This is a genomic window from Psychrobacter proteolyticus (assembly GCF_039762275.1).
Taxonomy (GTDB): domain Bacteria; phylum Pseudomonadota; class Gammaproteobacteria; order Pseudomonadales; family Moraxellaceae; genus Psychrobacter; species Psychrobacter proteolyticus_C.
The window spans coordinates 346,029-403,699 of sequence record NZ_JBDLOB010000003.1; the positions used below are offsets into that span (position 1 = coordinate 346,029).

Here is a 57,671-nt window from a genome sequence, read left to right on the forward strand (position 1 = left end):
CCACACCAAAAATAGTGGCGACCGGCACTTCAAATGGATAGCGAATAGAGCGTCCGATAATATCGCACAGCAACACAGCTGAAGCACCAAGTAGGGCAACTGCTGGCAAGCTGCGACGCAATTTATCGCCCATCAATCGGCTCACAATGTTTGGCACGACCAGCCCAATAAAAGGAATCATGCCTACAGTCACGACCACGACAGCGCTCATCATGGCTACCATACCCACGCCAATCCAAGTGACTTGACGCTTACTAATACCTAAGTTTAAGGCGATATTGTCACCCAAGCCGACGATGGTCAGCTTGTCAGCAATAATATAAGCCAGCACACACAGTCCACCCGTGAGCCACAACAGCTCATAGCGCCCTGCCAATACGCCAGAAAAATCACCAAACTGCCAAACACTCAGCATCTGCAGTGATTCAGTTTGATAGGCGATAAAGGTGGTGACGGCTTCAATAATGCCGCCGAAGACAATGCCAATCAGTGGAATCATCAAAAAATCAGTGGGCGGTATTCGGTGAATGAGTAGCATAAATAGCATCATGCCAAAAACGGCAGCGATGGTTGCCACGCTCATTTTGACAATGAGCGTACTGGCAGGGAACAGTAAACTGACCACCAGTAAACCAAGTGCAGCGCTCTGAGTCGCACCAACCATAGATGGCTCTACAAAGCGGTTTTTTAGCACTACTTGGATAATCATCCCAGCCACAGCCATCGCAATACCAGTCAAAATAATGGCGATGGTACGCGGTATACGGCTAACCAATAACAATGAGCTATCGGAGTTGGCACTCTGAGTCAGCAGGCTCTGCAAGATACCTGACCACGAAAAGTCAGCCACCCCAATAGATAAGCTCAATAACACCAAAAGCCCCATAAGAATGAGGCTTGCTGTATTGATGAACCACGGTGGTATGACAGTACGCCGATGTAACGCATTGCCAGTACCGCTCTGCCAATTTGACGCTGATGGAGCAGTACTGGATTTGAGCCTAGCATGAGTACGGTGTGAAAATAACGACATAATCTCTACTGGCTTAGAAATGAGCAGGGTTAACGGTAATAATTATCTATTTGTGCAATAGTCGTTTTTATAAGCAACGACGTTACTTAGCGTTAGTAAAAGCATCTTTAATCGTCGTTAGGTCCTGCATCCACTGGTAGTAGCCGCCAAATGCTAAGTAAGAATCTGGGCTAAGATAAACCACTTGCTGCTTGCTCCATGCATTGCTCTGAGCAACCAATGGATTATCTAATATGGCCTTAGCACCAATACCGTCTTCACCAATTGCAGCACTACGGTCGATGACAAATAACCAATCAGGATTGGCTTTTTGGATATATTCAAATGATATCGGCTGACCATGAGGCGCATCGGCAATTTTGTCGTCTGCCATTGGCACACCTAACACAGTGTGGATAAAACCATAGCGAGACTTGTCACCATAGGCTGACATTTTATTGCCATTGACCATGACCACTAGGCCAGTACCTTTATTTTCTTTTGTTAGACTCTTGGTCTCAGTGATGAGTCCATCGATATTCTGTTGTAGCTTAGCGGCTTGATCGCTTTTACCAAACAATGCACCTAAATCATGCAGGCGCTGCTTGCTTGACTCATAGATATTGGCTGTATCAATACTCATGTCCAATGTCGGCGCGATACTTGATAGCTCGTCGTATTTTTCTGCCATGCGTGAACCGACCAAAATAGCTTGTGGCTGCATTGCATTCAACGCTTCAAGATCCGGCTCAAACACAGTACCTACTGATTTTGGATCAGGCTGTGTTTCTGAGTGTAGATTCTTTAGTAATAGACCACCAGGCATACCATCGACTGCCACATCTAGCGCCGCCAAGTCTTGCATCAACGTCATGTCATAAACGACAAGTGGCGATGGGTTCATAGCCAGCTCAACATCACCTTTTACAGTATTGACCATGATTTTCTCAGCAGATACAGCGTCGTTATTAGCAACGTTCTGTGATTCATCAGCCGTTGGGTTTTCGGTTTTGGCGTCTGCTGGCTCAGAGTCATTAGATTCAGGCGAGCTACATCCTGCCACTACCGAAGCTAATAACGCTGTCATGGCAGCAGTCAGTAATGGACGTTTGAAAAAAGAAGCGGTAGATCTGCTAGATAATAAGGGTGTCGGCATAATGAACTCGGTCTATCAAAAAATGTTTAAGCAATTGTCTAAAATAATTGCAAATGAATGATGCTAAAAATATTAAGTCTGAAAGATGCTTTAGATAAAAAGCATAAAATAAACAGTCTACTTAGTACCAATTACTAACTTTTTATACGAATAGTTTTTATAAAAATAGTATGGGTAGACAACATAGCGGTTATAATAAAGTAGTTGAGACTCATTATCAATATAAATGATAATGGTTTTTATTAACAGTACTTGCTATATTAAACGCAACGTATCATTTGATGAAAAAGTAAGGTTCATAGTAATGAAATCTAGAAGTAGTTAACGTTCATAGAAATGAGCGTTCTGAGAGGTAAAGCTACTAAGCAATGTCACGTGTCAGAGGTGTATTAAATAGCGAAAATATTGTAAATTATTATTGATAATAATTATCGTTTGCATTATTATCTACGCCATTCTACTCTGAGTAATAAACATTAGGCTGTTATGAGTTCAACGGATTTAGACGCGCCACCACTTAAGTCGTTATTGCTAGCTATTGTTGCAGTCTTAGGACTCCATGTGCTTGCCGCAATGGCACTAGTGGCAATAAAAACGCCTGAACTCAAACCTGAGCCAAAAAAAGAGCTGTCACCACTTGAGATAAAGTTTGTGTCATTACCGGCAAAAACGGTCTCAACTGAAGTAGAAAAACAAACAGTCACAGCCAAAAAAGAAGTACAGCCTGAGGTGCAAGTTCAGCCAGCGCCGCAACCTGAACCAAAGCCTAAAGAGCCGGTTAAACAACCAACAGAGACACCAGTAAAACCAAAAGAGCCTGTTGTAAAAAATGTAGAGCCGAAAGTGACGCCTGTGATAGCGTCAGAAAAGCCTCGTCTTGATACCAGTCAAAAAGTAGCCCCAAAAGAGCCGCTACCGAAACCAAAGGTTGATAACTCAGCAGCCGAAGCACAACGTCAAGCAGCTGCCCAAGCTGAATCAGAGCGACAAGCCAGAAAAGCTGAGCAAGAAGCACAAGCTAGGACAGAGCAAGAAGCTAGAAGAGTCGCTGATGCCAAAGCTGCCGCTCAAGCGAAGGCTGCCGCAGAGGCCGCCGCTGCACAAGCAAGAGCTGAGGCGGAAGCAGCAGCTGCTTTAGCACAGAGCAATGAGCCTGTGAGCTTTACTGCTAGCTCAGCCAACTGGGCATCTGCGCCAAACTTTAGTTTCCCTGAGCGCGCTGCACGTAGAGCCCGTTCTGGTGATACGCTCAACGTTGTCTTGGTATTACGTGTCAACAAGCAAGGCGGCATCGATAACGTGCGAGTTGCTCAATCATCAGGTAATCCGCTAGTAGACAAAGAGGCCAGACGTCAAGTGCGATCGGGCAAGTTCAAACCCTTTACTAAGAATGGCGTACCCGTGGTAGGTGATGTGACCCTACCGATCAGTTACGCAGTTCCTTGATAGTTCATACTTTATAACAACGTATTTATTGATCATCTTTCATTATAAAACTAAACGTGATATTTACCTCAGTATCATGTAATGGCATTACACATTAAGGAGTCTGACATGGACTTTATGCAATACTGGCAGATCAGCGACATGGTGACAAAAACGTTGTTCTTTTTGTTGCTTGCGTTATCTATTCTATCTTGGGTGACAGGTATCGTCCGCGTATTGCAAAGCCGCAAACTGGCGAACAATGTAGCAGATGATTTGAGCCAACAATTACAAGCCAGACAGTCTGACTTGGCTGGTTCTGATGCTGCCACTCGCCGTTTGGTGACTGAGCAGACTTTGCTCAAACATATCGGTCGCTATCGCTTTGCTAGTGAGCGCGGTCTGCCGATTCTTGGTACGACGGCAGCGATTGCACCGTTCATCGGCTTGTTTGGTACGGTATGGGGTATTTTCCATGCCTTGCACAACATTGGTATGAGCGGTCAGGCCGGATTGGGACAAGTTGCAGGACCAGTCGGTGAAGCACTGATTATGACAGGTCTCGGTATTGCAGTAGCGATTCCAGCCGTGGTGTTTTATAACCTTGCAGTACGTATCAATCGCCGCATAATGTATCAAGCCAACGACAGAGCACATGATTTATTGGCGCAATCAACGGGTCTTGTGGATACTACCAAGGTAACTGCGAGCAATCATGCTAGCGCCTCACAAGTGCACGCTGCAACAAGCAGTCGTTCAACGACGAGCGAGACGCAGCATACTAGCAACTACAGTAATTCTGTGCCAAAACAGCTATAGATAGTGTTGATTCTACAGATACTGATTCTGTAAACGCTAGGTCTGTAAAGGCTCAAACGACAAGTCGAAAAACCGTCAAAAAACGGCTTGGCTGTGTGAAAATAACCAAAAGCATTGAGAGTAACTATGGCATTTCAATTGGGTGATGATGACGTACGAAGCATGGATGAGATGAACCTCATTCCGCTGATCGATATCATGCTGGTATTGATGATTATATTTTTATTGACAGCGACCGTGTTGAATCCGACGGTGCCTTTAGATTTGCCAGAGACTAGTGCCGCGCTCAATGAAACGCCGCCAGAAGCGATTCAAGTCAGTATTGATAAAGACGCGGGTATATTCTGGGATAGCGATCCAATCAGTATGGAAGAGTTAGAGACACGCTTGCAGCAACAAGGCGCGACTGGTAAGAACCCAGCAGTACAGTTACGTGCGGATAAAGAAGGCAGGTACGATACGGTCGCTCAAGTCTTAGCAGCGGCAAGTAACGCTGGACTGACCAAAATCGCATTTGTGAATGAGTAGCTTAGTAGCTAAGCCTCTAAGAGTTTAAGCACTGAATAACTTAAGCACTGTGAGTTAGTGCTAGTAGCTTTGGCTTTATATGAGAAAACTGGCTAGATAAATCAATAGCCCGACCAGTAAGACGACAAGCACCGCTATAATAAAAACAATTAAAATAATAAAATTTTCTCCAACCTCATTAACTACTTAAACCTCAAATTAAGTCGTTAGTGAGGTTTTCTTTTTTTACCAGCCGTAGCCAAATGGGCGATAGCCGTAACCGAAGCCTGCATGTCTGTAGCCAAATGGGTAAGGTGAGCGTAAGTAGTCGAGATCGCGCTGACGGATATAGTAGTAGCGCCCTTGGGAGTAGGCTTCTTCTAACTTATCAATACCCTCTAACGAACAGACAGGTTGCCAGTCATAGCCTTCGCGGCCGAGCTTATAAGCATTCAGCTCGGTACAGTAGTTTTTGAGACCTTGTTGACGGCCTTGCTCCCATTGGATACGGTTAGGGCTAGCACCGCCGACACTGGCGCAGCTATTGGTATAGTGACCGAAGTAGGCACCTGAACGCCCTTGCGAGCCATCAGCATAGCCGACTTCTTGCCAGTTGCTGCTTTGACACTGCTGCGGGGTTAGGCTCTGAGTCGTGGCACAGCCCGATAATGTCAGTACGACCGCGCCAAGTAGCGATAAGCTCATGCCTGCTTTGCTCATGACTTTACTTGTCAGCTTGCGAGCGTGATAAGCGCCCGATGAGTTTGACTCAATAAGATAATTCATAATAAACCTGCGCGCGTTTAAAATTATGGTTTATCATAGCACTTTTTTGCGCTGACCACTTTTCGTATCTGGTTTTTATAGCGTGCTCTAGTCTGTATGATTATGTATGCTAAATAATTGATTTAATACAGTAACTTGCTAGATTGTCATATGCTTTAAAAGTACTTGTTGTACCGCGATTGGACGACTACGCTTGATTTTTAATGGTTCGTGCTCATTATAAGCCCTTATATATCGCTGTTTATTATCGTACTATCCGCAAATCTATATGTGCTATTTATAAATAACGGTTCATTAGCAATATTTATCGCTATATCTCTTAGTATCTTTTTCATTTAGTCAAAAGGCCAGACCATCATGGGAACATTGATTGGCGTTATCATTGTACTATTCGTATTAGGGAGTATGATGGCGCTCAAACCGAACGGTATCGATCAGCGTTTGGATAAGCTGCGTATGACCGCGCGTCGTTTACAGCTCAATCCAAAACTCGTTTCGTGCCCTGATTGGATCAAAGGCCGTGATAATGAGTATGGTCGGGGCATGCTTGGACAGTACTGCCTGATATTTGAAGACACTAAACTGCCGCATACTCGTTATCAAGTGATTGATGGACAGTGGCGACCAGACAGCAGTTTTGTTGATACCAGTACAGATGACAAAACGCTTACTATTCCCAGCGCGATTCGTTCTAGTCAAATCAGCAATAATCCAGTAGTCAAAAAAACTGATTTTAGCTTGGATCAAGTGCCGTTAGATTTGCCAGTAAGTATCGAGCCGTTTGTTAAAGGTCTATTGACCAAGGCAAATAGCATTATTATTTATTGGGAAGATATTGCTTATGTACGTCCAGCATCTAACCCAACGTATCATCAAAAACGGATCGAAGCGGACTTACTAGTGCTCAAAGAAAACCTTGAGAAATGGGCGCTACAGATGCAAAAAAAAGCATAAACCTAGTAAAGCGTTTTTTCGTCTCCATTAAAGGGCAATATGCAAGCGGTTTGTCATATTCAAATTATTTAAAGTTGACAGTTTAACGCTTAGCAGTGTAACGTCTTTATAACTATATCTTTATTTTATGGTTATTATTTGTTTTATAACCTTTTTTATCAGCAGCGATTATTACTATAAATAGTTGAACCATGGTCAAACCATGAGTATCCGCTTCCATAAATTGCCGTGCTGCTGAATTTAACCTTACTTTTAATTTACTTATATTATGGTGTCGTCAAACATGGCAAAAACCACAACCAAAAAAAGTCCAGCACCAGCTGCTGACAGCCCAAAGGGTAAGTCTTTGGTGATTGTAGAATCACCAGCCAAGGCAAAAACGATTAATAAATACCTTGGTGATGACTTTATCGTACGCTCAAGTATCGGTCACGTCCGTGATTTGCCGGTTAGTGCGAGCAAAAGCGCAAAAAAAGCAACAACTGCTAAAAAAGATGACAGTCTGACCAAAGAAGAAAAAGCGCAGCAAGCACTGGTACGCCGCATGGGTGTAGATCCAGAGCATGACTGGGCAGCAGTCTATGAAGTATTACCCAACAAAACCAAAGTCATCAAAGAGCTCAAAGCACTAGCCAAAGACGCTGACAAAATCTATCTGGCAACGGATATGGATAGAGAAGGGGAAGCGATTGCTTGGCATTTAAAAGAAGTCATCGGTGGCCCTGATAGTAAGTATCAACGTGTGGTCTTTAACGAGATTACCAAATCAGCTATTCAAAGTGCATTTAAGCAGCCTTCGAAATTAGACATTGACCGCGTGAACGCGCAGCAAGCGCGTCGATTCTTGGACCGTGTTGTTGGCTTTATGGTATCGCCACTATTATGGCAAAAGATTGCTCGTGGACTGTCGGCAGGCCGTGTACAGTCAGTCGCTATGCGCTTGGTCGTCGAACGTGAGCATGAGATTCGCGCTTTTATTCCAGAAGAGTACTGGCAGATTCATGCAGACACGCACATTGCTAATGGAAAAAAAGACGCTGAGCAAATCGGTATCCGCTTAGAGGCGACCAAACAAGGCGGTAAAACCTTAAAGCTTGGGAATAAAGAGCAGACCGATAAAGTTTTAGACGTGCTCAAAGCAAGCGACTTTATCGTCAAAGAGCGTGAAGAGAAACCAACGCAATCGCGCCCAAGCGCACCGTTTATTACTTCGACCTTGCAACAGGCTGCTAGTACGCGCTTAGGATTCTCTGTTAAGAAAACCATGATCTTAGCGCAGCGTCTATACGAAGCGGGTCATATTACTTATATGCGTACCGATTCGACATTTTTATCAGGCGACGCGCTTGCTGCTGTCCGTGGTCATATCGAAGACAGCTATGGCGCAAAATACGTACCAGAAAAACCAAATTTCTATGGTAACAAGCAAGGCGCACAAGAGGCGCATGAAGCGATTCGTCCTTCTAATGTCAATATGAAATCAACGCAGCTCAAAGGTGTTGAGCGTGATGCGATACGTCTATACGAGCTAATCTGGCGTCAATTTGTGGCGTGTCAGATGTTACCTGCCAAATATCTGTCAGTGAACCTGTTTGTAGGCGCAGATGATATCGAGCTAAAAGCCCGTGGTCGTACCATGGTTTTTGATGGCTACACAAGAGTCATGCCACCGGCCAAGACTGACGATACCTTGCTGCCTGATGTCAAAAAAGGCGATAAGTTAAACCTAGATAAGCTAGATCCAAGTCAACACTTTACCAAGCCTGCGCCTCGCTATACTGAAGCCAGTCTAGTAAAAGAGCTTGAGAAAAAAGGTATCGGTCGTCCATCGACGTATGCCTCAATTATCTCAACCATTCAAGATCGCGGCTACGTGAAGCTTGAGAACAAGCGTTTATTTGCTGAAAAAATGGGTGATATCGTCACTGATAGATTGACGGCTAGCTTCCCAGATTTAATGGATTATACTTTTACCGCTGCGTTAGAGGACAAGCTCGATCATGTGGCAGAGGGTGATCAAGACTGGAAAGATGTGCTTGATAATTTCTATGGCGAGTTCAAAACGACTCTAGAGCGTGCCAAAGAAAAAGATGGTATGCGTCCAAACGATCCGACTGACGTGCCAGATGTCCATTGCGATATCTGTGATCGTCCTATGCAACTGCGCACAGGGTCAACAGGTGTATTCTTAGGCTGTACTGGCTACAATCTACCGCCAAAAGAGCGCTGTAAAGGCACCAAAAATCTAATGCCAGTCGAAGCATTCGCCAATCTAGATGATGCGGAAGGTGATGACGAAGCGGCAGAAGTTAAAGATTTGATGGAGAAAAAACGCTGTCCGAAATGTGGCACGGCGATGAATGGTTACATCGTAGATGGTGGTCTCAAACTACACATTTGCGGTAACAACCCTGATTGCGATGGTTATATTCTAGAAGAAGGTAAATTTGAAGTACCTGGCTCAGATGCACCAACCATTGACTGTAACAAGTGTGATGGACAGATGGAGCTTAAAACAGGACGCTTTGGTCCGTACTTTGCTTGTCAGAACTGTGATAATACGCGCAAGGTACTAAAAACAGGCGAAGCAGCACCGCCACGTATGGACCCAATCCACCTACCAGAGCTAAAGTCGACCAAGCACGATGATTATTTCATCTTGCGTGAAGGGGCGGCTGGGATGTTCTTAGCAGCGTCTAAGTTTCCAAAAGTGCGCGAGACACGTCCGCCAAAGCTGGCTGAGCTACGAGAAATTAAAGATAAAATGGAAGATAAGTTCCAGTATCTGTTTGCAGGGCCAGATGAGGATCCTGAAGGCAACCCAACCATCTTGCGCTGGTCACGTAAGAAAAAAGAGCAGTATATCGGCTCTGAGAAAAACGGTAAGGCCACACGTTGGGGTGTTTACTGGCGTAAAGGTGAATGGGTAGAGGAGTAAATATTGTTACATCCAATATAGTGCTTTTATAGCGTCAGACTCATTTAATGTACTACAGGTACAATCTGCATTGGTCTTTCTTGTATTGGCTTAAACGAACCTAATAGTTACTTCCAATAAAAAACCCTCTTATCATTTAAGAGGGTTTTTTTGTACTTATAATATTTCTTTTAAGCTATTTCTACGTTTGCAAACTTAGCTTAAGTTCATAGGTTTGGACAGTATTAATTTTTTACGATGATACCACAACCAATACGATCGCCTGCATTACCTGAAGGCTGACTGGTATAGTCGTCAACGCCAGCGTGTACGATAAAGGCCAAACGATTTACGCTGTATTTACCTGCTTCAGTTGCCGCGATTTTCTTGTTCACATAGTTAATAGTAGCAATACCGTCTTCATTGGCAGTTAAGTTTGGCAAGTCACCAGCATGGCCATTCATATCATCTGGATTAGAGTGTAGCTTGTTGTCTGGGTTGAAGTGACCGCCTGCTGCTTTACCCATGACGTCACAGCTACCTGTTTCATGGATATGTAATGAGACAGTTCTGCCTGGCTGTAGATTAGTGAGTTTACCGTAAACTTGGACACCGCCATCGACTGGACGTAAGAAAACTTGACCAACTTCTTTCTTCTCACCATCTACTGTGTGTATGGTTGATTTTAACGTTGGCTGTGCTAAAGGATTGCCTGTTTGCATTTGGCTTTCTACGGTTTGGCAACCAGTCATTGCTAACGCTGAACCGCATAATAGGGTACTTGCAAGTAATGTCTTATTCATTATTATCTCCAATTGTTTGAGTTGTTATTTTTAATCTTCATTAAAGCCACGAATATCTATCGTTATTGTTCTATAAAATCGGTGTCAATATTCGTTAACATCGGAGTCAGTATAGCCAAGCTAACTCTATAGTTATTCATCAAATGCGCAACAATCAGTTAATAAATGTAAGTATCGTATGGGTTTGAAAAACGAAGTAGCATAAATAATTTTGAAATTAAATGGCTTTAAATGTGTGAGAACCTTATTAAGAAGGCTACGAACTGCAAGCAAATGAACAATAAACAGGCATAAAAAAAGCCGCCCATCATAGTGATGAGCGGCTTCCTAAGCTATAGAACTGGCTTAATAAAGGGTCAATTAATTGTGCAGTGCTTTACCAGAGGTTTTATCAACGGTCACTTTGGCAGGCTTGATTGGTGTTGGCATACTGACCAAAGCAACCTTTAAGATTTCCTCAATCGTGGCGACTGGCTGAATGATTAAGCCTTCTTTCACGTTATCAGGAATATCAGCCAAATCTCGCTCATTGGTCGCTGGGATCAAGACGTGCTTGATACCACCACGATGTGCCGCAAGCAACTTCTCTTTGAGACCACCGATACGTAATATCTTACCGCGTAAGGTAATCTCACCTGTCATCGCAATATCTGGACGAATGGCAATACCTGTCAACGCAGAGACTAGCGCTGTCGTCAGTGCACCACCAGCAGATGGGCCATCTTTTGGCGTGGCACCTTCTGGCATATGTACATGGACGTCTGTTGTTTTAAACGTCTCGTAGTCGATACCTAAGCTGTCACCGCGAGCACGAACCACGCTCATGGCTGCGCGAATCGACTCTTTCATCACATCGCCTAGTGAACCGGTAAAGCTAAGCTCGCCTTTACCTTTCATGCCGACCGCTTCGATGGTCAATAGTTCACCACCGACCTGAGTCCACGCAAGACCAGTAATACGACCAATCTCAGGCTCTTCTTCAGCCAGACCATAGTCATACTGGTGCACACCTAGATAGTCATCGATGTTCTTATCATCGACTGTCACTAGCTGGCGTTCTGCTTTTTTCGGAGCGCGAGCACCATGAGTTTCAACCGAACCGCGAACCACTTTACGGCAGATTTTATTCACTTCACGCTCAAGGTTACGCACACCTGCTTCACGCGTATAACTACGCACGATGCTGTGCAATGCCGCTTCAACAATCTCAATCTCACCTTCTTTGAGACCATTTTGCTTAATTGCTTTTGGCACTAGGTATTTCTGTGCGATGTTGACCTTTTCTTCTTCGGTATAACCCGGCAGACGAATGACTTCCATACGATCAAGCAGTGCAGGTGGAATATCCATACTGTTTGCCGTACAGATAAACATCACTTGTGACAAATCTAAGTCCATATCTAAATAATGGTCGTTAAATGTATCGTTCTGTGATGGATCCAATACTTCAAGCAACGCTGATGCTGGATCACCGCGGAAGTCTTGCGCCATCTTATCAATTTCATCTAATAAGAATAGCGGGTTTTTGACTTCTACTTTTGCCAATGACTGAACAATTTTACCTGGCATTGCACCGATATAAGTACGGCGATGACCACGAATCTCGGCTTCATCACGTACGCCGCCAAGCGCCATACGCACAAACTTACGACCAGTGGCACGGGCAATTGATTCACCCAATGAGGTTTTACCAACACCTGGAGGACCGACGAGACATAGAATCGGGCCACGAAGTTTCTTCACGCGTGATTGTACGGCGAGATATTCTAAGATGCGGTCTTTTACATCTTGTAGACCATAATGATCTTCGTCTAATACTGTTTTGGCTTTGTCTAAATTGATCGAGACTTTGGTCGTCGCATTCCACGGCGTGTCCAAAATCCATTCAATATAGTTGCGTACCACTGATGATTCACTTGACGCAGGTGGCATCATTTTGAGCTTTTTGAACTCTTGCTCAGCTTTTTTGCGCACGTCTTCTGGCAAGTCAGCATCTTCTAAGCGCTGCTCTAGCTCAGCCACATCATCTTCACCATCGAACGCGCCGTCATTCATATCTGACAGCTCATTTTTAATGGCTTTCATCTTCTCATTTAAGAAGTATTCGCGCTGATTGTCTTCCATTTGCTGACGGACAGCATCTTGGATGTCCTGCTCGATGTTTTGCTCAGCACTTTGCTTGACTAAATATTCAGTCAAAGTATTGATATGCGTTTTGATATCGTCTTCTTCTAAGAAAGACTGTTTGATATCAAGATCCATCGACACACGAGTTGAGATGAAATAAACCAACTCAAGCAAGTCGTCGATACGTTTGGCCACACGAGTCAGCTCACGTGCATTGCGAAGTCGCGCATCTGCATAGCTTTCGAATAATGTGGTTAACGCTTGAATGGTGTTTTTCTGTTGGCTCTCATCCATGCTGACATCAAGATCGGCACGCTCAAATCTCGCCATCAATAAATCGTCATGGCCTTCTATATTATCGACACGAGCGCGGTATTGACCTTCGATCAATACTTTAATGCAGTTCTCATCGCTGTCATGTGGCATGGTGCTGACGATGCGACACACCGTACCGTACTGATACAAATTATCTTGATCAATATCTTCGGTCAGTGAGTCTTTTTGCGCGACTACCAGTACTTTGTTGCCATACTCAGCCTGTGCCAACTCAACCGCTTTCACCGATGGCGCGCGTCCCACAAACAGTGCAATTTGCATATGTGGATAAACGACGACGTCGCGTAATGCTAGCAGTGGCAGATAGCTTTCATCTTGGTTGTCGTTTACGTCTTTGTTATTAGAATCAGTATTATCAAGATCAGTATTTTTGACATCAGTTGACGCTGTCTCTAGCGCATCATTAGACGAGGTATCAGCCTCGTTGTTTTCTGCAGTAGGCGTTGAAACGTCGACATCAATGTCGATATTGTCTTGGGTTATTTTATGTTCACTCATATGTTTTTCCTCGTTCCCCAGACTTGTAAAGTCAAGTTCGTGGTTCATGTTTAGATAAATGGTGCTCACGAAAAAAATTGCAAGGCTGATTGGTGAAGTCGTCTGCTTATCTTTGTTAAATAGTTGTCTGAGTGCTCAGTTATTAATGCAATCAATGTTACCAATGACGTGTCGTCAACGGTATAACTGGTCTATGAAGGATAAAGACAGTCAGAAATTATAAAAGAGGGTTTAGATGTATAGGTGGTATTTGGCTACCTATGTTGATGCCTAATCGGTTCTATGCGTAGGCTTTATACCCAAAATAAGGTAAACTGGCGCGCGTCTAAAACAGGCTCTCATATTGGGACGTTTTAGACAACAGAGCGATATTCATTAGTTTCAATATTCATAGGTCTTAATACGACCAAAGTATAAAGAACAAGGGGCAACACATGGCCATCAATGCAGTATTGCTAGCAGTTATTATCATGCTAGGACTGTCACTTTCGCGAGTGCACGTGGTGCTCAGTTTATTAATCGGGGCGCTAGCAGGTGGACTGCTGGCAGGGCTTGGTATTACTGATACGCTCAATGCTTTTCAAGAAGGCATCCGTAATGGCGCAGAGATTGCGCTGTCGTATGCACTGCTTGGGGCGTTTGCGGTAGCGATTGCTCATTCAGGCTTGCCACAATCGTTGGCAGGTGCGGTCATCAAGCGTATTGATGCTGCTGGCACGAGTGGCATGATTAAGTACATGCTGTTTGCAGGCCTCATTACTATGAGCTGTTTTAGCCAAAACTTAATCCCCATTCATATTGCCTTTATTCCGCTACTGGTACCGCCACTACTGCTAGCATTCAATCGCATGCAGATTGATAGACGCCTGATTGCTTGTCTGATTACGTTTGGACTGGTCACCACCTATATGTTTATTCCTTATGGTTTTGGTGATATCTATCTCAATCAGATTATGCTAAAAAACGTGGGTGAAGCAGGCATTGATGTTGCCAATATTTCTGTGGTGCAAGCCATGGCGATTCCTGCATTGGGTATGCTAATTGGTTTGCTGGTTGCCGTCTTTATCAGCTACCGTAAGCCACGCGCATATCAGCAGATTGCGATAGATCAGCAAGCGCATGATGCCGTCGTAGAAGGCGATGCATTAAGCAAAACTGCTGCTGGTGCACAGTCACAAAGCAAGCTAAAGACACTGGTTGCACTGGCTGCTATCGTGACTGCTTTTGTGGTGCAGTTATACACTGATTCGCTACTACTTGGCTCAATGTTTGGCTTCGGTGTGTTTATGGCAACTGGCGTGGTGAAATGGCGTGATGCTGATGGCGTCTTTAATGACGGTATTAAGTTGATGGCGATGATTGGCTTTATTATGATTACCGCGCAAGGTTTTGCTGAAGTAATGAAAGCGACTGAGCAGATTCAGCCATTGGTCGATGGGGCAGCGTCACTGTTCGCTGGTAACAAAGCGATGGCTGCCTTTATTATGCTACTCATTGGTTTGATTGTGACCATGGGTATCGGCTCGTCATTCTCGACCATTCCGATTCTGGCCGCGATTTATGTACCGCTATGTATCTCGTTAGGGTTTTCACCATTAGCAACTGTAGCGATTATAGGTACGGCGGGCGCGCTGGGTGATGCGGGTTCGCCAGCGTCAGATTCGACATTAGGACCAACCTCTGGTCTAAACATTGATGGACAGCATGACCATATCAAAGACAGTGTGATACCGACATTCTTGCATTACAACATTCCGCTACTGGCCTTTGGTTGGATTGCCGCGATGGTGTTGTAGGCTGATTTAGCTAAAATGTGATTTTATAAAAAGCCATCGTATAGATGGCTTTTTTGCTTTAAGGTGGGAATAGAACATAGCACATAAAAAAGGATGAAATAATGCAGTTCAAAGAACACATGAGCGCGACGCAGCTTGAGAATATAATCAATGACAGAAAGCATTTGAATCCGAAAAGAGCAGAGACACTTCTAAGGATTCTTGAAGAGAAAGTACAAGATACCACTCCATCTGAAAATTTTGAAGAAGCCTACTATATCTTTAATACAGAAGAGGCTATCTTTTATGGGGTACAAGGCTCGATATCTTCCTTAACGTACGTGTTTTTGAATAAGGATTTTATTGTAAATGTAGATATAAGAGGTAGTCGTCCCTATTCCGTAACATTGAGTTTTCATGACAACATTAACAAACCAACCGATGAAGACCAAAGAGAAGTTGTTAACCAGTTATTTTATATTATTGAAAATGCAGAAGTTTTTTTACTTGAAGACATGACTAGAGACAACACAACTATTGAGTTTGTAGGGGTATAACATGAATATTGACAATGTCAGTATCTCATTCTGAGTGTAATTAAAGTCGAGCGCACCAAAAATAAATTGATGATAGTTATTGGTGTGCTGGGTGCACTTTACTCAAATCAAAGACCATTATCATCAAAATCATTTATCTCACCACTCAAACTACTCAAAAACGCATCGCTTTGCGCGAGCAATTCATTTAAGCGTTCTTCATTGACGAGCCGTGTCATCTCATCAGCGCTAAACGGTTGCTCTTGACTGTAGTAACGTATCTCTCTAGCGTCCTCATTGCCCAACGTCTGCAAATACTGATCTACATTGTCAGCGCTAGAATTTTTTTCAGACTTTTCATCGTTATCTTTCATCAAAACCACCTTATGCCGCTTGGCGTAATTAAGCCATCTAATGGCACATCCCACGGTTGACGCGCTAATTGTTCAACCACTTGAAAATCATAGCACCAGCCAATTTTTAACGGCCTTGAAGCCCCTGATCGATAGCTGTTACCAAGCGTTGTATCATAGAACCCGCCACCCATGCCCATACGGTTGCCGTTTAGGTCTACTGCCACCAGTGGACAAATAATCACGTCTAGTTCTGAGGCCCATAATAGAGCGCGGCTGTGGTTTTGCTTCATACCTAATTGATGAATGCGAGTGGGGACATTGACCAGTTTTGAATGATAAACAGGTACAAAGCGCAATCGTTTATCATCGCTGCCATTGCTAGTACGACCAAGTGATCCGACGACTGGTAAATAAGGTAAATAGCCTAAGCGTTGACACCAGTCCAATATTGGTTGAGTAGGTAGCTCACCAAAGCCATCGTAATACAGCCCGATACGCGCACGCTTTGGCAATCGCTGCTGTAGTTTGGTTAGATGAAAGCTTGCAGACTGAGCAAATTGTCTACGTTCACCATCAGTTAGTTGGCGGCGTTGGCGAGTAAAGTGCCGTCTAGGCGGATTGCTGATGACAGGTTCGGATAATTCAGCGTTTTTTGAGTCCGAATTATCTGAATCAAGGTTGTTTGGATCAAAGTTGTTTGGGTTAAGGTTATTTGGCTCAGGCCGTATTGGTTTAGGATGCATAGTTTCAGAGTGCATAATTTTAGAGTGCATAGGTATCTTATCCAATGAAGTATCAGATTGGTGATGACAGGCGTTTTTAGACATTCGTTTTTAGGCATTGCTCAAGGCTATTTGTGAATATTCAACACGCCTTAGTCATGCTATCATAACGCCACTTTACATCGTATTTCCGTTTATGTGCAGCAGCTGTTGCACTTTTTATCGTTCAGTTATTTAACAACAAACCAGTAAAGAGGGTAGTTATGTCGACACAGAATCAGGCAACTCGTACCGAAAAAGACACCATGGGCAATGTAGAAGTCCCAGCTGATGCTTATTGGGGCGCGCAAACTCAGCGTAGCCGCGAAAACTTCAAAATCGGTGGCGAGACTTTGCCGCGTCCAATGATTGAAGCGATGGCACTGGTCAAAAAAGCCGCTGCGATTACCAATGCAAGCCTAGAGCGTATCGAAGGCGACAAGCGTGATCTCATCGTACAAGCCGCTGACGAAATCATCAATGGTGGTCTGGTCGATCAGTTCCCATTGGTCGTATGGCAGACAGGTTCTGGCACCCAGTCAAACATGAACATGAACGAAGTATTGGCCAACCGTGCCAACGAAATCGCTGGTTCTGAGCGTGGCAGCTATACGCCAATTCACCCAAATGACCATGTAAACCATGCACAGTCTACCAACGACAGCTTCCCAACGGCGATTCGTGTGGCTGCTGCGCGTCAAATCAACAGTTTATTGATTCCAGCAGTAAAAGCACTACGCGATACGCTAGCGGCAAAAGCCAAAGAATTCGATAGCATCGTAAAAATCGGTCGTACGCATTTACAAGACGCGACGCCTTTGACCTTGGGCCAAGAGTTCAGCGGCTATGTCAGCCAACTTGACCATTCATTAACTCGTATCGACAACGCGCTACAAGGCTTATATGAATTGCCACTAGGTGGTACTGCGGTTGGTACTGGTCTAAATGCCCATCCTGACTATGCAGTAAAATCAGCTGAGCAACTAGCGACTTTGACTGGCTTGCCATTCGTCACGTCACCAAACAAATTTGAAGCACTAGCCGCTCGTGATGCAGAAGTATTCGCCTCAGGCGCACTAAAAACCCTAGCGGGTAGCTTAAACAAAATCGCTAACGACGTACGTTGGTTGGCATCTGGCCCTCGTTGTGGTCTTGGCGAGTTGACGATTCCTGAAAATGAGCCAGGCTCTTCTATCATGCCAGGCAAAGTAAACCCAACTCAGTCAGAAGCAATGACTATGGTTGTCGCTCAGGTCATGGGTAACGACACGACTATCAGCATGGCTGGTGCGTCAGGTAACTTTGAGCTAAACGTGTATAAGCCAGTTATCGCCTTTAACTTGTTACAATCTATCAAGCTGCTTGGCGATGCTTGCAACAGCTTCAACGAAAACTGTGCCGTTGGTATCGAGCCAGTAAAAGACAAAATCGATGACTTTTTGCACAACTCATTGATGCTAGTGACGTCATTGAACCGTCATGTTGGTTATGAAAATGCAGCTAAAATCGCTAAGACGGCTTATAAAGAAAACAAAACTTTGAAGCAAGTGGCGGTTGAGCTAGAGCTACTAACTGAAGCGCAGTTTGATGAGTGGGTAATTCCTGCTGATATGGTACATCCTAAGTAAGCAGTAGACAAAATAATGACCTGCTACGGCGTCAGATTCGCTTAATGTACGATAAGTACCATTTGCCCTCGTCTTTCTGGTAGCAGCATCATATTTGTTCCACTTAGAGCTTAAAAATAAAAAGACCTTGCCACTTCTTATATGAGAATGTGGCAAGGTCTTTTTTTTGGTTTTAAAATTTAATACTGGCGTTACTACCTACATTTCTTATGCTCATATCTCAGGATAATCAATTCCTTCTTCTTTCCAAGTCTTCAAGATTAAGTGATAGTTATTTCCACTAGAGTCTGTCATTTGATTCATATATTTGATTAGATCTTTTACAGATTGTGGATGCGTACTCGCTATTAACACTCCAGTATTAGGTTTTAATCCATCAATTATACAGCCGTCCCAATACATTTTTAGCTGATACAAATCTTGAACGCTTGTAAAATCTTTCTTTCCCTCATAGATGACTAACCCATCGCTAGTTTTCTGATAAAGGTCTATCCTGATTCTTTCTTTTATTCCTAAAAAAACATTCTTTTCTGTGGTCACAGTTTGCAAATTAGGGAGCTGGCTTTTTTTCAATTCTTGAAGCTTCTTAAATAGGTCTACTTCATGCTTTATGTCTTTTATGCTTTTTTTTGGCTCTGACAAATATTCTCTGACCCAAGCAAACAAATCATTTAATTTAGGGTCTCCTTTCCTAATTCCATTTTTAGATGTTCTAGTTGTAGGTAAGTCATCTAAATCGTCGGAAATCAAGTTCAGTTTGATCAGTAAATAATTATAGCTATTATGTTTTTCAATATCCCATATTTCTTGAAAAATGTTCGTAGCTATTACGCGACCGTTAAACCTAATCTCTACTCCAGAAGTTGACATATTTCTCTTATAATATTTTCTATAACCCGATACTTTCATTACACCGAATTCATATTCTAAACTTACGCTTTTTCCATCTAGAAGAACTTTTTCTTTACCTTTTCCTGGTTCAATGAATTTTTCATAATCAGGCTCTACTGCTTTAACGTTTTTATTTTTTTGTATACCTCGGATGTCAGTATATACTATCGAAATGTTTGCAATATCTTCTTTAATTAGATCTGAATATATATAACCAATGTCTTCAATTAAAAACTCTACTCTTGTCTCGAAACCAAAGTTTCCTTGGTGACCTTCAGTCACTGTCTTGAACAGGTCTTCAGAACAAGTAAAAGATAGGTAAGTTCCAGATCCATTTAAACGACCAGGCCATTCTTTATCATGCGTATCCACTTGATATGCTTTAAAGCCTTCAAATTTATAAGAAGCTTCAATTTCAGTATACTTTTGTTTTTTGGATTGTTCTTCATCTCTAGTACAAATATGCCAAGAATTATTATCAGGGTTTGCTGTAGCAAGAGCATGTTTGAATCCAAAACCATGCTCATTCATAGGAGAGTCTTTGGCATTTTGAGCTCCTAAAGTAAATGCTGAGTCTAAATTCTTAAAACCTGTTCCAGAATCCTCTATCGAAATAAAAACTTTATTGTTTGCCTTTTCCTCAATACAGATCACAATATTTTTAATAATAGGGTTATTACCTTTAAAATTCGAAATTGAATTATCTATAAACTCATTTATTATCTGAGAGATAGAGTCAAAATGACCTCCTAAACCTCTCCAAATTATATTTCCTTCTGGTTTGTTGTTTATATTTATTCCATGCATATCTTCTTCCTTTATATTGATTTCTGAAGCTATTAAAAAAGCTATATATTTTGCGATAGTTATAGCAAGTAGGGTAGCTTAACAATGGTATAAATCGTTATATAATATATACGATTTTTATAATTAAATTAACAGTTATTGTTAATGAAGGTCTTTTACATGATTATTCAGCATGTCAACTTAATGTTCAACACATTTTGATACAAAAAAGCCGAGCAAAATGCTCGGCTTTTTTATATTAAGTCTATTAAAAACTTTAAAACTTATAAAGCAAACCAAGCGTGGTCGCCGCTTCAGTACGTGAGTCGACCATTGGGCTATCGTACTGCTCATTTGGTACATAGCTCACGCTTTGATTGGCAAATCCTGCCCAGCGCTCATTAAAGTCATAGTTAGCACTGATATTAATATATGGGTTCAGGCTTGAGTTAGATTTATACGCATCAACGCCTGTCTCTGCTGACTCTTTTTCACTGACGCCATAGTAGTATTCATTGTAATCAGCATCATGATATTCAAAGCCAATACTTGGATAGACCGTTAGCTTGCCTTTAGTGATTCTAGAAAGGTAGGTCAAGCGAGCCGTGTTACCACCACTACGATCTAATACATCAGCACCTATCTGCGCGCGGATGCCGCCAATAGCCGTACGACGCTGATAGCTTAGACCTGCTTCTGCTGATGATTTACGCTCATCCAAACCTTGCAGTGCGCCATTAGCATCATCAGGCTCAAACTCAGAACCCGCAAGCTTGGCATAAGCAGATAACTGATTGACACCATCATTGATCAGATACGCACCAGCTTGCGCACCGCGTACATAGACTTTATTGTTGTCATAAAATGCACCTGGTAGCACGCGCACTTCAGTACTGTCTTCGAGATCATAGGCTGATTTGACCGCCATGACATTGAACCCAACGCTGAGCTCAGCATCTTTGTCAGTCGGCAAGTTGTCATTAAAAAGTGCGGCGTTAGACAGGCTAGCCACACTAAATAGTGCAGTAGCGGTGAACGCGCTAAACATAGTACGTGTAGAGATATTAGGTAGCGCTGCAAGTTTTGACATAATTGGATCTCGTAAGTGAGTATAAATAACTGAGTGGTGCGATTAGGCAAAACGTGTTCAAAAGGACAAACAATAAAACGAATCAGTAATATAGGTCAGTATGCTGTTTTTGGAGTCTATATAGCAATGATAGATAAGTATGAGCATTTACTCAATGGCTTTTAGTACTTGTAGTAATTGCTGATGAATATCTTGCCACCACCAGACAAAACCAATGCTAATAAATAGCATCGCAAGCCATGGTAATAGCTGCCAAATAACGGAAGGTTTTCTAAGTGCTTCGGGTTCAATACTATTATGATGAACAGCTTCATTACTTAACGGTGAATTGTTAGCAGTAATACTTTCAGCACTATTGTTAGCATTTATATCAGACACATTCGTTTCATTTTTTGCAACCGCAGTATCTTGCTCGGTTGAATTGGTATCAATATGCGGTGACTGGTCGATAGAAGTGGCATCATACGGACTTTGATTATCAGGTTGATTATGATACTGGCCACTATACTGACTGTTATATGATGGGTTATCGTGAGCGCTGTATGAATAGTTGGTTTGATAAGCGTTTAATGTGCGCTGCTGCTGAATCGCTGCGTTTTGTATAGCGACTGCTAGACGCTGACGGTAGCCAATGGCAAAAGCCAATGCAATCACTAAACCTGTGATTGCGCCACCGATATGACCAGCATTATCAATACCCGGTACAGCAAACCCATAGACGAGATTGATGCCCATAATAAATATTAGGCTTTTGAGGTTAAGCACCATGCCGTTGACCGATATTTTAAACAGTGCCGCAATTAATAATGCTGCGCCAATACCCATGATACCGCCCGATGCGCCAGCTGATAGTCCAGGCTGTCCCGTACCATCCAAGATACTTTGCCATGTCACATAGCTGTTGAGCAAGTTACCACCGATGGCCGCCAGCAAAAATAACGCCAAAAATTTGGCTGAGCCAAACATAGGCTCTGCAATCTGCCCAAAGAAATACATAGCAAACCCATTAAACAATAAATGCATCAAACCAATGTGCAAAAACGCACTGCTGACCAGTCGCCAAGGATCATCGCCCATGGTAAAGGGCAACGCATTAGCACCCCATTTGAGCAGTGCCTCAGTAGAAGGGTTATTGGCATCGACACCCGTTAGTATCTGCATAATAAATAGCCCTATAAAGCTAGCTAGTAGCAGGGTAGTGACGGGCGCTGTTTTTAATAGTTGTTGAATGGTCATAAAAGCGAGATATCATCAAAATGTTGTATAGATAGTATAAAGGGTATGGTCAGATAATGTTATTTATCCGCAGGACATCATGGTACAAGTTTTCATAATGTTTATGACTGATAGCTTTTAAAACTATATAGCTCTTAGAAATCGAAAGTTCTTAAAAACGGATAGCTCTTAAAAATTGATAGTTCTTAAAAATGAACAGTTCTAAAAATTACCAACTTTAAGGTTCTCGTAAGTACCTTTTACCAAGATATCATCCGTAACTTTATTGATATCGGTATGACCGCAGAATGCCATTGAGATATCACACTCTTTATAGATGATTTCGAGCGCACGGCGTACCCCATCTTCACCATAAGCGCCCAATCCATAGAGAAAAGCGCGACCAATCATCGTGCCTTTCGCACCTAGCGCAATCGCTTTTAGCACATCTTGACCAGAGCGAATGCCACTATCTAGCCATACCTCGATATCGCTATCCTCAGCATGGACGGCTTGTACGATGTCAGACAGCGCAGAAATAGAAGACAGCGCACCGTCTAATTGACGGCCACCATGGTTAGAGACGACCAGTGCATCGGCACCGCTACGGGCAGCCATGATGGCATCTTCCGGCTCCATGATGCCTTTGATGATGAGCTTGCCGCCCCACATATCTTTGATACGCGCCACATCATCCCAGCTCAAACGTGGATCGAACTGCTCTTCTGTCCATGAGCTCAACGAGGACAAGTCTTCAACGCCTTTGGCATGACCGACGATATTGCCAAAGCTACGACGTTTGGTGCCTAGCATATTCATACACCATTGCGGCTTAGTCATTAGGTTGATGATGTTGGTAAGTGTCGGTTTAGGCGGTGCAGACAAGCCGTTTTTGATGTCTTTATGGCGTTGACCCATGACCTGCAAGTCGGCAGTTAATATTAGTGCTGAACAATTGGCATCTTTGGCCCGTCGAATCAGATTGGCCATATAGTCTTGATCGCGCATGACATATAACTGAAACCAAAACGGTTTGCTGGTATGAGTAGCGATATCTTCGATAGAGCAGATGCTCATGGTCGAGAGCGAGAAGGGAACGCCAAATTTTTCAGCGGCACGCGCAGCATGAATCTCGCCATCTGCCCACATCATGCCAGTGAACCCAGTAGGAGCAATGGCTACTGGCATGTTGACGGACTCACCAATCATTTGTGTCGCTAGGCTGCGATTGTCCATATCGACCAATACTCGCTGGCGCAGTTTGATACGGTCAAAGTCAGTTTCATTACTGCGATACGTGGTCTCAGTCCATGAGCCTGAATCAACATAGTCATAAAACATGCGCGGCACTTTACGCTCAGCGACACGGCGTAGGTCTTCAATCTCTGTTATTTTCTTTAAGAGAGGTTTTAAATCTTTCATGATTTCTCACCACTTTATCATCGTAATAGGGCGTCTTTGTTATAGGTATAATGCTATTAAGCGAGCAGCTGCTGCAAATCCATCACCGAAAACGGATAGTTTAATCGTTTAGACGGCGTCAAAATTACAGGAATAGTGGTGGCAAATTCCATCATCAGCGCCTCATCAAAGTCTGCAATATCGACATGTTGGTAACTAATCGGTTGTACAGCCTGAAACTGATTAATTATTTGCTCAGCAATATCACATAAATGGCAGCCTGAGGTGCCGAGTAGCCACCATTGATTGTTATTTTCAGCGGTGTTGAGGCTTGGATTTGCTGCAATAACACGCGCTCGTAATACTTCTATATTATCATCGTGCATGGGTAATCTCTTATCTTCATACTGATTGCAAAGCGCTGATGCTCAGCACGCGCTTATTTAAAGCATAAAATACTTTAACGGTCATTACATCATAAAGAAATGGGGTAAATAATGACAGCGATTGTGAGATTAGGTAAGATGACCTGCTATTGATCGTTATTAATGACTAATGCTCAACAGTTAATGATTGGCTATACATAGCCCATTTATAATCATTGATTCTTAGTTGATGTCTCATAGTCATTGATAGAGTATCAACCTTATCTTATTACTTTTTTAACCACTCGGATATCGCGCATGGCAAGTTTTGGCACATTTATCAAACGTCTGTTATTGGCAATTATGCTATTGGTTGTCGCATTCCATATATTGGTCGTTGGGCTACTATTAATTTGGAAAACACAGCCAATTAACAACAGTATGTTTATGTTGACGCATCGCCTAACGGGCGGCACAGTCACTCAGACATGGGCTGAATATGATGCGATTGCCAAATCTGCCAAGCAAGCGGCGATTGTGAGTGAAGACTCGACGTTTAGTCAGCACAGCGGTTTTGACTTTAAAGGTATCAAAGCGGCGCAAAAGAAAAATGAAGAGACAGGCAAAATGTCTGCTGGTGGCTCAACGATTACTCAGCAATTGGCAAAGAACTTGTTCCTCACCTCGCATCGCTCTTATGTGCGTAAAGCGGAAGAGGCTGTCATTACTGTGATGATTGAGACGCTATGGGATAAGCAGCGCATCATGACCGCTTACCTAAATGTGGCGGAGTTTGGCAACGGTATTTATGGTATAGACGCGGCAGCGCATCATTATTTCGATAAGTCTGCGGCCAACCTAAACCGAGATGAGTCAGCGCTTCTGATTGCAATGCTTACCAATCCAAAGTACTACGAAGACAATCAAGGCGATAAGCGTTTACGTAACAAGCAACGTATTATTAAAAAACGCATGAAAAATGCTGTATTGCCGCAAGCAGCTTCGTAAACATAAAGCATTAGGACTAGGCTAGATTATAGAATCGGATGTTGTAGGCTCGGCTATTTCGTATAAAACTAGGACAGACCCTAGAAAAGACAGAACGATAAAAGATGATGGCGTATCGATAACGCAAAAGGAGTAGTGACGTGGTAGAGATGACTAGTAGTCAGGGCAGTAGTGATGTTAACGATATGATTGACGTTAATAAGATCAACGAGGGCGCTAATGACAATATTGATAAAGACATTAGTGTAGATAATATCCAAAATAACTTGGCAGAAATCGAATGGCAACGCTCAGAAGATGGCAGCTATTCACCGAGCAGTTATATCAATCGTGATTTGTCTTTACTACAGTTTCATCTGCGGGTATTGGCGCAGGCATCTAGTTCGCGTCACCCACTGCTTGAACGCTTATTTTTCTTGATTATTTTTTCATCCAATCTTGATGAGTTTTTTGAGATTCGTGTCGCTGGCATCATGCAAAAGCTTAACATCGGTGATGTATCGACCAGTGCTCACGGCATGCGTCCTAGCGAAGTGCTAAACGAGATATCTATTATCACTCATGCGGCAATCAGTGAGCAGTATCGTATTCTCAATGAGGATATCCTGCCAGCGCTTGCGCTTGAGGATATTCGCTACTTAAAGCGTGATGAGCTAAACGCTGAGCAGTCTGCATGGATGAAGCGTTATTTTACGGAGCAAGTTGTACCCGTATTGACGCCGATTAGTATTGATCCGGCGCATCCATTCCCGCGTCTTGTAAATAAAAGCTTAAACTTTATCGCCACATTGGAAGGCAAAGATGCGTTTGGACGTGATATTAACTTGGCGATTGTGCCTGCGCCACGTAGTCTACCGCGTGTGATTCGTCTGCCAGATGAGCTAACTGGTGGTAAAGAGCATCATGTGATGCTATCCGCTATCATTCATGAGCATATCGGTGAGCTGTTCCCTGGGATGAGTGTGACAGGCTGTCATCAATTTAGGCTGACACGTAATGCCGATTTAGATTTGGCTGATGATGTCGAAGATATTGCCAAAGCACTAGAAGGCGAGCTTGAAAACCGCCGCTTTGGTGATAAGGTGCGCCTTGAAGTCACAACCGATTGCCCAACGCATATCAGTGAGTATCTGCTCAATGAGTTTGAGCTGCATGACAATCAGCTATACCGTGTCAATGGTCCAGTCAACCTAACGCGCTTGCTATTTGACTTTAATATTCCTGCACTACGCTACCAACCATTTACCCATGTCGTGCCAAAGGCATTTCGCCGAGAAATGGATAAGTCAGATAAATCGACCAGTATGTTCGCTGCCATGCGTAAAAGTGATGTATTGGTTCATCATCCTTTTCATGCCTTTTCTCCGATTATTAATTTACTTTGGCAAGCGGCCAGCGATCCTAAAGTATTGGCGATTAAACAAACGCTATATCGCTCAGGCACCAATTCAGAAATCGTCAAAGCACTTGCTGCTGCCGCTCGTAATGGCAAAGAAGTCACGGCTGTTATCGAGCTACGTGCGCGTTTTGATGAAGCGTCTAATATCGCAGTTGCCAACTATCTACAAGAAGCAGGCGCGGTCGTGGTCTACGGTATCGTTGGTTACAAGACCCATGCCAAGCTCATGTTAATCGTACGCCGCGAGGACGACCGAATCCGCCGTTATGTGCATTTGGGTACGGGTAACTATCATGCGGCCAATGCCAAGGTTTATACGGATTATGGTCTGTTTAGCGCAGATCCTGATATCTCAGAAGACGTTCACAAAATATTCCAAGAGTTAACCGGTATGGGTAAGCCTGCCAACCTCAAAAAACTACTACATGCACCGTTTACTTTGCATGAGAAATTGATGAGCTTTATCGATGATGAAATCGCTCATGCCAAAGCGGGCAAACGTACTCATATCATTATCAAAGCCAATGCGCTCACTGAGCGCCGCCTTATTGATAAGTTATATGATGCCTCGCAGGCAGGCGTTAAGGTTGAATTAATTCTGCGTTCTATGTGTTGTCTACGTCCACAAGTGAAAGGACTCTCTGAAAACATCACTGTGCGTTCTGTTATCGGACGGTTTTTGGAGCATACGCGCGTTTATTATTTCTATAACAATGGTGATGAGCGTCTATACTGCGGTAGTGCAGACTGGATGGATCGTAACCTATTCCATCGTGTAGAAGTGGCGTTCCCGATTGAGAATAAAAAGCTATTTAAGCAGATTTATCAGGATGGCTTAATTAACTACTTACAGGATAATACGCAAGCGTGGACACTTGATGGCACTGGCGTTTGGCAGCAATTACAGCCAGCAGCAGGTGAGGAGCCACACGTCGCACAAGAGCATTTATTAAAAACGATCAATCGTGTCGAGGAATCTAGCTAATTTGCAAAGATACCTTTAGGCAATAATCAGCTATTCAATTATCTATCTGACCAAGCACTGGTAAATACTGGTGCTTGGTTTTTTTATGCTCATCAATTGCAAAAGTTACAAACTGACTTGCAACCTCACAATTATTCACATATTGATACGGCAGTACACTGGTGCATTACCTAAGGTCATACCTATAATTAATATCAATTCTGACGCTACTTGATAAGTATTGGCTACTCACTTGAGCGTTGGTACAAGTTCAAAACAATTTAATCAAATTATAATAATAGGAAATAAACCATGAGTACTACTAACGATGACAATTCAGATATCAAGCAAGCTGCAGAACAGGTAAATGCTCAGGAAGTTGAGAAGAACTTAGCAGAGAATAAGACAGTAGACGCCCCTAAATCATTAAGCGAAGAAGAGCAAACGCCTTTTATCGACGATGATTTACGTACTGATAAGTAATCTATAACATCGAACGTCGACCTAATAATTAATAACAACCAATAATAAAGCGAGGGATACGCCATGTCTATGCAAGAACCAGTAGTAACAGGTACAGAAGAAAAGGTAATCGTGGATGACCCTGCTGCTAACGAATTAGAAAACCCTAAAGATAGCTATGCAGGGCGCAAGCATAAGCCTGAAATCGATGGCCCTGAGCAAGACTCGCAAGAGACTGACGAAGTTTATGCTGATCCACGTAAAGAAGAGAATCTTCCAGCAGGTGGCAAGAATGCAGCAGAACTAAGTGCCTACGACTTGAGCCAAAAAGGTAATGAGTAAAGGAGTATAGCTAACTGCGGGCTAACCAAATCGACAAAATTATAAATATAAAAAGAGGATATTATAATGCAAGCCAAAGACTCAGCAATAGACAAGAAAAAAGTACTAGGATCTGACGATCATAGTGCCATTGAAAAAAATACCACTGAGAACAAAGGGACTGATACTTTTGATGAGTCTGTTGTTGACTCAGAACACGTAAATGTCAATGACAATCCAGCACGTCAACCAGATCGTCGTGATCAAGAAGGAAGTACCGCATTTGATGACAATATCAATGAAGATACTGTCGGTAGTGCAGCACCAAAGAGCGAAGGCATTAATGATTTAAATCGTTATGCCAACATTGATAATGCACAAACCCGTATCTTAAATCCTGATGAGAAAGATTAAATAGGTATAAATCTCGACAGATCTATAGTGTTTCTTGGGTTAGATAAGTAACTATCATAGTAGGGAGTACCAATGAATAACTCACATAATGAAAGCGTCAATAGCGATCATAACTTAAAAGATGCAGATGATAATAATGGTATTGTCCCTGATGATGCATTACAGAAAGCAAATCCAGCCGCAGCAGAAAAAGCTACGGAAGATCATGATCCGCATAATGTCGCTAAGAGTAACAAACAGTATGATAGTCCACTGATGGAAGATAAAAAGTAAGAATTAACTATATCGGTAGCTATTAGTATTTGTACATAAATAGGCATTTGTACATAAACAGAAAGGCACTGTGTTTGGTAAGAGTATATAACTCGTATCAAACACAGTGCCTTTTTTGCTTACTATACTTTTACTTTCTACATTATATAGGTAGTAGGTTTAGGTAAGGCGTGGGTTTTAAGCAGGTGTACCACTATGAAAACGTAGCTCAGCATCTGGGCTACTTATTAATTCAGCCTCTACTTCCTTAAAGAAAGCAACTCGCTCATCGATATTCTCATCTGACAATGATTGAGCGAGTGCAAGATAATCTTCGAAATGACGACTCTCTGACTTGAGCAGATAACGATAATATTTTACTAAACGTTCATCATTGATGACCTCGGCTAACGCTGCAAAACGCTCACAAGAGCGCGCCTCAATAAATGCGCCAATTATTAATACATCAACCATCGCTGCTGGCTCGTAAGTGCGCTTGTGCTTCAACATCCCCTTAGCGTAGCGTCCAGCACTTAGATATTTCCATTCCTGCCCACGCTCATTCATGATACCCAGTACTTGCTCGTAGTGCAGCATCTCTTCACGTATTAGCTGTGCGAGTTTACGCTGCAAGTCATACGAGAACTCATAACGAAATATCAAATTCATCGCAGTGCCAGCGGCCTTTTTTTCGCAGTTAGCATGATCTTGAATGATCATAGGTAGGTTTTCAATCGCGGCATTTACCCAAGCTTGCGTGGTTCGAGCACCCAAGAAGTTATAAACAGGAGATAAGTCTACCTTTATAGGAGTACGCAGATGCGTAATATCGACACTGTCTTCTTCAGGCAGCTCTTTTTCGATTAAATCTGTTCTAGTACTATTATTTACAGTTTGAGAAATATTTTCTTCGATAGGTTTTTTCTCGATACTATCGTTATCTATAGTATTTGCTGTTGATTGTACTGTTGCGAGGTCTTGTTGATTGATAGTCATAGTCTAAGGAAGCTTTATTTATGAATGATAATATAGTAATTATATCGTTAGTCTGACCTAGATACGATGTTAAATAACTGACAGTCATCAATAGGTATTTATTAATAGATAACGGTTAAGCATAATTAAAGGTATTAATGATTACTTACTGTTTATATTAATTTTGCTGTATATAATTTCTAGATGTTGATTATAGCTCCTAGAGTAGGCCACTTATACGTTATCATTATTAAACAGCCTAAGTATTTACTTAGTGAATGGTGTTTCCTTGTTAATTTTATTATTTGATAGTAGGATGAGATTTTGCTCTTTAAGCATTTCGTCTTACTTTTATGATTCACTCTTAGTAAAGAATAAACCTGATATCAATAGATTGCGTTTTACTAGAACATCAAATTTGTAGATATATCTTCTCAGAAAAATTAGAGAATCAAAGATTCCACAACGAATGAGATATGAACGTTTAAAACCTCACAAGATTAAAAATCTCTTAAATAGTTACTGTCACAACTCAGTATTAGTACCCCTCACGAACAGATAAGGATAACAATATGAGCCAGTCTTCTAACACCAATCGTATTCAAAAAGGCAGTCTTGCCATCGATCAGCAGTTATATGACTTTATTGAAAACGAAGTACTACCGAAAGTCGGTGTGGATTCAGACGATTATTGGTCAGGTTTCGAAAAGGTTATTAAAGAATTCACCCCGCGCAATAAAGCGTTGCTTGCGACTCGTGACAAGATTCAAGCGCAGATTGACCAGTGGCACCTAGATAATCCTGCAAAAGATGGCGAAATCGACTATCCAGCTTATAAGACATTCCTGCAAGAAATTGGTTATTTGCTACCTGAAGGCGAAGCATTTACGGTTGATACCAAAAACGTCGATGACGAAATCGCACACATCGCAGGGCCGCAGCTAGTTGTACCAGTTCGTAATGCTCGTTATGCGCTCAACGCGACCAATGCGCGATGGGGTAGCTTATACGATGCGTTGTATGGCACCGATGTTATCAGTAGTGACAATGGTCAAGAAGCGGGTGGTAGCTATAATCCTACTCGTGGTGCTGCTGTTGTGGCTTACGCTAAAACGTTCTTAGATGAGCACTTCACACTAGCATCAGGTTCTTACAATGATGTGACTGGCTTTAAAGTAGTCGATGGTAAGCTTGAGGTCGTACAAGGTGATAGCAGTACCGAGCTAAAAGATACGGCTAAGTTTGTCGGCTTTGTCGGTGACGCTGAAGCTCCTACAGGTGTGCTGTTAAAGAACAACGGCTTGCATGCTGAGATTCAAATCGATAGTAGTCATCCAGTTGGTAAAGACGATCCAGCAAACATCAAGGACGTACTGCTTGAGTCGGCCATGACAGCCATTCAGGATTGTGAAGACTCAGTCGCTGCTGTAGATGCAGAAGAAAAAGTCGAAGTCTATCGTAATTGGCTTGGCTTAATGAACAGCGACCTACAAGAAACCTTTGAAAAAGGCGGCAAAACGCGTACACGTAAGCAAAACCCAGATCGTGAATATAACACGCCAGATGGTGGCAAGCTGATCTTGCCAGGTCGTTCGCTATTATTGATTCGTAACGTCGGTCACTTGATGCAGAACCCTGCCATCTTAGTCGATTTGGGCGAGGGCCAAGAGCAAATATTTGAAGGCTTAATGGATGGTTTAATCACGCCACTATTATCACTTAATGATATTAAAGGCAAAAACGAGCTATCAAACTCACGTCAAGGCTCAATGTATATCGTGAAGCCAAAAATGCATGGCCCTGAAGAAGTGAAAATGGCCAATGACTTATTTAATGCGTCAGAAGACCTGTTAGGTCTAGAGCGCAATACGCTCAAAATCGGCATCATGGATGAAGAGCGCCGTATGACGGTCAACTTAAAAGAAGCAATCCGCCAAGCCAAAGAGCGCGTTATCTTTATTAACACCGGCTTCTTAGATCGTACTGGTGATGAGATGCATACCAGCATGAATGCAGGTCCATTTGTACCAAAAGGCGAGATGAAATCGCAAGCATGGCAGCCTGCTTATGAGCAGTGGAATGTCGATATCGGCTTAGAAACAGGCCTACAAGGTCGCGCGCAGATCGGTAAGGGGATGTGGGCCAAACCTGATGAAATGAAAGAGATGATGGATACTAAAGCCGCTCATCCTAAGTCTGGTGCTAGCACTGCGTGGGTACCATCACCAACGGGCGCTACCTTGCATAGCATACACTATCATCAAGTAAGCGTAGCTGATGTACAGGACACGCTAAAATCACGCGAGCGTGCTAGCTTGGATGACATCTTGACCATTCCATTAGCAAAAAATACCGACTGGACTGATGAAGAAAAGCAGCAAGAGCTTGAAAACAATGCTCAAGGTATCTTGGGTTATGTCGTACGCTGGGTAAATCAAGGCGTTGGTTGCTCCAAGGTACCTGATATCAACGATGTCGGTCTCATGGAAGATCGTGCTACTTTACGTATCTCAAGCCAACATATTGCTAACTGGTTGCATCATGGCGTGGTTAGTGAGCAGCAAGTGATGGATACGATGAAACGCATGGCTAAGGTCGTTGATGAGCAAAATGCAGGTGATGATGACTATCAATCGATGGCAGATAGCTTTGATAGCTCTTATGCATTCAAAGCCGCCTGCGATCTAGTATTCAAAGGTCGCGCACAGCCTAGTGGTTATACTGAGCCATTATTGCATCAAGCACGTTTGGATCTTAAAGCAAACGCTTAGAACAATAGACTAAATATGACAGGTATTTGAGCATACTTGATGAGCAAGTATGCCAGTCAGTCTTGCTCATTTGTAACTGATAAATTTGCTTAAATAGATTATTAACTTCTTAATTAGCGCTATTTATTTTTTAGTAAATAGCGCTTTATTTTGGACTATTATTCGATGTTTATTATAAAAATTTAAGAATATTGGTAATCATATTAACCAATATTATTCGTATCTAGTTGAGTAAGCGGAAGTTTTTTAACAATCGTTCAAATAAAATGAAGGGTCTGTTATTTGATAATAGATGTATCGAAAAGGCAAAAAAATATGTTGCAAATTATGTCAAAGTTGTTATGCTTGTACTCGAAGTATGAGTTTGGTAACGGATGTTACGCAATGGAAGGATAAAAACTAAAGATTACATGGCAGTTACTTTTTTAATCCCAGTTATGTAAATCATGGTTTTTTTCATCTTACTGTAATAGAACTTCGCCACACTTGTTTCTGACTAATCTCGGTAGCCAGTTACACATTATATCTTTGAGGATTTGTGACGATACCATTATGGGCGCCAGCTAATAATAGCTTGCTCATTACTACAATTGTAAAGTGGAGATACCCCATGAAAAAACTACTTTTAGCTACAGCAATCGCAGCCCTATCTGTATCTGCAGCCAATGCAGCACCAACTCTATACGGTAAAGCTTTCTTAGCGGCTGACTATGAAAACGCTGAATTTGATGGCCCTGCTGGCAACATGTATGACGAAGATACAGTACAGATTAACTCTCATGCTTCACGCATTGGCCTTAAAGGTTCTGAAGCCATGACTGCTAACACTGATGTTATTTATCGTTTAGAGTACGGTACAAGCATCGATGGTGATAACGCTACTTTCAGTAACCGTGATACGTATCTTGGTGTTGTAAACAAGCAGTTCGGTGAGTTCCGTGTTGGTAAAAACCAATCAAGCCTAGCTCGTATTGACAACGTTGTTGTTAACCAAGGTTACTGGGATAACCTAGGCCAAACTGAAAACGAAAGTGAAGTTGTGAACGCTTTAAACATGGCGGATAGTAGCCGTATCAACAGTTCAGTTATTTGGACTGCACCAAAATATGATGGCCTACCATTACAATTGTCTGCAATGTATAGCTCTGATGATGCAAATGGTAATGACAATGCAGGCTTCGGTGTAGCAATGTTGTTTGATCAAGGTACTGGCTTCACTGCTGGTATTGCTTACGATAAAGACCAAAACATCGATGGTGAAATCATCCGTGGTACAGCGACTGTTGATCTAGGTAAGTACATGGCAGCTCCTGTTACTCTAGGCGCGCTATATCAAGTAGGCGACTATGATGGTCAAGATAAAGATGAGAAAGGTCTAGTTGTTAGCGCTCAGATGGGTCTAAATAACTTTGCTTATCCAGCAGCTGTATATGCACAGTACAACAAAACTGACAACTTGAATGGTTTTAACAATGCTGATTCAGACCAAATCGTTGTTGGTGGTAAATACATGTTTAAAGACAACATCATTGCTCATGCCTATGCTGGCGTAAACAATGCGGACAACGTGAATTACTCATACGCAGATGACTCTATAGCCTCTGTAAACGGTGATGCACGAGTAGTTGTAGTTGGTACTGGTCTAGAATACTTATTCTAGTAACAACTAGAATCTGATTTCATAGAAACTCATCCTTCGGGGTGAGTTTTTTGTTGTGTAGCGTTTTAATAATAGAAAAATGTTTGCTACCAACACGAAAATATAAGAGTTTCAGACAGTTTGCATTTTTGCCCTATATTTTATGGCGTATTTTTAGTAAAATCCTTCTTTACCAATTACCGACAGAGTACTATGACCAAGTTTATATTCGTGACCGGTGGGGTAGTGTCCTCACTAGGAAAAGGTATCACCGCAGCTTCTCTTGCAGCGGTCTTAGAAGCACGTGGCGTGACTGTCACGATGACCAAAATGGATCCGTATATTAACGTTGATCCAGGTACAATGAGCCCGTTTCAGCATGGTGAAGTATTCGTCACTGAAGATGGCGCAGAGACCGATCTAGATTTGGGTTATTACGAGCGCTTCTTGCGTCACTCAAAAATGAGTAAGAGTAATAACTTTACCAGCGGCCGTATTTATCAGAACGTTTTGAATAAAGAACGCCGTGGTGAATATCTCGGCGGTACTGTACAGGTTATTCCACATATTACTGATGAAATCAAAAACAAAATCCTTGCCAGTGGCGAAGGGTATGATATCGCTATTATCGAAATTGGCGGTACGGTTGGTGATATCGAATCACTTCCTTTTATGGAAGCCGTACGTCAGATGCAGGTAGAGCTTGGCCGTAATAGAGCCATGCTAATGCATCTTACTTTAGTACCGTATATTGCTAGTGCTGGTGAGACCAAAACCAAGCCAACGCAGCATTCAGTAAAAGAGCTGCGCTCTATTGGCTTACAGCCTGATATCTTAATCTGCCGCTCTGATCATCATATTTCACAAGACAACCGTCGTAAGATTGCGCTATTTACCAACGTTGAAGAGCGTGCAGTCATTATGTGTGAAGATGCACAGAGTATCTATCAGATACCGCGTACATTGCACGAGCAAGATCTTGATGATCTAATCTGTGAGCGTTTCGGTCTTGATGTGCCTGAAGCTGATTTGAGCGATTGGGACAAAGTGGTTGAAGCACAGTTGAATCCAGAAGGAACAGTTACTGTTGCGATGGTTGGCAAATATGTTGAGCTTCCAGATGCTTACAAGTCTATTAATGAAGCATTGCTACACGCAGGTATCACTCATAAAGTAGACGTGAAAATTGACTATATCGATGCTGAACGTCTAGAAGATGATGATACTTTGCTTGCGCAGCTAAACGATGCTGATGCTATCTTAGTGCCAGGCGGTTTCGGTGAGCGCGGTACGATGGGTAAAATAAAAGCCATCACTTATGCTCGTGAAAACAACGTTCCGTATTTAGGCATTTGTCTTGGTATGCAGCTGGCTGTGATTGAGTACGCACGTAACGTACTTAACATTAACGCGAACTCTTCTGAGTTTGATCGTAAGACGGCTGAGCCTATCATTGGTCTAATCACTGAATGGTTAGATGAGCGCGGCGAGCTACAGATTCGTAGTGATGATTCAGACCTTGGTGGCACGATGCGTCTAGGCGCACAGCAAGCAGAGCTGGTTTCTGGCAGTAAGCTAAGCCAAATTTACGGTGCGAGCAATATCACTGAGCGTCATCGCCATCGCTATGAGATGAACAACCGTTATATCGAGCCGTTAGAGCAAGCAGGTATGACCATCTCTGGTTATTCTGCCAAGCAGCATTTGGTAGAGTCGGTAGAGATCTCTGAGCATCCATGGTTTGTTGCTGTACAGTTCCATCCAGAGTTCACTAGCTCACCACGCGGTGGTCATCCACTGTTTAATAGCTTTGTAAAAGCCGCTAAGAACCATAGCGAAGCAAAATAGTTTTCATAATAGAGTAACTCTATATAATGTAGTGTAAATTAAAAGTATTTATTATAAAAAAGACTGATCTTCGGATTGGTCTTTTTTTTGTTTAATTCAGGCTGTTTGTTGTTATTAATCAGCAATCATCTTTACTAATGACGTCTAATTACGCTTGCATACTTTTTTTAATTGAGCTATCCGTTACAATAGACGATAGCAATATTCATAAAAAAATAAGAGGTAATGGCTTCATGGAAAACTTATTGACCGCACAATCACATATCACGCTCAACACTCCTAACAACGATACGATTAACATTGGTAACGACCAACCTTTTGTATTGTTCGGTGGTATGAATGTTTTAGAATCTAAAGAATTGGCATTTGAGATTGCTGAGCAGTATGTTGATATTTGCCAGCGCTTAGGTATCGGCTATGTTTTTAAAGCGAGCTTTGATAAAGCCAACCGCTCAAGTCTGCATTCGTATCGTGGGCCTGGTTTAGAGCAGGGTATCGATTGGCTAGGTCAGATCAAAGAAAAATTCCAAGTACCGATTATCACTGATGTGCATGAACCACATCAAGCAGCACCAGTCGCTGAAGTGGCTGATATTATTCAGCTACCTGCATTTTTGTCACGTCAGACAGATCTAGTACATGCGATGGCAAAAACAGATGCCATTATTAATATCAAAAAGGCGCAGTTTTTGGCCCCTCATGAGATGCGTCATATCGTCAATAAGTGCCTAGAAGGTGGTAATGATAAATTGATACTTTGTGAGCGTGGTAGTGCCTTTGGCTATAATAATTTGGTCGTGGATATGCTTGGTTTTGATACCATGAAGCAGATGGATATACCGGTATTCTTTGATGTGACGCATAGCTTACAACAGCCAGGTGCACGTAGTGATAGTGCTGGTGGACGCCGTGAGCAGATTACAACGCTTGCCCGTGCAGGTATGGCTACAGGGTTGGCAGGGTTATTTTTAGAAGCGCATCCAAACCCAGAAACTGCAAAATGTGACGGTCCATGTGCGCTGCGTATGAGCCAACTAGAGCCGTTCTTACGTCAGCTTAAGCAAATTGACGATTTGGTCAAAGGTTTTGAAGTATTGGATACTCATTGATACGGTACGTAATAAGAGGGCTATACAATGGCAATTCAGATGGCGCAAGTAAGCATCGAAAATATCGATGATGCAGAGGGCTTAGATAGCGTAATGACTGTGCTTAAGAATATCTCAGGCGTGACGGCTATTAATTTGGATCCTAAGCATAATGTCGCAACGGTAAGCTATGATGATACAGATACTAGTATCCATGCCTTGACGGCGGCGATTAGTATGGTGGACTATGTGACTCAGCCATTTCCGATTGATTCACCGCAGAACCCGCACCATAACGATTTATAATCACAAATAGCTATTGCTATAAATTTGTCGATGCGCTCTTTTACGTTTTTATTAATAAGTTGCTGTCTCGTTAGTAGCATCTCGTTAATAAAGCAACAACCAAAGTGTCTTGTTGTCGAGGATAATAGGGCTTATGCTTATTTAATGTAGCTTTGATAGTTGCTCTTACTTTGATAACTTAAAAAACATCAAAGTAAGCATTAACAGAATCACTATTAGAGTTGCTCATTACTAATAAAAATAAGGAGCCTAATATGGCAGATCAAACACGTATTATTAAAATTGACGGTATGACTTGTGGCGGTTGCGTGGCAAGCGTACATACGGCAACAGCCGATATTGATGGATTAGAGACTATTACTGTTGACCTCGCTGATAACCTAGCGACGATAACCTTTGACGATAGCAAAACCAGTGCAGAGGCCATTGCTACGGCTATTGATGATGCTGGATTTGAGGCAACAGTCGCTAATTCATAGATTGCATCATTTATTAAAAAACCAGCTATCATGTTATTACTAGCATGATAGCTGGTTTTTTAATGATTAACGATTATGAGCATTCAGTCTCAATACTTTGATAAATTGCTACTTTGTCTAAAATACTCATACTGAATACGATATTACCCAATTCCTTTATTTGAATTTTTTGCCTACCCACTGATATTTTATCGTGGTTCCTACGAATTTATAGGCACCATGACGAGTTTTATTTATGAACGATACCACCCGTACTACCAAAGATGAGTCTTATGATGTCGAAACTGATGTTGAGTCCAATACGCCACTGACACCGCAACGCGCGCATTTGCAATTGGCGATTGATGGCATGACTTGTCAGGCCTGCGCCTCAAGAATCGAGAAGGTGCTTAACAAAAAGCCTTCGGTGTACGAGGTAAGTGTGAGTTTTGCTGGCGAGACCGCCAATGTTGATTATGATCCAACCCAAACGACGCCTGAACAGTTGACAGAGTGGGTAAATAAAACAGGCTTTGTGGCCAATGTGCAGGCAGCCGATAGCTTATTTGCTCAGACTGACGAAGATACCACCACTCAATACCCATGGCGTTTGATCGGATTATGGGTTTGTTTGGTGCCATTTTTAGTGGGTATGGCAGGTATGTTGACGGGTTTTAGTATGGCGTGGATGCCGCCAGTCTGGGTGCAATTTATTTTAGCGACTGTAGTACAGTTTGGTTTAGCGCTACCGTTTTATAAGAGCGCATGGGCATCTATTAAAGGTGGCCTTGCCAATATGGACGTGCTGGTGGTCATCGGTACAGTGACGATATGGGCGTATTCGACTTATCTTTGGCTCACGCATGGCGATGATACTTTAAACAGTCTTTTGCAAAATGGGCATCTAGGCGGACACGGTGCTAGTAATAGCCCAGCCGTATATTTTGAAGCAGGGGTGATGGTCATTGCCTTTGTACGTACGGGTAAATATCTTGAGGAACGTACCAAGAAGCATAGCCTAAACAGTATTGATTTATTATTGTCATTGACGCCTGATGAAGTAGAGCAGCAACAGCCAAATGGTGAATTTCATCGTATTGCGTTGTCTGATGTGCAAGTGGATGACGTCCTACGTGCAAAACAAGGCAGCCGCGTCGCTACAGATGGTATCGTCATAGAAGGCAGCGGTTGGTGCGTGGAGAGTCATTTAACTGGCGAGTCGGTAGCCCTCAAAAAAGAGCAAGGCGATGGATTGCTGGCAGGTGCCTTGGTAGAGAATGGCAGTCTACTGTATCGTGTCAGTGCAAAGGGCAGTGATACGAAACTCGGCGATATGGTACAAGCGTTGAGTGATGCACAAGGCTCAAAAGCCAATCTAGCGCGTCTCGCGGATCGAGTAACGGCTATTTTTGTCCCTGTAGTGGTAACGATTGCGTTGGTTACTTTTGGGGTCACATGGTGGCTAACAGGTATGGTTGATACTGCTTTAATGCACGCAGTATCGGTATTGGTCATTGCTTGTCCTTGTGCACTTGGTTTGGCCACGCCAGCGGCAATTATGGCGGGTATGGGCGTTGCTGCGCGTCATGGTGTGTGGTTCAAGGATGCACAAAGCCTGGAGGCAGCAGGTAATATAGATACGGTAGTACTCGATAAAACAGGTACATTGACTATTGGTAAACCGACTATCGTCGATCATGTCATGGTGGACAAATCGCTTGCTGTTGATGACGTATTGCAGATTGCCGCCAGTGTCGAGGCGCATGCCAGTCATCCACTAGCAACCGCTCTGGTCAACACAGCCAAAGACCGTCAACTGCCTTTATTTAATGTGACCGATATCAGCGTGATAAAAGGTGCAGGTATACAAGCCAACATCGAAGGGCTTGGATTGATAAAAGTGGGTACGGCAGAGTTTGCTAATTTGACGCTGCCTAAGCTGATGCCAAAAGTATGGCAAATTGCCAGTACCGTTGCGATTAGTATCAATAATGAGCCACTAGGTGCGTTTGCCCTAGCCGATGACTTAAAAGCAGATACGCCGCAAGCAATCGCTGCACTACAAGATGCGGGTATCAATGTCATTTTGATGAGTGGTGATAAGCAGTCCGTCGTCGATCATGTAGCAGGGCAGTTGGGTATTGATAAGGCTTATGGCAAGATGAGCCCACGTGACAAGGCCTGCCAAATTGCACTATTGCAGACTGCTGGTCATAAGGTAGCGATGGCAGGAGACGGCGTCAACGATGCGCCAGCGATGGCCACTGCCGATGCCAGTTTTGCGATGTTTGAGGGGACTGATGTCGCTCAGCATAGTGCATCTGCACGTCTCATGGGTGAGTCGCTCATGCATATCGATGCGGCACAAAAAATCGCTCAAGCAACGCTACGCAATATTAAGCAAAATCTGTTTTTTGCCTTTATTTATAACTGTCTTGGTATTCCGCTTGCTGCGTTTGGGTTTTTAAATCCGATGATTGCTGCCGCTGCTATGGCGCTTAGCTCCATCTCAGTACTCATGAATGCACTACGATTGACACGGTTTAAGACAGAGATTGAGTTAGATAATACGGTATCCACCTCTCATACGGATAATAAGCGCATAGCGAAATAGTAGCTATCATATTTGCTTAGGTATTCTACAAATATAAAAGAGGCAATCATCGCATATATGTATCTCTAAGATTGTTTTTATGACGGCAAGTCGGTGTAAGATAAGGGAAGTTTGGTAAAATATATGCTATGATGCCAAGTACTATAGCCGACTATTAATATGCTTTATATCCCTCTAATTGCTAGGTAACGATAGCCACAAGATAGAAAGGTATAAAGGGTTTTTAGGACTACGCGCTATATGATATTTTGCTTTATCTTTTTTGTATGCTAGCTGCCGTTATTTATCTCACAAACTTGGCATGACCAAAGGAATTAACAGACATTATGTACGCTGAAGAAACCAACAACGTCACCGCAATTAAAGACATTCGCGCTCGTGAAATTTTAGACTCGCGCGGCAACCCAACTATCGAAGCTGATGTTATTTTAGCTGACGGTACCGTTGGCCGTGCTGCTGCTCCAAGTGGCGCATCAACAGGCTCACGTGAAGCGCTTGAGCTACGTGACGGCGACAAAACCCGCTTTATGGGTAAAGGCGTCAAAAAAGCCGTTTCTAATGTCAACAGTCAAATCCGCAGCGCCTTGATTGACAAAGATGTGACTGAGCAACAGGCCATTGATGATGCCATGATTGCACTAGATGGTACAGAAAACAAAGAAAGCTTGGGTGCTAATGCCATGCTAGCTGTGTCACTTGCTACGGCCAAAGCAGCAGCCAAATCACAGAATCTGCCATTACATCAATACATCGCTAATCTACGTAATCAAACGTCGTTGACCATGCCTGTACCGATGATGAACATCTTGAACGGTGGCGAGCACGCGGACAACACGGTTGATATCCAAGAGTTTATGATTGAGCCTGTAGGCTTCACAAGCTTCTCAGAAGCGCTACGTGCTGGTACAGAGATTTTCCATAGCTTAAAGTCTGTGTTGAAATCACAAGGTCTAAACACTGCCGTTGGTGATGAAGGTGGTTTTGCACCGAACTTACGTAGTAACGAAGAAGCCATCACGGTTATTATGCAGGCGATTGAACAAGTTGGCTACAAAGCTGGTGAAGATATCCACCTTGCGCTAGATTGTGCGGCTAGTGAATTTTACAAAAACGGTCAATACGTTTTGGCAGGCGAAGGTAATAAGGCCTTTGATAGCCAAGGTTTCTCAGACTATCTAGTTGGGCTGGCACGTCAGTATCCTATTATCTCTATCGAAGATGGTCTTGACGAGTCGGATTGGGATGGCTGGAAATATCTGACCGAGCAGATTGGTGATAAAGTCCAATTGGTTGGTGATGATTTGTTTGTAACCAATCCTGCGATCTTGCAAGAAGGTATTGATAAGCATATTGCCAATGCTATTTTGATTAAATTTAACCAAATTGGCACCTTGTCAGAAACGCTAGATGCGATTTATATGGCTAAGAAAAATGGCTATGCAACCATCATTTCACATCGTTCAGGTGAAACTGAAGACAGCACCATTGCAGATTTGGCAGTTGGTACCGCTGCTGGCCAGATCAAAACTGGCTCACTATGCCGTTCAGACCGCGTAGCGAAGTACAACCAATTGCTACGTATCGAGCAGCAAGTACGTGCAAGCTATCGTGGCCGTGAAGAGTTTATCGGTCTACGTGGCTAAGAGTCTGACTGGCTTTTTAGCGTAATATACGTTGAAAAGCCTAGACTCATTAGCTGAAGTCAATATTTGGGCGATATATAATCATTTGTATATCGCCTAATCAGCTTAAATTTTACTATCCTCTTTTATACCGTTTGGCGTTATCACCTTATGAAATATTTTAGCCAATTTATACTACTTGCTTTAGCCGTTGCAGTGCTTTTAGGATTGCAATATCAGTATTGGTTGGGTGAAAATGGCCGTTTTGAACACAATAAGTTGACAGCTCAAATTGAAGAGCAACAACGTTTGAATGACAATCAAGTTGCAGCAAACAACTTACTACGCACCGATGTCCAAGATTTAAAAACGGGACTTGAGGCCGTAGAAGAGCATGCTCGCTTAGATTTAGGTTTAATCAAACCAAATGAGACTTTTGTCCAAGTATCCACCGCACCCACCACGCACAGCAACTATTAGCTTTATAAGTACACTAGCTTTCACGAATACACTAATTTTTACGACATGAATTAATCTTCATGATGCAGCATCATAATGTTGTTATCTGACACCATTCATTACACTTAACACCTGCTTTATTCCTCTTTACATATACTGTCATGGGCTCAAACCATGAGTACACTACTATGAATACAACCCCTAATATACATGCCATGATCGTCGCAGCTGGTCGCGGTAGCCGTTTTGGTGCGTCTATTGCCAAGCAATATACAATGCTAGAAGGTCAGACGCTGTTGCAGCATAGCGTGGCACGACTTACTTGTAGCGATTACATCGATAATTGTCTATTGGTCATATCAGCCGATGACAGCACGGCTCAACAGTTAGAGTTTGCACTTCCTGTACGCTATGCAGTCGGCGGAGCAGAGCGTTGGCAGTCAGTACAAGCAGGCGTTGAAGCGATTAGTCAGACAGGTGCTGATGATTCAGATTTGGTGCTTATCCATGATGCAGCACGTCCCGCTGTACCGAATGTAGATATCGATCAAGTGATTGAAGCAGCGATGCTGGAGCCTTACGGCGCTATTCTAGCGACACCAGTGGCTGATACGTTAAAAGCTTCCTATCAGCTAGCTACCTCCGCAGAAGAGAGTCGTCCACATTCTTATACCAAATCTACTATTGATCGTAGCAACATGTGGCAAGCACAAACCCCGCAAGTATTTCGCTTAGGTCAATTAAAAAAAGTCCTAAAATATGTGTTTGAGCATCAGCTAAGCATTACAGATGAAGCCAGTGCTTTTGAACAACTAGATTTACCAATACGCTTAGTCTCTGGTAGTCGCCAGAATATAAAACTGACCTATCCTGATGATGCGGTACTGTTAACAGCGATTATGGCGCTTCAGTCTTAATTTCAACTCTGCTTCTGCTAACGAGCATCAGTTTTACTCCTTTTATATTTAATGGTGGCCATGATAAGAATTATGGCTTCAGTAATCACTATATCCTCGTTAAAATTTTCTGTACTATTTCAAAAAATAATGAATCCAGAAGTCAACTATCACTAAAGCTTGTACTAAGAATATATATAATCTACTTTAGAATATAATATGGTTATTACATATGTTTTTTGTGTTTGAGCAGGCCTATATCCAGTAATAGGTTGCTTTAATGACCAAACTAACCTATGATGTAACTAACTTAATACAATTAATATAAAAACTTATAAAATCAATAATATATCAGACCGATTCATTACGCTTAGTTATGTTGTCTCTATATTTTTTCTGAAGTTAGTATGATTGTTTTAGCGACATTTACCTGATAATAGGGAGAAGCTGATTGTCAACAATCAACGATTCAACAAATCCAGTAACGACAGATCTCTGCCAGCTTGTATATATAAGCCGGATTACCTCTACTGGTCTTTCAAGTCCTAGCACGCTTAATGATATCTCAGAGACCGCGGTTGAACGCAATCAAATAGATAATGTCACGGGTATTCTTTGCTATGGCAATGGCTACTTTTTACAGTGTGTCGAGGGATCAGAGCAGGCACTAACCAATCTAAAAAATCGTTTGTTGGTAGATGATCGACATAAAGAGTTAAAGATTTTAGATTTTTCTGAAATTACCAAACGTCGTTTTGCCGGTTGGTCGTTACGTTCAATTACCCTTGAGCGTTGGATGACTAAAGAGCCTGAGCTTAAAAAGTTAATGCCATTTAAGCCGTATGAGTGGGATTCTAAGGAGTGGCAGAAGTTCTTGGACGTGTTGCAAGGCTACTATGAAGAGCAAACGAGAACAGGTAACGTTGATACGCCTCCTGTCAAATATAGTACGCTAGGGGTCACTTTAAGTAAGGTTGTAGGGCAGCATCAGGCGTTCTTTTTAATCCAGACAATATTAGGATTGATGATAGTGGCTACGTTGCTATGGTTACTGCTGTAATCGACAGATATGAATAAAGTAGTCTATTAAGCAAAGCTATATTTATAATTAATAAGACAACCAAATAGAAAAAGCCAGCATTCAATTGATGCTGGCTTTTTTATTTAAAAGAATAAGTTGGCTCTTAATGAGAGACATAAAAAAACCCAGTTCATAATAAATTATGAACTGGGTTTTGGTGGTACGCTTGTTAGTCTGATCTAATGCTAAGCAAAAGTGCTAACAAGTGACGCCAAATAGTGGCGTCCCCAGGGGGATTCGAACCCCCGTTACCGCCGTGAAAGGGCGGTGTCCTAGGCCTCTAGACGATGGGGACTAGTAACAACACTTCAACTGCTTTCACCATTTATGCTGAAGTGGTGCGTATTTTAATAGCGTCGGCGCTTCCTGTCAAGCCTTTTTCTACGTCTTTTTAAAATTAAATATCTTTTTTTAATTGCGCGACGTGGATGCAGGTCATTTCGCTTTAAATGATAGCGAATCCATAAAGAAGTACAGGCACTAATCGTCAATGCGAGTAGCATATAGCCGAGAATGGTGCCCCATAACTTGAGCTGTGGATCCATAATAAAGTCCCTCCTATTAATCTTGATAATGCTTACTATCAAGACAGTGTGAGCAACTTAAACCATCTATAGGATATAATTACATCGCTTAAGAGTGATATTTTATCATCAGACAGTTATTCATATCCAATAGAATAACTATGTCTGTAATCATGAAAATAGTTCCGTCTATATATTATGATATCAATCATATCCCTATTGATTGCCAAATCAAGATGTTAAAGTCATCAAGTATTACAAATAGCACTATTATGTATGATTGGCAATATAGGATATGTGATTTATTGACTGTCGCTATCAGCTGACTCTTCTTTCGCCTTTTCATCATGCAGCGCATTGGCCAACATAGGGTAGTTATTTAGTATATGACAGAATAGTTCAGCAGTCTTTTGAGTGTCATACAAAGCTGAGTGAGCATTCTTGCCATCAAACTCCAATCCTGCTGCTTTACAAGCGCGTGCTAGGACGGTTTGACCAAAGGCTAATGCTGATAAGGTTACGGTATCGAATACTGAAAAGTTATGAAATGGATTGTGGTTTTTACTATTGGTTCGTAGCACGGCTGCATTCAGAAAAGCCAAGTCAAAATGGGCATTGTGCCCAATTAAGACACATTGACGACATTCTTCGTCACGGCGTACGTCTTTTAACCCTTTAAAAATGCGGCGCAATGCTGTCTTTTCATCTTCTGCAATGGCTTTACGCATTGGGTTTTTAGGGTCAATGCCGGTAAAGGCAAGCGCACTTGGCTCTAAGTTTGCGCCTTCAAAAGGCTCAATATGAGCGTTGAAAGCTTCACCTGGATAAAATACACCTTGCTCATTCAGTAAGACAGGAATGCAGGCAATTTCTAACAGGGCATCGGTCTGGGCGTTGAAGCCTGCTGTTTCCACGTCGACAACGACAGGCAAGAACTTGCGAAAGCGGTCTTTTAAGGGCATAGGCGCTTGCTCATCTGTCACTGAAGCTGCATCTTCAGCGGAAGTGCTTAGAGTAGCATCAGAACTAGCAGATCTAGGGTTTGATAAGTCTTCGTCAGGCAAGGTCGCTATGTTTTGATTGGTCATATAAAGTTAAATCACTTTTATCAGTCGTACTAATATATTGAATAAGAAATAAGCATCCTATGATACTAACTGCACCTTTAGTACAAATAAATCTACTACAAAGGTATCATTAATATCATAGGATAAAATAATAGGTCGCTTTTTAATGCTCAGCTTTGCGGGTATTAAGCCTTAATTGACCAAGGTAGCGTCTCACCTGCCATCAAGGGCGTCAATGATGCACCATCAAAATAAGGATAGTCAGTCGGTACTTGCATAGGCGTGTTGACAAGCGTGATCGTGCTTTCATTTAGAGGTAAGCCGTAGAACTGAGCACCAAAACGACTGGCAAAGCCTTCCAGCTTATCTATTTTTCCAACACTATCAAAGGCAGTCGCATACAAAGGCAGCGCCGTGGCTGCACTATAGCAACCGGCACAGCCACAAGCGGCTTCTTTTTTGTCTGTCGCATGTGGCGCAGAGTCAGTACCTAAAAAGAACTTTGGATTACCACTAGTAGCTACATCTAATAGCACTTTTTGGTGGCTCTCACGCTTCAAAATAGGTAGGCAATAAAAATGTGGTTTGATGCCACCAACTAATAAATGATTGCGGTTAAACATCAAATGCTGCGGTGTGATAGTGGCAGCAACATGGTTGCCTTGTGACAATACAAAGTCTGCTGCATCGCTGGTAGTGATGTGCTCTACTACTATTTTCAATGTAGGGAATTTCACGATAATTTGTGCCAACACTTCATCTAAGAAACGCTTTTCGCGATCAAAGATATCTATATGGTCTTGAGTAACTTCACCATGTATCAGTAGTGGCAAGTTGTGCTTTTCTAATGCTTCAAACACATCGACGCAGGCATTAATATTGGTGACGCCATCTGCGGAGTTGGTAGTCGCTCCAGCAGGGTAGAGTTTGACAGCTTGTACGATACCTGACTGCGCTGCCAACTCGATATCTTGGGCAGTGGTGTTATCCGTTAAATATAGAGTCATACGCGGATCAAAAGCTGACTTGCGCTCAAGACTTAAATCACTTGCTGCTAATTGCTCCATGATACGTGCGCGGTAAGCAATAGCATCCTGCGCATTTTTGACTGGAGGCACAAGGTTTGGCATACAGATGACACGGTTGAAGCTGCTTGCTGCATGAGGTACGGTCGTGCTCAAAGCGAGATCGTCACGCAAATGAATATGCCAGTCATCTGGCTGAAGGATGGTCAATTCTCTAATCGAATCAGTCATAGTGTCAAAGCGCTCTATATCGTCAAATAAAGGAAACAAAAGGGAGTGATATTGTGGGACTATCATAACAGATTTGCCCACTTGACTAAATATAAGGCTAGATATCTGTACATAATTCATTGAGCTAAGATTAATATCTTGTCGTTAAATGATGTTTAAATGCTGGTGGCAAAAATGAGGTTGATTAGAATTTAAGTCAAAAGCGCATGCCTTATGGCAGTTAGACTTTTGCCCATAGTAAATATGATGTACACTGAGCAGGTAATTATCGTTCGACTTGCTTTCGATTTGATCGTCGCCTTTTCTAAAACTATATTTCATAATAGGAGTTCTTCATGGCTCAACTTGATCCAAAAAATATCAATAAAATCGTCTTGGCTTATTCAGGTGGTCTTGATACCTCAATCATCGCTAAATGGCTACAAGAAACTTATGATGCGGAAGTAATCACCTTTACCGCTGATATCGGTCAAGGCGAAGAAGTTGAGCCAGCACGAGCCAAAGCTCAAGCAATGGGTATCAAGCATATCCATATCGAAGATTTGCGCGAAGAGTTCGCTCGTGATTATGTATTCCCTATGTTCCGTGCTAATGCCATTTACGAAGGTGAGTACTTATTAGGTACGTCTATTGCTCGTCCATTGATTGCCAAGCGTTTGGTTGAGATTGCTAAAGAGCATAATGCCGATGCTATCAGCCATGGTGCGACTGGTAAAGGCAATGATCAAGTTCGTTTTGAGCTAGGTGCGGTCGCTTTGTCACCAGACGTAGTAACCATTGCTCCTTGGCGCGAGTGGGATCTATCAAGCCGCGAAAGCTTGATGAAATATGCTGAAGAGCATGATATCGCAATTGATTATGCGGGCAATAAGAAAAAATCTCCTTACTCAATGGATGCTAACTTATTACACATCTCTTATGAAGGCGGTGTCCTAGAAGAACCATATACTGAAGCAGAAGATGACATGTGGCGCTGGTCTGTTAGCCCAGAAGAAGCACCTGATGAAGCGCAATATCTAGAACTAGAATACGAAAAAGGCGACATCGTTGCTATCGATGGCGAAGCGCTTAAGCCTTATGAAGTCATGATTAAGCTGAACGAAATCGGTGGCAAACACGGTATCGGCCGTTTAGATATCGTTGAAAACCGTTACGTCGGCATGAAATCACGTGGTTGCTACGAGACGCCAGCGGGTACTATTATGCTAAAAGCGCATCGCGGTATTGAGTCGTTAACGCTTGATCGTGAAGCTGCCCATCTAAAAGATGAGCTAATGCCACGCTACGCAAAAATCATCTACAATGGCTATTGGTTCAGCCCTGAGCGTATGATGCTACAAGCATTGATTGACAAATCACAAGAGTATGTCAACGGTACCGTACGTGTAAAACTGTATAAAGGTAGCGTGAGCGTTGTTGGTCGTAAATCTGACGATTCATTATTTGATGAGAAAATTGCCACTTTCGAAGATGATGCGGGCGCTTATGATCAAAAAGACGCAGAAGGCTTTATCCGTCTAAATGGTCTACGTTTAGCTATCGAAGCTAGCCGTGGTCGCGATTTATCTAAGTAATTTTTTAGGCTACTGATAGCCAATTCATAACTTAGCTCGCACAACAAAAAAGAGACTCTATGTTGATAGGGTCTCTTTTTTTATGGTTAGTAAATGATTGCTAAAATGGTTGCTTTGAGGATAGCTGTCTTAATAGTAAAGCTTTTTATTCAGCTTTTTCTGTCTTTGCAATGTCAGGTTCATCTTCATCTACCATGACGATGGCTACATCTTGCTGTTGGCGCTCATCAATGGCATCTTGTTCTAATACTTCTTCAGTTGCCAGAATCGCACCGTCAGACTTTTGCGATTGGTATTTCAAGGTAGCGAGTGCACCAAGGACACCAACGACAAGTATGATGATAAGAATGACAGGATTTTTCCATAGCGGTGTGGAAGCCTCATATTCGATAGGCTTTTCACTAGTGGTGGTTGGCGTATTGTCGTTATTGCCGCCGATTAGTCCCAAACTTACTAAAGGCGGTTTAGGTGGATTGGCTGGTTCAGAGTTAACGCGTAGTCGATTTCGACTGAGATAGATATCTGAGATTTTGGCTAATTGTAGCAGCCAGCGTTGATGTGGTAAGGCAACGGCATGCATCTCGGTAAATACTAGCATATCGTTGTGACGACCTTGCTGTAGATTGTCTGGTGAGCGTCCAATGGCTTTTAGGTAATTGCCTGTCGCCATTTGCATGTCTTGCACAGGTTCATAGTTTTCGGGTTTGAATCCAGACAGTTCATACCAGTAAGGATCAAAAGAAGGTGGAGTGCTTGATAACTGCTCAGCATTTAATAACGTACGTTCCGCATTACTATCTGAGTTGTTCTCTATCGCTTCAACAGCCTCAGTAGTTGTTTCGAGCAGGTCACTATTGCTTTCTGTCTCAGCAGATGAGGTATGCGTATGCTCTGGGCTAAATCGGGCCGCTGATAAAAACTGTGGTTGTAGTGCAAACCATTTATTGATCTCATCACTGTCTAGTTGACTGTATTCTGTCAGGATAGCCAATTCACGCAGCACAATCACGCACAAGGAGGTGAGTAGAGTTTGAGTCTGTTGCATCGTTGCATCAATCTTCTCAGCGATATGCTCGCTTGCCTTTATGACACGGGCGTTGTCACTAAATACGGCATCTGCTGCATCGTGACGATGGTAGAGTGTGGCGCTAATAGTTGCAAAGTTCATTGAATTATACTGTCGTAACTCTTTGACAGCACCACGACCAAACAGCTTTTTGCTGACTGCTTGTCCCTGATGACGCTGCTGATAGGCGAGAAGCGCACTTACGATGGCTTGTAGACTGGCATCCATCCCTAAGCGAGCTTGCGGTAGAGAGAGCTGTGCCGCATCGGCCAAAAGTGACAGCATAGGCTGGGTATCATGATATAAAAAATCATACATCGACACACGTGTCGGTGAAATAGTCGTCATAATCTGCTAGCATCAAAAAGTGTGCCCCTATATTACGGTGCCAAATGTCTTGATACAATCCCTTGATAATAGAAATTTTCAATCATTTTACTAATAACCTTAATAGTAATCTGATGAATGACTAATAGTTGGAAGCATTTATGACCAATAATAAGACGCTTGATAAACAACTCGTGATTAATATCGCTGAGCAAACATTAACGATGTACCAGCAGCAGACTGAGGTTGCGAGATACGTAGTCTCCACTGCAAAGAATGGAATTGGTAGTCAGCAGGATAGTGGTTGCACGCCGCTCGGTAGGCATGTCATTGAACAAAAAATAGGTAGTAGTGAGCCTATGAATGCGGTATTTGTCGGGCGTGTGCCGACAGGTGAGATATACGATGCAAATCTTGGTGAGCTACATCCTAAGCGTGACTGGATATTGAGCCGTATTCTTTGGTTAAGCGGTCTTGAAGAAGGGTTAAACAAAGGTAGTAATGGCCAAGGTGGTTGCGATACTTATGAGCGCTATATCTATATTCACGGTACACCAGATACTGAACCAATGAGTATTCCGCTATCACATGGCTGTATCCGTATGCGTAATAAAGATATTGTAGAATTATTTGAGCAAGTAGAAGAGGGTATGCCCGTTACGATTGTGGCTAATTAGGACATGTTGCACATTTAGCCATGGCGCTGACAGAAACTATTTAAATACAATAAAAAAAGACAGTCTGTTATATAACAAGCTGTCTTTTTTATGGAGTGGTTTTACTTTATGAAAGCAGTATCCGTCATAAAAATAATATTACTACTTCTACCAAAACGTTGAGCTATCTGCAAATTTTGCTAAACGTGCATCAATATGACTCTGGTCATCAGTCAGTATGGCCGTAAACCAACCCGCACCATATAAAGCATTAGTATCTGTTGTTGATTTTAATTCATAGAACTGCTGATATTGATTATCATCGTTCAGTTGTTCTAACGCTTTTTGCGCTTTTATCAGCCGTTTTAGCCAACGTTTGGTTTTCTTTTTAGCTTTTTTCTTACTTAGTAAAGGTGCGGTGAACTCACTGATGTAACGCAAATCTCTTAACTGATTAAGCAGCTCGCTTTCAGGTTGGTTATTATCAGCAATGTCTGTGTTTACATCTAGATCTACGTCTACGTTATTGCTCACAAGCTTAGCAACATTTACTTCGTCACTTACTTCGTCAGCTTGTTTATTGGTTTTAAAACATTTTTTATATTGTTTAGAAAGGACTTTCGTTAGCTTATCGTGGGCAAGCTGATCAGTCTGAGGTTCAATGCTTGAGTCGCTCATAGTAAAGGCAATCAGCTCTAGCAAGGTTATCTGAAAGTCATTGGCTTGCAGCGTATTGATGGGCGTGATTTTGATACTTTCAATATCTGTTGTCCAGTCAACGGCAGGCGCGCCACATGCTTGTAGCTCAGGTTCGATCTGTGCATTGATATAAGCAAGTTGATAGTAATCGCTAAGCAAGGTTGCAGTTTGCTTTAGTATCGGCAGCCATTCAGGGTTAATCTCATCAGAGAAGTCAGCAAATGCTTTCAACGCAGTACGCAAGCGATCAATACCAATCCGCAATTGTAAAATATGATCGTCATCTATACTGCCAGCGACGATAGCACTGCTATTTGGTAATATTTGCAATAAGCAATTGTGTACGACCGCACGTATAAAGGCTGGTGCACTACTGTCTTTGTCTATTTGCAATTGACTTAGGTTTGCGTTGACCGCTGAACTGTGTTTTTGTCCATTAATAAGTAAGCCACCGTTCTCAGCTTTGGTCACGGTAGATAGACACAGCTTATAGCGCTTGCACCATGTTTTGGCAGTCGTAAATAGAAAATCTAAATCTCCTGACACCAGTTCAAACTCTATCTCTTGAATGGCTTTGCGTAGCGAGTCATCAGTACCATGAATAATCTCTCCTTGATCGTAAGCCATTTCGATACAGTTATCGGTTTCATCCTCATTACTTTCTGTTAGCAACCGCATAGTGCGCTCGACGTCAGTAACATAAAGTCGTGTCAGGTTTTTCGCTAACTTTTTGAGTTTAAAGTCAGCCAATGCCTCAGCGATTGGAGTGTCTGCATATATTGTCAAATCAGGCATCATCTCATTATTATCGAGCATCGCTTGTACTTGCTCATTATCGAGTACGGCATTGTGCTCCAAGCGTGCCGCGATACCATCACCACCAGCTTTAATGGTTTGTACCCATGTATCGCCTTCTTTGCGAATACGCAGACCGATACCTGCCTGTGCAAGCTGTTGGTCAGGCGTATCGTAATAATGTGCAGCCAGTTGCATCACTTGTGAGGATTTAACGTGCGTTTGACGCATTAAACCCTTTAGCCGTGACTCTAGTACCAAAAACTTCAGCTCTATCTCTTGCATATTAGCTCCTAATAATTCTGACTAATGGCTCTGATCGATGGTTTTGATAAACCATTATTAGTCTACCATTCTCTGATTATTTAAACCGCAATAAAAAACCGCCCTACATGATGTAGGGCGGTTTTTTGATAAATACTGCTAGTCTGTCGGTTATTAGAACTGGTTCATCGTGTTCTTGCCGCCGCCAGCTTTCAGAGCGTTATCGCCTGAGAAGATTTCTTTGTGGTCATCGCCAAGGTCAGAACCAGCCATTGCTTGGTGCTTAACACAAGAGATGCCTTCGCGGATTTCTTTACGCTGTACGCCAGCTGCATAAGCAAGCATACCTTCTTCACCGAAGTAGCCTTTAGCAAGTTCATGAACGCTAAGAGCAGTTGTGTGGTAAGTCGGTAGCGTGATTAAGTGATGGAATACACCAGCTTCACGTGACGCATCACGTTGGAAGTTCTTAGCGGCTACGTCAGCTGCTGCATCAAGCTCAGTACCGTCATAATCAGCACTCATCAAGTCATCTTTATTGTATGCAGAGATGTCTTTGCCTTCTTCTTCCCACTGAGCGATAACTTGCTTACGGAAGTTAAGCGTCCAGTTGAATGATGGGCTGTTGTTGTATACAAGCTTGGCTTTAGGCTGTTGCTCTTTGATACGGTCAACCATCATTTTGATGTGCTCTACGTCTGGAGTCGGTGTTTCGATCCATAGTAGGTCAGCGCCGTTTTCTAGAGCCGTTACACAGTCAAGTACAACACGGTCAATGTTAGTCTCTTCACGGAACTGATATAGACCGTTAGGTAGACGAACTGGGCGTACTAGTTTGCCGTTGTGCTTAAGTAGGCTGTCATTTTCTTGAGCATTTTCTAGCGTTACTTCTTCCATTTCGATGAAATCGATGTATTTAGAAGCAAGGTCACCTGGCTCATTTGATACTGGAATTTTTTGTGTTAGTGATGCGCCTTCAGAGTCAGTACGAGCAACGATAACGCCGTCTTCAACACCAAGCTCTAGGAATGCATAACGGATAGCGTTTAGCTTAGAGATGAAGTCTTCATGCGGTACAGTTACTTTACCAGCCTGGTGACCACATTGCTTAGCATCAGAAACTTGGTTTTCAACCTGAATGGCACAAGCACCAGCTTCGATCATTTGCTTAGTCAATAGGTAAGTGGCTTCTTCGTTACCGAAACCTGCATCGATATCAGCGATGATTGGCACAACATGTGAATCAAAGTTTTCGATTTTTTCTAGGATAGCTGAAGTGTCTTGGCCAGCTTCTTCAGCAGCGTTTAGCTCACGGAAGTAGTCGTTCAACACTTTAGCATCTGCTTGACGTAAGAAGGTGTAGATTTCTTCGATTAGCTTAGGTACTGACGTTTTTTCATGCATAGATTGGTCAGGTAGTGGACCAAACTCAGAGCGTAGGGCAGCTACCATCCAACCTGAAAGGTAGATGTAAGTTTTAGAAGTTGTACCGAAATATTTTTTCTTAGCGTACATAGTTTGCTGTGCAACAAAACCATGCCATGCACCTAAAGACTGCGTGTACTGAGACGTATCATTGTCATAATCTTCCATGTCTTGACGCATGATTTTTGCAGTATATTTTGCGATATCCAAACCCGTCTTGAAACGGTTTTGTGACATCATACGTGCAGCATCAACTTCGCTAATGTTCTGCCAGTTGCCGTGCTTTTGCTTTAATTCACGTACTAAGTCGATCGCTGATTTATATGCAGTTGACATCTATAGTCTCCTTGGTGGGGTGTAAAAACAAATAAGTTAATTGTTAAAATAATGGGTCTGTCGCTCTACTAAAATCTTTGTACTAAAAAGTAATATTCAAAATTTGGTCTATCATTTATCTATCGAAGCTCTATTTACCCTAAACAAACCGCTACGCTATTACAAGAAGTTTGCTGAACTCAACAGTTGAAAATAATTGCTGATTTATAAATATTTATCGATTCTCACTATATATCTAAAAGGTATCTGAAATATCTAAAAGGTATCTGAATACTTAATAGCCAGTGATGTCATAATTGGTAGCAAGAGATGTTACAATAATGAGGTCAATTAACCGTATTTAATGACTGATAAAAACCATTAATATATTACTTAGCGACAATATTTAATCGGATAAAAACAGCTTATGAACCTAAGGTTCGTCCTCTATGCTGCAAATCCTTTATAGAACTCACTATAACCACCTTACCAAGATTTATCTAATTTATGATAGTTATCTTTGGTATTTCTATATGATATAATGTTTATATAACAGGGATTTACGATAGGTTGAATGAGTTATAATGGATAGCTAATAGAAAAATCCAGAACAAAATTAGTAAAAAATAATGAAATTATGCTGTTATAGCGCACAAATCAACGTAGCAGCACTACAAATGCCAGCCTTAATATGGCGTTTACTCAAAAGCCAAGAGAACCAAATATGAATTTGCAGCGGGTCGATTTAAATTTATTAGTCCATCTAGATGTGTTGCTCCGAGAAAAAAACGTTACTCGCGCAGCCGAGCAGCTTGGGATTACTCAGCCTGCTATGAGTAATATCTTGCGCCGTTTGCGTAAGCTGTTTAATGATCCATTATTGGTACGCTCATCTGAGGGTATGACGCCGACTGAACGTGCCCTTGAGCTACAGCCACGTATCCGCGAGATACTCGCTGACTTGACTCAGGTGTTGGAGCCACGTACCGAATTCCGCCCTTATAGTACCTCTCGTGTGTTCCGTATCATGACATCGGATTATGCCGAAGCGACCCTAGTACCTAAGCTCGTAAAAGCATTACGTTCTGAAGCACCCAATGTAATTTTGGACTTTTTGACTCCATCAGACGTCTCTTATCGAGATATGGAGCAGGGACGAGTTGATTTAGCGATTAACCGTTTTAATGAAATACCTCAAAGCTTCCATCAAGTTCTGGTATGGCGCGATACTTTTAGCTGCCTATTATCTTCTGATAGTCCTTATGCGAATCGTTTTAATCTGAAAAACTACCTTAAAGCACAGCACGTTTGGGTATCTAAAACCGGTATGGGTGTGGGTTTTGGGGTCAATCCAGAAAAATCTGGTGGACTAGGATCTATCGATCAGGCCCTGCAGCGCCTTGGGCAAAAACGTCAAATCAGTGTCTTTACTCGACATTATCAAATGCCTGCTATGCTTGCAGCAAATAAAGATTTGATAGCGACTTTGCCCACGCGTGTGGCAAGAATGCAGGCAAATAACGACAGTATTATGATGGAAGATCCGCCGTTTTTTATTCCTGAGTTTGAGCTTACGATGGCATGGTCTCCTTTGTTGCAGCATCACCCAGCCCATCGCTGGTTACGTCAGTTAATTATGCATGTGGCACGACAAGTCGTTGCTGAAGAAGAAAATCCGCCGCAAGAGATACCGGTTATTAATCATTTGTTTTGATTGGTTTGTGTGAGTTGAATCTATCTTTTATTAGAGCGGAATATTCCTGATTATCTGAATTTTTAATAAAAGTATTTTTCTTTAGCTCCCACTCTATATAGTTATTAGACCAGCTGTTAGGCTGGTTTTTTATTTTCTAGAGATTAATAATTGATATTTTACATTTAGATAGACTTAATAAGTCAGTCACACTATTAACATCTTCAACACACTTCACAATATATTGTAAAACTCTTCATCAAATAGCTTGTTAAGATAATGGCAGATAGAAAACGAGCTACCAATAGATTGTGCTATCGACGTAAATTTAATAACTAAAACTGTCACAGCAAAACAACTACAAGTGGCAATAAACCCGATTATAGATCCCAAATATAAATTCGAATAATAAGGACAGTAACCATGTCAGACATTACTACTATTAACCCAACCACTGGCGAAGAAATCAGTAACTACAATTATATGAGCAATGACGAAGTCAACAAGATCGTCGATGCTTCACATAATGCATTTCTAGAATGGCGTACAGTAAGCCATGAGGAACGCGGTCGTGTCATCAAATCTATCGGTGATAAGCTGATGGAATACAAAGAAGAGCTGGCTAAGCTGATGACTGAAGAGCGCGGCAAGTTACACAGCCAGAGCATGCAAGAGATTGATCTCTGTAAAGCTATCTGTGATTATACTGCTGAAAACGGTGTTGCTTCTTTAGCTGATGATGTACGTGATATTGAAAGCATGAAAAAAGGACTAGTGACGTATCAACCTATCGGTATCATCTACGGCATGCAGCCTTGGAACTTCCCAGCGTACCAAGTATTCCGTTACACCATTGCAAATCTAATGGCGGGTAATAGTGTCCTGTTAAAACACGCATCTAACGTAACAGGCTCTGGTTTATTAATTGAAAAAATTCTTCACGAGTCTGAATTACCAAGTGATTTGTTCCGTACGATTATCATTGATCATGACCAGTCAGAAGCATTGATTGGTAATGACAAAGTACGCGGCGTGACATTGACAGGTAGTGACAAAGCAGGCGTGATCGTTGGACAACAAGCAGCTAAGGCGATTAAGAAAGCGGTATTAGAGCTAGGTTCAAATGACGCATTTATTGTATTAGAAGATGCTGATATCGAAACTGCTGTAGAAACCTGTACTCAAGCACGTCTAATCAATAACGGTGAAACTTGTGTAGCAGCCAAACGCTTTATCGTAGTCGATAGCGTATACGACGAATTCCGTAAGCGTATCGTTGAGAAGTTTGA

Annotated in this window: 48 protein-coding genes and 1 tRNA gene (2 of these 49 cut by a window edge); 29 read left to right on the top strand and 20 right to left on the bottom strand. The window is 42.3% G+C overall.

The window, feature by feature from the left end; genetic code table 11:
* On the bottom strand, positions 1-1,033 hold the 5' portion of the coding sequence (locus ABFV72_RS07305; protein WP_431192084.1) for an ABC transporter permease. The gene continues 53 nt to the left of window position 1, outside the view; 1,033 of the gene's 1,086 nt are visible here — the first part of the coding sequence; the start codon lies at positions 1,031-1,033; its stop codon lies off the left edge, out of view.
* Positions 1,034-1,115: 82 nt separating this feature from the next.
* Positions 1,116-2,168, bottom strand: coding sequence for a siderophore ABC transporter substrate-binding protein (locus ABFV72_RS07310; RefSeq protein ID WP_347162995.1), 1,053 nt, complete (start codon positions 2,166-2,168; stop codon positions 1,116-1,118).
* Between the two features lie 486 nt (positions 2,169-2,654).
* On the opposite strand from ABFV72_RS07310, the gene ABFV72_RS07315 reads away from it, so the two are divergent.
* The 3 genes from ABFV72_RS07315 to ABFV72_RS07325 all read left to right on the top strand — a co-directional run bounded on the left by ABFV72_RS07315 (position 2,655) and on the right by ABFV72_RS07325 (position 4,940).
* Entirely contained in the window at positions 2,655-3,614 is a 960-nt protein-coding gene (locus tag ABFV72_RS07315) for an energy transducer TonB (RefSeq protein ID WP_347162996.1), read from the top strand.
* 108 nt (positions 3,615-3,722) lie between these two features.
* Positions 3,723-4,412, top strand: a complete 690-nt coding sequence (locus ABFV72_RS07320; protein WP_347162997.1) for a MotA/TolQ/ExbB proton channel family protein — start codon at positions 3,723-3,725, stop codon at positions 4,410-4,412.
* 126 nt (positions 4,413-4,538) lie between these two features.
* Positions 4,539-4,940: an ExbD/TolR family protein gene (locus ABFV72_RS07325; protein WP_057761224.1), complete on the top strand. Its 402-nt coding sequence runs from the start codon at positions 4,539-4,541 to the stop codon at positions 4,938-4,940.
* A gap of 225 nt (positions 4,941-5,165) precedes the next feature.
* Here ABFV72_RS07325 and ABFV72_RS07330 read toward each other — a convergent pair whose 3' ends face one another.
* A complete protein-coding gene (locus ABFV72_RS07330; protein ID WP_227679306.1) occupies positions 5,166-5,705 on the bottom strand; it encodes a DUF2799 domain-containing protein in 540 nt (179 codons plus the stop codon).
* Positions 5,706-6,062: 357 nt separating this feature from the next.
* On the opposite strand from ABFV72_RS07330, the gene ABFV72_RS07335 reads away from it, so the two are divergent.
* Together ABFV72_RS07335 and topA are read left to right on the top strand one after the other, a co-directional pair.
* Positions 6,063-6,659 (top strand): hypothetical protein, encoded by a 597-nt coding sequence (locus ABFV72_RS07335; RefSeq protein ID WP_341610159.1) that lies wholly within the window; start codon positions 6,063-6,065, stop codon positions 6,657-6,659.
* 283 nt (positions 6,660-6,942) lie between these two features.
* On the top strand, positions 6,943-9,597 hold the full coding sequence (gene topA, locus ABFV72_RS07340) for a type I DNA topoisomerase (protein WP_347162998.1): 2,655 nt from the start codon (positions 6,943-6,945) through the stop codon (positions 9,595-9,597).
* Between the two features lie 224 nt (positions 9,598-9,821).
* Here topA and ABFV72_RS07345 read toward each other — a convergent pair whose 3' ends face one another.
* Both ABFV72_RS07345 and lon read right to left on the bottom strand, forming a co-directional pair.
* Complete coding sequence (locus tag ABFV72_RS07345; protein ID WP_347162999.1) at positions 9,822-10,379, bottom strand: superoxide dismutase family protein; 558 nt, start codon at positions 10,377-10,379, stop codon at positions 9,822-9,824.
* Positions 10,380-10,739: 360 nt separating this feature from the next.
* Entirely contained in the window at positions 10,740-13,340 is a 2,601-nt protein-coding gene (gene lon, locus ABFV72_RS07350) for an endopeptidase La (RefSeq protein ID WP_347163000.1), read from the bottom strand.
* A gap of 434 nt (positions 13,341-13,774) precedes the next feature.
* On the opposite strand from lon, the gene ABFV72_RS07355 reads away from it, so the two are divergent.
* Positions 13,775-15,136, top strand: a complete 1,362-nt coding sequence (locus tag ABFV72_RS07355; protein WP_101205176.1) for a Na+/H+ antiporter family protein — start codon at positions 13,775-13,777, stop codon at positions 15,134-15,136.
* A gap of 101 nt (positions 15,137-15,237) precedes the next feature.
* Positions 15,238-15,672 carry a hypothetical protein gene (locus tag ABFV72_RS07360; RefSeq protein ID WP_290177478.1) on the top strand — a complete coding sequence of 145 codons (435 nt, stop codon included), beginning with the start codon at positions 15,238-15,240 and terminating at the stop codon, positions 15,670-15,672.
* A gap of 107 nt (positions 15,673-15,779) precedes the next feature.
* Here the strand turns inward: ABFV72_RS07360 and ABFV72_RS07365 are convergent, their stop codons facing one another.
* Together ABFV72_RS07365 and ABFV72_RS07370 are read right to left on the bottom strand one after the other, a co-directional pair.
* Positions 15,780-16,025 (bottom strand): hypothetical protein, encoded by a 246-nt coding sequence (locus ABFV72_RS07365; RefSeq protein ID WP_347163001.1) that lies wholly within the window; start codon positions 16,023-16,025, stop codon positions 15,780-15,782.
* Positions 16,025-16,780, bottom strand: coding sequence for a 5-formyltetrahydrofolate cyclo-ligase (locus ABFV72_RS07370; RefSeq protein ID WP_347163002.1), 756 nt, complete (start codon positions 16,778-16,780; stop codon positions 16,025-16,027). Before ABFV72_RS07370 ends, ABFV72_RS07365 begins: the two co-directional genes overlap by 1 nt.
* 212 nt (positions 16,781-16,992) lie before the next feature.
* Between ABFV72_RS07370 and fumC the strand changes: the two genes are divergently transcribed.
* The gene (gene fumC, locus ABFV72_RS07375) at positions 16,993-18,396 is read left to right on the top strand and encodes a class II fumarate hydratase (protein WP_102092240.1); all 1,404 of its coding nucleotides are present in this window, start codon (positions 16,993-16,995) and stop codon (positions 18,394-18,396) included.
* Positions 18,397-18,609: 213 nt separating this feature from the next.
* Here fumC and ABFV72_RS07380 read toward each other — a convergent pair whose 3' ends face one another.
* From ABFV72_RS07380 to ABFV72_RS07400, 5 genes are all read right to left on the bottom strand, one after another.
* Positions 18,610-20,094, bottom strand: coding sequence for an ATP-binding protein (locus ABFV72_RS07380; protein ID WP_347163003.1), 1,485 nt, complete (start codon positions 20,092-20,094; stop codon positions 18,610-18,612).
* Between the two features lie 256 nt (positions 20,095-20,350).
* Complete coding sequence (locus ABFV72_RS07385) at positions 20,351-21,163, bottom strand: MipA/OmpV family protein (RefSeq protein ID WP_347163004.1); 813 nt, start codon at positions 21,161-21,163, stop codon at positions 20,351-20,353.
* A 147-nt stretch (positions 21,164-21,310) separates the two neighbouring features.
* Positions 21,311-22,399, bottom strand: coding sequence for a rhomboid family intramembrane serine protease (locus ABFV72_RS07390; protein WP_347163005.1), 1,089 nt, complete (start codon positions 22,397-22,399; stop codon positions 21,311-21,313).
* Positions 22,400-22,600: 201 nt separating this feature from the next.
* Complete coding sequence (locus ABFV72_RS07395; RefSeq protein ID WP_347163006.1) at positions 22,601-23,800, bottom strand: alpha-hydroxy acid oxidase; 1,200 nt, start codon at positions 23,798-23,800, stop codon at positions 22,601-22,603.
* Between the two features lie 56 nt (positions 23,801-23,856).
* Positions 23,857-24,165, bottom strand: coding sequence for a glutaredoxin family protein (locus tag ABFV72_RS07400; RefSeq protein ID WP_057761197.1), 309 nt, complete (start codon positions 24,163-24,165; stop codon positions 23,857-23,859).
* Between the two features lie 297 nt (positions 24,166-24,462).
* Between ABFV72_RS07400 and mtgA the strand changes: the two genes are divergently transcribed.
* The 6 genes from mtgA (at position 24,463) to ABFV72_RS07430 (ending at position 28,985) form a co-directional block, all read left to right on the top strand.
* On the top strand, positions 24,463-25,152 hold the full coding sequence (gene mtgA / locus ABFV72_RS07405; RefSeq protein ID WP_102093061.1) for a monofunctional biosynthetic peptidoglycan transglycosylase: 690 nt from the start codon (positions 24,463-24,465) through the stop codon (positions 25,150-25,152).
* A 185-nt stretch (positions 25,153-25,337) separates the two neighbouring features.
* The gene (ppk1, locus tag ABFV72_RS07410; protein WP_431192088.1) at positions 25,338-27,536 is read left to right on the top strand and encodes a polyphosphate kinase 1; all 2,199 of its coding nucleotides are present in this window, start codon (positions 25,338-25,340) and stop codon (positions 27,534-27,536) included.
* A 291-nt stretch (positions 27,537-27,827) separates the two neighbouring features.
* Positions 27,828-27,998: a hypothetical protein gene (locus ABFV72_RS07415; RefSeq protein WP_347163007.1), complete on the top strand. Its 171-nt coding sequence runs from the start codon at positions 27,828-27,830 to the stop codon at positions 27,996-27,998.
* Between the two features lie 63 nt (positions 27,999-28,061).
* On the top strand, positions 28,062-28,319 hold the full coding sequence (locus ABFV72_RS07420; RefSeq protein ID WP_347163008.1) for a hypothetical protein: 258 nt from the start codon (positions 28,062-28,064) through the stop codon (positions 28,317-28,319).
* 66 nt (positions 28,320-28,385) lie between these two features.
* A complete protein-coding gene (locus tag ABFV72_RS07425) occupies positions 28,386-28,712 on the top strand; it encodes a hypothetical protein (RefSeq protein ID WP_347163009.1) in 327 nt (108 codons plus the stop codon).
* A gap of 72 nt (positions 28,713-28,784) precedes the next feature.
* A complete protein-coding gene (locus ABFV72_RS07430) occupies positions 28,785-28,985 on the top strand; it encodes a hypothetical protein (RefSeq protein ID WP_057761189.1) in 201 nt (66 codons plus the stop codon).
* A 177-nt stretch (positions 28,986-29,162) separates the two neighbouring features.
* Here the strand turns inward: ABFV72_RS07430 and ABFV72_RS07435 are convergent, their stop codons facing one another.
* Complete coding sequence (locus tag ABFV72_RS07435) at positions 29,163-29,960, bottom strand: tRNA-(ms[2]io[6]A)-hydroxylase (RefSeq protein ID WP_347163010.1); 798 nt, start codon at positions 29,958-29,960, stop codon at positions 29,163-29,165.
* A 551-nt stretch (positions 29,961-30,511) separates the two neighbouring features.
* On the opposite strand from ABFV72_RS07435, the gene ABFV72_RS07440 reads away from it, so the two are divergent.
* The 11 genes from ABFV72_RS07440 to ABFV72_RS07490 all read left to right on the top strand — a co-directional run bounded on the left by ABFV72_RS07440 (position 30,512) and on the right by ABFV72_RS07490 (position 44,700).
* Positions 30,512-32,710 carry a malate synthase G gene (locus ABFV72_RS07440; RefSeq protein WP_347163011.1) on the top strand — a complete coding sequence of 733 codons (2,199 nt, stop codon included), beginning with the start codon at positions 30,512-30,514 and terminating at the stop codon, positions 32,708-32,710.
* A 610-nt stretch (positions 32,711-33,320) separates the two neighbouring features.
* Complete coding sequence (locus tag ABFV72_RS07445) at positions 33,321-34,370, top strand: porin (protein ID WP_347163012.1); 1,050 nt, start codon at positions 33,321-33,323, stop codon at positions 34,368-34,370.
* Between the two features lie 192 nt (positions 34,371-34,562).
* Entirely contained in the window at positions 34,563-36,197 is a 1,635-nt protein-coding gene (locus ABFV72_RS07450; RefSeq protein WP_201568858.1) for a CTP synthase, read from the top strand.
* Between the two features lie 233 nt (positions 36,198-36,430).
* Positions 36,431-37,306, top strand: a complete 876-nt coding sequence (gene kdsA, locus ABFV72_RS07455; RefSeq protein WP_165598098.1) for a 3-deoxy-8-phosphooctulonate synthase — start codon at positions 36,431-36,433, stop codon at positions 37,304-37,306.
* Positions 37,307-37,333: 27 nt separating this feature from the next.
* Positions 37,334-37,591, top strand: a complete 258-nt coding sequence (locus tag ABFV72_RS07460) for a heavy-metal-associated domain-containing protein (protein ID WP_341610138.1) — start codon at positions 37,334-37,336, stop codon at positions 37,589-37,591.
* A gap of 254 nt (positions 37,592-37,845) precedes the next feature.
* Positions 37,846-38,070 carry a heavy-metal-associated domain-containing protein gene (locus ABFV72_RS07465; RefSeq protein ID WP_347163013.1) on the top strand — a complete coding sequence of 75 codons (225 nt, stop codon included), beginning with the start codon at positions 37,846-37,848 and terminating at the stop codon, positions 38,068-38,070.
* A 235-nt stretch (positions 38,071-38,305) separates the two neighbouring features.
* On the top strand, positions 38,306-40,663 hold the full coding sequence (locus tag ABFV72_RS07470; RefSeq protein WP_347163014.1) for a heavy metal translocating P-type ATPase: 2,358 nt from the start codon (positions 38,306-38,308) through the stop codon (positions 40,661-40,663).
* 326 nt (positions 40,664-40,989) lie between these two features.
* Positions 40,990-42,306, top strand: a complete 1,317-nt coding sequence (gene eno, locus ABFV72_RS07475; protein WP_057761174.1) for a phosphopyruvate hydratase — start codon at positions 40,990-40,992, stop codon at positions 42,304-42,306.
* A 150-nt stretch (positions 42,307-42,456) separates the two neighbouring features.
* Complete coding sequence (locus ABFV72_RS07480) at positions 42,457-42,765, top strand: FtsB family cell division protein (protein ID WP_057761172.1); 309 nt, start codon at positions 42,457-42,459, stop codon at positions 42,763-42,765.
* A 167-nt stretch (positions 42,766-42,932) separates the two neighbouring features.
* Positions 42,933-43,661, top strand: a complete 729-nt coding sequence (gene ispD / locus ABFV72_RS07485) for a 2-C-methyl-D-erythritol 4-phosphate cytidylyltransferase (RefSeq protein ID WP_347163015.1) — start codon at positions 42,933-42,935, stop codon at positions 43,659-43,661.
* Between the two features lie 430 nt (positions 43,662-44,091).
* On the top strand, positions 44,092-44,700 hold the full coding sequence (locus ABFV72_RS07490) for a BLUF domain-containing protein (RefSeq protein ID WP_347163016.1): 609 nt from the start codon (positions 44,092-44,094) through the stop codon (positions 44,698-44,700).
* A 240-nt stretch (positions 44,701-44,940) separates the two neighbouring features.
* On the opposite strand, the gene ABFV72_RS07495 is transcribed toward ABFV72_RS07490, so the two are convergent.
* From ABFV72_RS07495 to pyrC, 4 genes are all read right to left on the bottom strand, one after another.
* Positions 44,941-45,016: transfer RNA gene (locus ABFV72_RS07495), tRNA-Glu, on the bottom strand.
* A 52-nt stretch (positions 45,017-45,068) separates the two neighbouring features.
* Positions 45,069-45,266: a hypothetical protein gene (locus ABFV72_RS07500; RefSeq protein WP_134292217.1), complete on the bottom strand. Its 198-nt coding sequence runs from the start codon at positions 45,264-45,266 to the stop codon at positions 45,069-45,071.
* A 281-nt stretch (positions 45,267-45,547) separates the two neighbouring features.
* Positions 45,548-46,207, bottom strand: a complete 660-nt coding sequence (gene rnt / locus ABFV72_RS07505) for a ribonuclease T (RefSeq protein ID WP_347163067.1) — start codon at positions 46,205-46,207, stop codon at positions 45,548-45,550.
* A gap of 290 nt (positions 46,208-46,497) precedes the next feature.
* On the bottom strand, positions 46,498-47,568 hold the full coding sequence (gene pyrC / locus ABFV72_RS07510) for a dihydroorotase (protein WP_347163017.1): 1,071 nt from the start codon (positions 47,566-47,568) through the stop codon (positions 46,498-46,500).
* Between the two features lie 335 nt (positions 47,569-47,903).
* Between pyrC and ABFV72_RS07515 the strand changes: the two genes are divergently transcribed.
* Positions 47,904-49,142, top strand: coding sequence for an argininosuccinate synthase (locus ABFV72_RS07515; RefSeq protein WP_057761167.1), 1,239 nt, complete (start codon positions 47,904-47,906; stop codon positions 49,140-49,142).
* A gap of 145 nt (positions 49,143-49,287) precedes the next feature.
* On the opposite strand, the gene ABFV72_RS07520 is transcribed toward ABFV72_RS07515, so the two are convergent.
* Entirely contained in the window at positions 49,288-50,556 is a 1,269-nt protein-coding gene (locus tag ABFV72_RS07520; protein ID WP_347163018.1) for a hypothetical protein, read from the bottom strand.
* A 140-nt stretch (positions 50,557-50,696) separates the two neighbouring features.
* Here ABFV72_RS07520 and ABFV72_RS07525 point away from each other — a divergent pair, with 140 nt between their 5' ends.
* On the top strand, positions 50,697-51,212 hold the full coding sequence (locus tag ABFV72_RS07525; RefSeq protein ID WP_347163019.1) for a L,D-transpeptidase: 516 nt from the start codon (positions 50,697-50,699) through the stop codon (positions 51,210-51,212).
* Positions 51,213-51,359: 147 nt separating this feature from the next.
* Here the strand turns inward: ABFV72_RS07525 and ABFV72_RS07530 are convergent, their stop codons facing one another.
* Complete coding sequence (locus ABFV72_RS07530) at positions 51,360-52,970, bottom strand: CYTH and CHAD domain-containing protein (RefSeq protein ID WP_347163020.1); 1,611 nt, start codon at positions 52,968-52,970, stop codon at positions 51,360-51,362.
* A 153-nt stretch (positions 52,971-53,123) separates the two neighbouring features.
* Positions 53,124-54,710, bottom strand: coding sequence for an isocitrate lyase (locus ABFV72_RS07535; RefSeq protein ID WP_101206309.1), 1,587 nt, complete (start codon positions 54,708-54,710; stop codon positions 53,124-53,126).
* A 703-nt stretch (positions 54,711-55,413) separates the two neighbouring features.
* Here ABFV72_RS07535 and ABFV72_RS07540 point away from each other — a divergent pair.
* Together ABFV72_RS07540 and ABFV72_RS07545 are read left to right on the top strand one after the other, a co-directional pair.
* Positions 55,414-56,403: a LysR family transcriptional regulator gene (locus ABFV72_RS07540; protein WP_057761159.1), complete on the top strand. Its 990-nt coding sequence runs from the start codon at positions 55,414-55,416 to the stop codon at positions 56,401-56,403.
* 402 nt (positions 56,404-56,805) lie between these two features.
* Positions 56,806-57,671 carry the 5' portion of an NAD-dependent succinate-semialdehyde dehydrogenase gene (locus tag ABFV72_RS07545; RefSeq protein ID WP_114700474.1) on the top strand. 508 nt of this gene lie beyond the right edge of the window, so only the first 866 of its 1,374 coding nucleotides appear in the window; it begins with the start codon at positions 56,806-56,808; the stop codon falls past the right edge of the window.

What these genes read in the sequence shown, in the direction of transcription:
- ABFV72_RS07335 (WP_341610159.1), top strand. Translation starts at nt 6,063, where the DNA reads ATGGGAACATTGATTGGCGTTATCATTGTACTATTCGTATTAGGGAGT.
- ABFV72_RS07415 (WP_347163007.1), top strand. Translation starts at nt 27,828, where the DNA reads ATGAGTACTACTAACGATGACAATTCAGATATCAAGCAAGCTGCAGAA.
- ABFV72_RS07445 (WP_347163012.1), top strand. Translation starts at nt 33,321, where the DNA reads ATGAAAAAACTACTTTTAGCTACAGCAATCGCAGCCCTATCTGTATCT.
- ABFV72_RS07435 (WP_347163010.1), bottom strand. Translation starts at nt 29,960, where the DNA reads ATGACTATCAATCAACAAGACCTCGCAACAGTACAATCAACAGCAAAT.
- ABFV72_RS07520 (WP_347163018.1), bottom strand. Translation starts at nt 50,556, where the DNA reads ATGACGACTATTTCACCGACACGTGTGTCGATGTATGATTTTTTATAT.
- ABFV72_RS07440 (WP_347163011.1), top strand. Translation starts at nt 30,512, where the DNA reads ATGAGCCAGTCTTCTAACACCAATCGTATTCAAAAAGGCAGTCTTGCC.
- ABFV72_RS07465 (WP_347163013.1), top strand. Translation starts at nt 37,846, where the DNA reads ATGGCAGATCAAACACGTATTATTAAAATTGACGGTATGACTTGTGGC.
- ABFV72_RS07320 (WP_347162997.1), top strand. Translation starts at nt 3,723, where the DNA reads ATGGACTTTATGCAATACTGGCAGATCAGCGACATGGTGACAAAAACG.
- rnt (WP_347163067.1), bottom strand. Translation starts at nt 46,207, where the DNA reads ATGCCCTTAAAAGACCGCTTTCGCAAGTTCTTGCCTGTCGTTGTCGAC.
- lon (WP_347163000.1), bottom strand. Translation starts at nt 13,340, where the DNA reads ATGAGTGAACATAAAATAACCCAAGACAATATCGACATTGATGTCGAC.
- ABFV72_RS07470 (WP_347163014.1), top strand. Translation starts at nt 38,306, where the DNA reads ATGAACGATACCACCCGTACTACCAAAGATGAGTCTTATGATGTCGAA.
- topA (WP_347162998.1), top strand. Translation starts at nt 6,943, where the DNA reads ATGGCAAAAACCACAACCAAAAAAAGTCCAGCACCAGCTGCTGACAGC.
- ABFV72_RS07535 (WP_101206309.1), bottom strand. Translation starts at nt 54,710, where the DNA reads ATGTCAACTGCATATAAATCAGCGATCGACTTAGTACGTGAATTAAAG.
- kdsA (WP_165598098.1), top strand. Translation starts at nt 36,431, where the DNA reads ATGGAAAACTTATTGACCGCACAATCACATATCACGCTCAACACTCCT.
- ABFV72_RS07345 (WP_347162999.1), bottom strand. Translation starts at nt 10,379, where the DNA reads ATGAATAAGACATTACTTGCAAGTACCCTATTATGCGGTTCAGCGTTA.
- ABFV72_RS07390 (WP_347163005.1), bottom strand. Translation starts at nt 22,399, where the DNA reads ATGACCATTCAACAACTATTAAAAACAGCGCCCGTCACTACCCTGCTA.
- ABFV72_RS07460 (WP_341610138.1), top strand. Translation starts at nt 37,334, where the DNA reads ATGGCAATTCAGATGGCGCAAGTAAGCATCGAAAATATCGATGATGCA.
- ABFV72_RS07310 (WP_347162995.1), bottom strand. Translation starts at nt 2,168, where the DNA reads ATGCCGACACCCTTATTATCTAGCAGATCTACCGCTTCTTTTTTCAAA.
- ABFV72_RS07330 (WP_227679306.1), bottom strand. Translation starts at nt 5,705, where the DNA reads ATGAATTATCTTATTGAGTCAAACTCATCGGGCGCTTATCACGCTCGC.
- ABFV72_RS07540 (WP_057761159.1), top strand. Translation starts at nt 55,414, where the DNA reads ATGAATTTGCAGCGGGTCGATTTAAATTTATTAGTCCATCTAGATGTG.
- ppk1 (WP_431192088.1), top strand. Translation starts at nt 25,338, where the DNA reads ATGATTGACGTTAATAAGATCAACGAGGGCGCTAATGACAATATTGAT.
- ispD (WP_347163015.1), top strand. Translation starts at nt 42,933, where the DNA reads ATGAATACAACCCCTAATATACATGCCATGATCGTCGCAGCTGGTCGC.
- ABFV72_RS07370 (WP_347163002.1), bottom strand. Translation starts at nt 16,780, where the DNA reads ATGCACTCTAAAATTATGCACTCTGAAACTATGCATCCTAAACCAATA.
- ABFV72_RS07315 (WP_347162996.1), top strand. Translation starts at nt 2,655, where the DNA reads ATGAGTTCAACGGATTTAGACGCGCCACCACTTAAGTCGTTATTGCTA.
- ABFV72_RS07400 (WP_057761197.1), bottom strand. Translation starts at nt 24,165, where the DNA reads ATGCACGATGATAATATAGAAGTATTACGAGCGCGTGTTATTGCAGCA.
- ABFV72_RS07500 (WP_134292217.1), bottom strand. Translation starts at nt 45,266, where the DNA reads ATGGATCCACAGCTCAAGTTATGGGGCACCATTCTCGGCTATATGCTA.
- ABFV72_RS07365 (WP_347163001.1), bottom strand. Translation starts at nt 16,025, where the DNA reads ATGAAAGATAACGATGAAAAGTCTGAAAAAAATTCTAGCGCTGACAAT.
- fumC (WP_102092240.1), top strand. Translation starts at nt 16,993, where the DNA reads ATGTCGACACAGAATCAGGCAACTCGTACCGAAAAAGACACCATGGGC.
- ABFV72_RS07525 (WP_347163019.1), top strand. Translation starts at nt 50,697, where the DNA reads ATGACCAATAATAAGACGCTTGATAAACAACTCGTGATTAATATCGCT.
- ABFV72_RS07425 (WP_347163009.1), top strand. Translation starts at nt 28,386, where the DNA reads ATGCAAGCCAAAGACTCAGCAATAGACAAGAAAAAAGTACTAGGATCT.
- ABFV72_RS07430 (WP_057761189.1), top strand. Translation starts at nt 28,785, where the DNA reads ATGAATAACTCACATAATGAAAGCGTCAATAGCGATCATAACTTAAAA.
- ABFV72_RS07385 (WP_347163004.1), bottom strand. Translation starts at nt 21,163, where the DNA reads ATGTCAAAACTTGCAGCGCTACCTAATATCTCTACACGTACTATGTTT.
- ABFV72_RS07530 (WP_347163020.1), bottom strand. Translation starts at nt 52,970, where the DNA reads ATGCAAGAGATAGAGCTGAAGTTTTTGGTACTAGAGTCACGGCTAAAG.
- ABFV72_RS07395 (WP_347163006.1), bottom strand. Translation starts at nt 23,800, where the DNA reads ATGAAAGATTTAAAACCTCTCTTAAAGAAAATAACAGAGATTGAAGAC.
- ABFV72_RS07325 (WP_057761224.1), top strand. Translation starts at nt 4,539, where the DNA reads ATGGCATTTCAATTGGGTGATGATGACGTACGAAGCATGGATGAGATG.
- ABFV72_RS07420 (WP_347163008.1), top strand. Translation starts at nt 28,062, where the DNA reads ATGTCTATGCAAGAACCAGTAGTAACAGGTACAGAAGAAAAGGTAATC.
- pyrC (WP_347163017.1), bottom strand. Translation starts at nt 47,568, where the DNA reads ATGACTGATTCGATTAGAGAATTGACCATCCTTCAGCCAGATGACTGG.
- ABFV72_RS07380 (WP_347163003.1), bottom strand. Translation starts at nt 20,094, where the DNA reads ATGCATGGAATAAATATAAACAACAAACCAGAAGGAAATATAATTTGG.
- ABFV72_RS07480 (WP_057761172.1), top strand. Translation starts at nt 42,457, where the DNA reads ATGAAATATTTTAGCCAATTTATACTACTTGCTTTAGCCGTTGCAGTG.
- mtgA (WP_102093061.1), top strand. Translation starts at nt 24,463, where the DNA reads ATGGCAAGTTTTGGCACATTTATCAAACGTCTGTTATTGGCAATTATG.
- eno (WP_057761174.1), top strand. Translation starts at nt 40,990, where the DNA reads ATGTACGCTGAAGAAACCAACAACGTCACCGCAATTAAAGACATTCGC.
- ABFV72_RS07450 (WP_201568858.1), top strand. Translation starts at nt 34,563, where the DNA reads ATGACCAAGTTTATATTCGTGACCGGTGGGGTAGTGTCCTCACTAGGA.
- ABFV72_RS07355 (WP_101205176.1), top strand. Translation starts at nt 13,775, where the DNA reads ATGGCCATCAATGCAGTATTGCTAGCAGTTATTATCATGCTAGGACTG.
- ABFV72_RS07515 (WP_057761167.1), top strand. Translation starts at nt 47,904, where the DNA reads ATGGCTCAACTTGATCCAAAAAATATCAATAAAATCGTCTTGGCTTAT.
- ABFV72_RS07360 (WP_290177478.1), top strand. Translation starts at nt 15,238, where the DNA reads ATGCAGTTCAAAGAACACATGAGCGCGACGCAGCTTGAGAATATAATC.